The 57,344-nt window shown below is 43.5% G+C and carries 48 protein-coding genes and 1 pseudogene; 31 read left to right on the top strand and 18 right to left on the bottom strand.

Annotation, left to right across the window (positions count from 1 at the left end):
• A pseudogene (locus tag AB4507_RS07560) lies at positions 1-658 on the bottom strand (hypothetical protein); the annotation flags it as partial.
• Between the two features lie 301 nt (positions 659-959).
• On the opposite strand from AB4507_RS07560, the gene AB4507_RS07555 reads away from it, so the two are divergent.
• The 6 genes from AB4507_RS07555 (at position 960) to deoD (ending at position 8,170) form a co-directional block, all read left to right on the top strand.
• Complete coding sequence (locus tag AB4507_RS07555; protein WP_372182476.1) at positions 960-1,772, top strand: TatD family hydrolase; 813 nt, start codon at positions 960-962, stop codon at positions 1,770-1,772.
• Positions 1,773-1,976: 204 nt separating this feature from the next.
• Entirely contained in the window at positions 1,977-3,239 is a 1,263-nt protein-coding gene (locus tag AB4507_RS07550; protein ID WP_017058833.1) for a NupC/NupG family nucleoside CNT transporter, read from the top strand.
• Positions 3,240-3,759: 520 nt separating this feature from the next.
• Positions 3,760-4,536 carry a deoxyribose-phosphate aldolase gene (gene deoC / locus AB4507_RS07545; protein ID WP_010436196.1) on the top strand — a complete coding sequence of 259 codons (777 nt, stop codon included), beginning with the start codon at positions 3,760-3,762 and terminating at the stop codon, positions 4,534-4,536.
• Positions 4,537-4,759: 223 nt separating this feature from the next.
• Positions 4,760-6,088, top strand: a complete 1,329-nt coding sequence (deoA, locus tag AB4507_RS07540; RefSeq protein ID WP_017063283.1) for a thymidine phosphorylase — start codon at positions 4,760-4,762, stop codon at positions 6,086-6,088.
• A 76-nt stretch (positions 6,089-6,164) separates the two neighbouring features.
• Positions 6,165-7,385 (top strand): phosphopentomutase, encoded by a 1,221-nt coding sequence (locus AB4507_RS07535; RefSeq protein WP_017068223.1) that lies wholly within the window; start codon positions 6,165-6,167, stop codon positions 7,383-7,385.
• A 65-nt stretch (positions 7,386-7,450) separates the two neighbouring features.
• Entirely contained in the window at positions 7,451-8,170 is a 720-nt protein-coding gene (gene deoD, locus AB4507_RS07530) for a purine-nucleoside phosphorylase (RefSeq protein ID WP_017063285.1), read from the top strand.
• 127 nt (positions 8,171-8,297) lie between these two features.
• On the opposite strand, the gene AB4507_RS07525 is transcribed toward deoD, so the two are convergent.
• On the bottom strand, positions 8,298-8,909 hold the full coding sequence (locus tag AB4507_RS07525; protein ID WP_076655999.1) for a YtjB family periplasmic protein: 612 nt from the start codon (positions 8,907-8,909) through the stop codon (positions 8,298-8,300).
• A gap of 109 nt (positions 8,910-9,018) precedes the next feature.
• Here AB4507_RS07525 and serB point away from each other — a divergent pair, with 109 nt between their 5' ends.
• Positions 9,019-9,999 (top strand): phosphoserine phosphatase, encoded by a 981-nt coding sequence (gene serB, locus AB4507_RS07520; protein ID WP_017058828.1) that lies wholly within the window; start codon positions 9,019-9,021, stop codon positions 9,997-9,999.
• Between the two features lie 122 nt (positions 10,000-10,121).
• Here the strand turns inward: serB and AB4507_RS07515 are convergent, their stop codons facing one another.
• Positions 10,122-12,467 carry a PilZ domain-containing protein gene (locus AB4507_RS07515; protein WP_017066978.1) on the bottom strand — a complete coding sequence of 782 codons (2,346 nt, stop codon included), beginning with the start codon at positions 12,465-12,467 and terminating at the stop codon, positions 10,122-10,124.
• A 161-nt stretch (positions 12,468-12,628) separates the two neighbouring features.
• Here AB4507_RS07515 and radA point away from each other — a divergent pair, with 161 nt between their 5' ends.
• Positions 12,629-14,008: a DNA repair protein RadA gene (gene radA, locus AB4507_RS07510; RefSeq protein ID WP_372182475.1), complete on the top strand. Its 1,380-nt coding sequence runs from the start codon at positions 12,629-12,631 to the stop codon at positions 14,006-14,008.
• Positions 14,009-14,242: 234 nt separating this feature from the next.
• Complete coding sequence (gene fusA / locus AB4507_RS07505; RefSeq protein WP_017058825.1) at positions 14,243-16,330, top strand: elongation factor G; 2,088 nt, start codon at positions 14,243-14,245, stop codon at positions 16,328-16,330.
• 232 nt (positions 16,331-16,562) lie between these two features.
• Here the strand turns inward: fusA and AB4507_RS07500 are convergent, their stop codons facing one another.
• The 7 genes from AB4507_RS07500 to AB4507_RS07470 all read right to left on the bottom strand — a co-directional run bounded on the left by AB4507_RS07500 (position 16,563) and on the right by AB4507_RS07470 (position 23,434).
• Complete coding sequence (locus tag AB4507_RS07500) at positions 16,563-17,417, bottom strand: hypothetical protein (RefSeq protein WP_102319911.1); 855 nt, start codon at positions 17,415-17,417, stop codon at positions 16,563-16,565.
• A gap of 3 nt (positions 17,418-17,420) precedes the next feature.
• Positions 17,421-19,811: a fimbria/pilus outer membrane usher protein gene (locus AB4507_RS07495; RefSeq protein ID WP_372054892.1), complete on the bottom strand. Its 2,391-nt coding sequence runs from the start codon at positions 19,809-19,811 to the stop codon at positions 17,421-17,423.
• Between the two features lie 10 nt (positions 19,812-19,821).
• Positions 19,822-20,502, bottom strand: coding sequence for a molecular chaperone (locus AB4507_RS07490; RefSeq protein WP_102319913.1), 681 nt, complete (start codon positions 20,500-20,502; stop codon positions 19,822-19,824).
• Positions 20,503-20,590: 88 nt separating this feature from the next.
• The gene (locus tag AB4507_RS07485) at positions 20,591-21,175 is read right to left on the bottom strand and encodes a hypothetical protein (RefSeq protein ID WP_372054894.1); all 585 of its coding nucleotides are present in this window, start codon (positions 21,173-21,175) and stop codon (positions 20,591-20,593) included.
• Between the two features lie 171 nt (positions 21,176-21,346).
• Positions 21,347-21,985, bottom strand: coding sequence for a response regulator transcription factor (locus AB4507_RS07480; protein ID WP_102319915.1), 639 nt, complete (start codon positions 21,983-21,985; stop codon positions 21,347-21,349).
• Between the two features lie 237 nt (positions 21,986-22,222).
• The gene (locus AB4507_RS07475) at positions 22,223-22,438 is read right to left on the bottom strand and encodes a VF530 family DNA-binding protein (RefSeq protein WP_102319916.1); all 216 of its coding nucleotides are present in this window, start codon (positions 22,436-22,438) and stop codon (positions 22,223-22,225) included.
• Between the two features lie 45 nt (positions 22,439-22,483).
• Positions 22,484-23,434, bottom strand: coding sequence for a LysR substrate-binding domain-containing protein (locus tag AB4507_RS07470; protein ID WP_372128579.1), 951 nt, complete (start codon positions 23,432-23,434; stop codon positions 22,484-22,486).
• Between the two features lie 103 nt (positions 23,435-23,537).
• Here AB4507_RS07470 and AB4507_RS07465 point away from each other — a divergent pair, with 103 nt between their 5' ends.
• A complete protein-coding gene (locus AB4507_RS07465) occupies positions 23,538-23,744 on the top strand; it encodes a DUF1127 domain-containing protein (protein ID WP_065584040.1) in 207 nt (68 codons plus the stop codon).
• Positions 23,745-23,874: 130 nt separating this feature from the next.
• Here AB4507_RS07465 and AB4507_RS07460 read toward each other — a convergent pair whose 3' ends face one another.
• From AB4507_RS07460 to AB4507_RS07450, 3 genes are all read right to left on the bottom strand, one after another.
• Positions 23,875-24,780 carry a LysR substrate-binding domain-containing protein gene (locus AB4507_RS07460; RefSeq protein WP_372074603.1) on the bottom strand — a complete coding sequence of 302 codons (906 nt, stop codon included), beginning with the start codon at positions 24,778-24,780 and terminating at the stop codon, positions 23,875-23,877.
• 338 nt (positions 24,781-25,118) lie between these two features.
• Positions 25,119-26,807 carry an AMP-binding protein gene (locus tag AB4507_RS07455; RefSeq protein ID WP_372182474.1) on the bottom strand — a complete coding sequence of 563 codons (1,689 nt, stop codon included), beginning with the start codon at positions 26,805-26,807 and terminating at the stop codon, positions 25,119-25,121.
• A gap of 93 nt (positions 26,808-26,900) precedes the next feature.
• Positions 26,901-27,644, bottom strand: a complete 744-nt coding sequence (locus AB4507_RS07450; RefSeq protein ID WP_372182472.1) for a helix-turn-helix domain-containing protein — start codon at positions 27,642-27,644, stop codon at positions 26,901-26,903.
• Between the two features lie 193 nt (positions 27,645-27,837).
• Here AB4507_RS07450 and AB4507_RS07445 point away from each other — a divergent pair, with 193 nt between their 5' ends.
• The 18 genes from AB4507_RS07445 to AB4507_RS07360 are packed head-to-tail and all read left to right on the top strand — an operon-like array spanning position 27,838 to position 43,913.
• Positions 27,838-28,029 (top strand): Flp family type IVb pilin, encoded by a 192-nt coding sequence (locus tag AB4507_RS07445; RefSeq protein WP_102319919.1) that lies wholly within the window; start codon positions 27,838-27,840, stop codon positions 28,027-28,029.
• 7 nt (positions 28,030-28,036) lie between these two features.
• A complete protein-coding gene (locus AB4507_RS07440) occupies positions 28,037-28,189 on the top strand; it encodes a hypothetical protein (RefSeq protein ID WP_198594302.1) in 153 nt (50 codons plus the stop codon).
• Between the two features lie 9 nt (positions 28,190-28,198).
• Positions 28,199-28,729, top strand: a complete 531-nt coding sequence (locus AB4507_RS07435) for a prepilin peptidase (protein ID WP_061032534.1) — start codon at positions 28,199-28,201, stop codon at positions 28,727-28,729.
• Between the two features lie 38 nt (positions 28,730-28,767).
• Positions 28,768-30,117: an AAA family ATPase gene (locus AB4507_RS07430; RefSeq protein WP_102319920.1), complete on the top strand. Its 1,350-nt coding sequence runs from the start codon at positions 28,768-28,770 to the stop codon at positions 30,115-30,117.
• Positions 30,110-30,859 (top strand): Flp pilus assembly protein CpaB, encoded by a 750-nt coding sequence (gene cpaB, locus AB4507_RS07425; protein ID WP_059020093.1) that lies wholly within the window; start codon positions 30,110-30,112, stop codon positions 30,857-30,859. The genes AB4507_RS07430 and cpaB overlap by 8 nt, the downstream gene beginning before the upstream one ends.
• Before the next feature lie 8 nt (positions 30,860-30,867).
• Positions 30,868-32,322: a type II and III secretion system protein family protein gene (locus AB4507_RS07420; RefSeq protein ID WP_102319921.1), complete on the top strand. Its 1,455-nt coding sequence runs from the start codon at positions 30,868-30,870 to the stop codon at positions 32,320-32,322.
• Entirely contained in the window at positions 32,312-32,584 is a 273-nt protein-coding gene (locus tag AB4507_RS07415) for a hypothetical protein (protein WP_061032538.1), read from the top strand. Before AB4507_RS07420 ends, AB4507_RS07415 begins: the two co-directional genes overlap by 11 nt.
• A 16-nt stretch (positions 32,585-32,600) precedes the next feature.
• Positions 32,601-33,869, top strand: coding sequence for a Tad domain-containing protein (locus AB4507_RS07410; protein ID WP_102319922.1), 1,269 nt, complete (start codon positions 32,601-32,603; stop codon positions 33,867-33,869).
• Between the two features lie 2 nt (positions 33,870-33,871).
• Positions 33,872-34,300 carry a TadE/TadG family type IV pilus assembly protein gene (locus AB4507_RS07405; protein WP_050652461.1) on the top strand — a complete coding sequence of 143 codons (429 nt, stop codon included), beginning with the start codon at positions 33,872-33,874 and terminating at the stop codon, positions 34,298-34,300.
• Positions 34,300-34,791, top strand: a complete 492-nt coding sequence (locus AB4507_RS07400) for a TadE/TadG family type IV pilus assembly protein (protein ID WP_102319923.1) — start codon at positions 34,300-34,302, stop codon at positions 34,789-34,791. The genes AB4507_RS07405 and AB4507_RS07400 overlap by 1 nt, the downstream gene beginning before the upstream one ends.
• Positions 34,792-34,815: 24 nt before the next feature.
• A complete protein-coding gene (locus AB4507_RS07395; protein ID WP_102319924.1) occupies positions 34,816-36,030 on the top strand; it encodes an AAA family ATPase in 1,215 nt (404 codons plus the stop codon).
• Positions 36,031-36,063: 33 nt separating this feature from the next.
• A complete protein-coding gene (locus tag AB4507_RS07390) occupies positions 36,064-37,515 on the top strand; it encodes a CpaF family protein (RefSeq protein ID WP_102319925.1) in 1,452 nt (483 codons plus the stop codon).
• A gap of 9 nt (positions 37,516-37,524) precedes the next feature.
• Positions 37,525-38,490 (top strand): type II secretion system F family protein, encoded by a 966-nt coding sequence (locus AB4507_RS07385; protein ID WP_102319926.1) that lies wholly within the window; start codon positions 37,525-37,527, stop codon positions 38,488-38,490.
• Positions 38,491-38,493: 3 nt separating this feature from the next.
• Complete coding sequence (locus tag AB4507_RS07380; RefSeq protein ID WP_102319927.1) at positions 38,494-39,465, top strand: type II secretion system F family protein; 972 nt, start codon at positions 38,494-38,496, stop codon at positions 39,463-39,465.
• Positions 39,462-40,466, top strand: coding sequence for a tetratricopeptide repeat protein (locus AB4507_RS07375; RefSeq protein ID WP_372182471.1), 1,005 nt, complete (start codon positions 39,462-39,464; stop codon positions 40,464-40,466). The genes AB4507_RS07380 and AB4507_RS07375 overlap by 4 nt, the downstream gene beginning before the upstream one ends.
• A gap of 34 nt (positions 40,467-40,500) precedes the next feature.
• Positions 40,501-42,264, top strand: a complete 1,764-nt coding sequence (locus AB4507_RS07370) for a hypothetical protein (protein WP_102319929.1) — start codon at positions 40,501-40,503, stop codon at positions 42,262-42,264.
• Positions 42,261-43,190: a glycosyltransferase family 2 protein gene (locus AB4507_RS07365; RefSeq protein WP_372112682.1), complete on the top strand. Its 930-nt coding sequence runs from the start codon at positions 42,261-42,263 to the stop codon at positions 43,188-43,190. The genes AB4507_RS07370 and AB4507_RS07365 overlap by 4 nt, the downstream gene beginning before the upstream one ends.
• A gap of 9 nt (positions 43,191-43,199) precedes the next feature.
• Positions 43,200-43,913: a class I SAM-dependent methyltransferase gene (locus AB4507_RS07360; protein WP_017065822.1), complete on the top strand. Its 714-nt coding sequence runs from the start codon at positions 43,200-43,202 to the stop codon at positions 43,911-43,913.
• A gap of 75 nt (positions 43,914-43,988) precedes the next feature.
• Here the strand turns inward: AB4507_RS07360 and chrA are convergent, their stop codons facing one another.
• The gene (gene chrA / locus AB4507_RS07355; RefSeq protein WP_372132611.1) at positions 43,989-45,137 is read right to left on the bottom strand and encodes a chromate efflux transporter; all 1,149 of its coding nucleotides are present in this window, start codon (positions 45,135-45,137) and stop codon (positions 43,989-43,991) included.
• 100 nt (positions 45,138-45,237) lie between these two features.
• Here chrA and AB4507_RS07350 point away from each other — a divergent pair, with 100 nt between their 5' ends.
• On the top strand, positions 45,238-46,164 hold the full coding sequence (locus AB4507_RS07350; RefSeq protein WP_372182470.1) for a LysR family transcriptional regulator: 927 nt from the start codon (positions 45,238-45,240) through the stop codon (positions 46,162-46,164).
• Between the two features lie 233 nt (positions 46,165-46,397).
• On the opposite strand, the gene AB4507_RS07345 is transcribed toward AB4507_RS07350, so the two are convergent.
• A complete protein-coding gene (locus AB4507_RS07345) occupies positions 46,398-47,471 on the bottom strand; it encodes a LacI family DNA-binding transcriptional regulator (protein WP_372054916.1) in 1,074 nt (357 codons plus the stop codon).
• 250 nt (positions 47,472-47,721) lie between these two features.
• On the opposite strand from AB4507_RS07345, the gene AB4507_RS07340 reads away from it, so the two are divergent.
• Both AB4507_RS07340 and AB4507_RS07335 read left to right on the top strand, forming a co-directional pair.
• The gene (locus AB4507_RS07340; protein ID WP_372182469.1) at positions 47,722-49,824 is read left to right on the top strand and encodes an alpha-galactosidase; all 2,103 of its coding nucleotides are present in this window, start codon (positions 47,722-47,724) and stop codon (positions 49,822-49,824) included.
• Between the two features lie 102 nt (positions 49,825-49,926).
• A complete protein-coding gene (locus AB4507_RS07335; RefSeq protein ID WP_372182468.1) occupies positions 49,927-51,621 on the top strand; it encodes a solute:sodium symporter family transporter in 1,695 nt (564 codons plus the stop codon).
• 93 nt (positions 51,622-51,714) lie between these two features.
• Here the strand turns inward: AB4507_RS07335 and AB4507_RS07330 are convergent, their stop codons facing one another.
• From AB4507_RS07330 to ygjJ, 3 genes are all read right to left on the bottom strand, one after another.
• Positions 51,715-53,055, bottom strand: a complete 1,341-nt coding sequence (locus AB4507_RS07330) for an MATE family efflux transporter (protein ID WP_372182466.1) — start codon at positions 53,053-53,055, stop codon at positions 51,715-51,717.
• A gap of 392 nt (positions 53,056-53,447) precedes the next feature.
• A complete protein-coding gene (gene ygjK, locus AB4507_RS07325; protein ID WP_372182465.1) occupies positions 53,448-55,835 on the bottom strand; it encodes an alpha-glucosidase in 2,388 nt (795 codons plus the stop codon).
• Between the two features lie 15 nt (positions 55,836-55,850).
• Positions 55,851-56,915, bottom strand: a complete 1,065-nt coding sequence (ygjJ, locus tag AB4507_RS07320) for a protein YgjJ (protein ID WP_372182463.1) — start codon at positions 56,913-56,915, stop codon at positions 55,851-55,853.
• Positions 56,916-57,344 lie beyond the last annotated feature (429 nt).

Raw genomic sequence — 57,344 nt, 5'->3', positions numbered from 1 at the left:
TAGTTATCTCAAAACCACTATCCACACGCTCAACAGTTGCTAACCATTCGCCATTACCTTTAACGATGGCTGCACTGCCGTTAGCTTCTAGGTCACCTTCAACTTTTACTAGAGTTTTTTCAAAGTCGCCGTTGCCACGGAAAATGATCTCACCACCCTTGCGTTGTACAGTACCTACCCACTCACTGGTGTTTTCGTCGATAACGTGGATTTCGCCGTTAATGATCTTAATTGTAAGGTCACGCTCTTCCATCTCGGGACGGTCTTCACCGAATTCAGGAGACCAACGTGGTGTAGCGTCAACATCAACGTCTGGGTGTTGTGGGAGATAATCCACATCATTGTCGCTATTGGAACTAGACGACGTGCTCAAAAGCCCTGCAACCAATGCAGCAGAAGCGGCACCAACTGCAGCCCAAGTACCGTTAGATTGTTTTTCGTAAGTGACGTCATCGATTGTGGCTGTCGTGCCCGGAGTTGCATTCGCGTATTGTTCGTTTAACTTATACTGAACAGAAGCATCGATAGCGTTCATCTGCCCGTCAATAAGTTGAAGTGTTTGTTGGTTTGCTAGTTCTACGTCAACTTGAGGTGCAGAAGCAAAAGCAGGTGCTGCTAATACGCTAGAAATTGATATGGCTAAGAGTGATGCTTTCATAAAGTAGGATCTCGTTATTGAATGGAGCGTCTTGCTATCAATGCCTCCTTGGCAAGTGCGTTTATTATTCGCTGTGGTGAGATTTTCAACAATATAGCCAGCTAGTGTTGATGTATAAATCTAATTTATGCATTTGCGCTTTTTAGGTTGAGACTTGAGGTAAGTATGTTGGGTTGGATAAAAACTTGGGTTAAAAGATATGATAAGTGGTATGAAGAGCTTGGCTTAACGCCTGAGAACAAGCGCAGTTGTGTTGCTTATCGTCGTGATCCTCAAGGGAAACAAATGGAGAGTAGGGAAAATGACACAGCAAATAAGTGACTTTCCGCTGTTTGATACTCATTGCCACGCGGATTTTGAGGCGTTTGAGCAAGGTTTTACACCTGATCAAACTATTGATGGCTATCTTAAAGAAGCGAAACAAGCGCAAGTCGAGAAGTTAATCATCCCTTCTATCGGCCAACGTAACTGGAGGAAGCTCGATGAAATCGCTCAATCTCACCCCAATATTTACTATGCATTAGGCTTCCATCCTTACTTTTTAGAACCGGCCAATGACGAACAATTTTCGGAACTTCGCCAATTACTCGCTTCAAAAAACAGCCAATGTGTCGCGATAGGTGAGTGCGGGCTCGACTTTTTTGTGGACGTTGAACGAGAGAAACAAGAGCGCTTTTTCATCCAACAAATGGAGCTTGCGAAGGAGTTTGACCTGCCTTTAATCATCCATGAGAGGAAGTCTTACAACCGACTTATCGAGCTAATAAAGCAGCATAAGTTCACCTTAGGTGGTGTGATTCACGGTTTTTCTGGGAGTGAACAGCAAGCTTTGGCGTGGTTCAAGCTCGGTTTCTATATTGGCGTCGGTGGAACGATAACTTACCCAAGAGCGCAAAAAACACGCACAACCATCGCAAAATTGCCCCTTGAATGTCTGGTATTGGAAACGGATGCTCCGGACATGCCCATGTATGGAAACCAAGGAAATGTTAATCATTCCAAATATTTAGTTACGATCTTAAATGAACTTTTTTTGCTTAGAAAAGAGCCAAAGCAATCGATTGCAGCGCAAATTTGGCAAAATAGCCATCGCGCATTCGGTATATGTGAATAAAATCGAAGGTTTTTGTTTATCGTTTGCGTAAATTGCACTGAGCTTGTGATTTGGGTCACATTTGCGTGTGAATGGTACATGAATCTTCTACGAAAGTGTGAGGACGGCATTACTTTATTAGTGGTCGCATGAGTATAATTGCCTCCGCTTTATAGCCCCATTTTGTAACACGCCAATAAATAACTAATAAGGAAGTCATAAACTATGAGCCTGTTTATGAGCCTAGTCGGAATGGTTGCACTGATCGCAATCGCAGTACTACTATCTGACAACCGCAAAGCTATTAATCTAAGAACAGTGGGTGGCGCTTTCGCTATCCAATTCGCACTTGGTGCATTCGTACTTTACATCCCTTGGGGTCGTGATCTACTTGCAGGTTTCTCTGCTGGTGTAGCAAACGTGATCGACTACGGTAAAGACGGTACTGGTTTCCTATTCGGCAGCCTAGTTAACTTTTCAGTTGACGGTATCGGTTTCATCTTTGCTTTCCAAGTACTACCAACTCTGATTTTCTTCTCTGCACTTATCTCTGTACTTTACTACATTGGTGTTATGCAAATTGTAATCAAAGTTCTTGGTGGTGGTCTTCAGAAAGCTCTAGGTACTTCTCGCGCCGAGTCTATGTCTGCAGCAGCAAACATCTTCGTTGGTCAAACTGAAGCACCTCTAGTTGTTCGTCCATTTGTTCCTAAAATGACTAACTCTGAACTATTCGCAGTAATGTGTGGTGGTTTGGCTTCTGTAGCTGGTGGTGTACTAGCAGGTTACGCATCTATGGGTGTACCTCTAGAGTACCTAGTTGCAGCGTCATTCATGGCAGCACCTGGTGGTCTACTATTCGCTAAAATCATCAAGCCTGAAACAGATACGCCAGACGACAACATCGCTGACGAAATGGACGGTGGCGATGACAAACCAGCTAACGTTATCGACGCAGCAGCAGGTGGCGCATCAGTTGGTCTACAACTAGCACTTAACGTTGGTGCAATGCTACTAGCATTCATCGGTCTAATTGCTCTAATCAACGGTATCCTAGGTGGCATCGGTGGTTGGTTCGGTATGGAAAACCTAACTCTAGAACTTCTTCTAGGTTGGATCTTCGCACCGCTAGCATTCATCATTGGTGTTCCATGGGAAGAAGCAACTATCGCTGGTTCTTTCATTGGTCAGAAGACAGTTGTTAACGAATTCGTTGCATACCTAAACTTCGTACCATACGTTGGTGAAAACGCTCAAGTTGTTGCAGCAACTGGTCAAGTGATGTCTGAGAAGACTCAAGCTATCATCGCATTCGCACTATGTGGTTTCGCAAACCTTTCTTCAATTGCGATTCTTCTAGGTGGTCTAGGTGGTATTGCACCAAGCCGTCGCCACGACATCGCACGTATGGGTGTTAAAGCGGTAATTGCTGGTACTCTATCTAACCTGATGGCAGCAACAATTGCTGGCTTCTTCCTGTCTTTCTAATTAGTTAGAAATCGATATATAGACGCCATAATAATATCGCCCCGTAGCAAGAAATTGCTGCGGGGCTTTTTTGTTTTTAGGCCTGCCGTTTTTAGTATATGCACGCGCTTATGCTTAGATTCGATGTAGGGTCTAGAATGTTTTTTTGAGATACAAACCGTTTGCGTTCTAAGGAGCACTACAATTTATTGATGGATACCTATAATGTATAAGCTAAAGGGATAGGATGTCTCTGTTGGCAAGAAAGTAACCTCGAAATCAACTCGAACGTTATTCTTCTGGGATTAAGCCAAAATTAGCGATACGCTATAGATGTTAGACACAACATGACTGATTTGTTGTGCCATAGACCAAACTGGTACTGTGCGGTGACAAGGATTGCAATTGGTAGCGAAAGTTATCAAGTCTTCAGGGAACCAAGTCCGTTCATTTGTGGCTACTGAGCATTACTAAAATATCCATCTATACTGGATGGAGGGCGAAGTAGTTAACTATTTGAATATATTGATCGGAGATAGAAATGAGCGATTTAAAAGCAGCAGCTCTACGTGCACTTAAACTTATGGACCTAACTACGCTAAATGACGACGATACTACTGAAAAAGTAGTGGCGCTTTGTCATGACGCGAAGACTGCAGTAGGCAACACCGCTGCAATCTGTATTTACCCTCGCTTTATCCCAGCAGCTAAGAAAGCGTTGCGTGAACAAGGTACTCCAGAAGTACGCATTGCGACTGTAACTAACTTCCCTCATGGTAATGACGACATCGAAATTGCTGTTGCAGAAACAAAAGCAGCGGTAGCGTACGGCGCAGACGAAGTTGACGTAGTATTCCCATACCGTGCTCTTATTGCTGGCAACGAAGAAGTTGGCTTTGAGCTAGTTAAACAGTGTAAAGCAGCTTGTGGTGACATCACGCTTAAAGTGATCATCGAAACAGGTGAACTGAAAGAAGAAGCACTAATCAAGAAAGCTTCTCAAATCTGTATCGAAGCAGGTGCAGACTTCATCAAAACTTCAACAGGTAAAGTGCCAGTAAACGCGACTCCAGAGTACGCGCGCATGATGCTTGAAGTTATCCGTGACATGGGCGTTGCTAAAACAGTTGGTTTCAAACCAGCTGGTGGCGTACGTACTGCTGAAGATGCAGCACTATACCTAGCAATGGCTGATGAGCTACTAGGCGCTGAGTGGGCAGACAACATGCACTACCGTTTTGGTGCTTCAAGCCTACTAACTAACCTTCTTAATACATTAGAAGTGACAGACCAGACTGCTGATCCAGCAGCATACTAATTTACTCGTCATATTTGACACTGCAGCGTTGTTGACTGCGTAAGTTCCTCCTAATCACATAGAGCCTCTATGCTCATAGGAATGAACTCACTGGTCGCCTAACTGCAACGCCAAATATTTAGAGTATTGAACATAATAAGTCTGTTTGATGGAGTGGCGTCAAGCCACTCCATATTACCTCTTTTCCCTACAAACCATACTCACTAGAGTTTGGGAGGCACTAATGTATCTACCTCAAGAAATTATTCGCAGAAAACGTGACGGTGAAGTCCTAACAGCTGAAGAAATTAACTTCTTCATTCAAGGTGTGGCTAAGAACACGGTTTCTGAAGGCCAAATTGCCGCATTCGCAATGGCTATCTTTTTTAATGAAATGACGATGCCAGAACGTATCGCACTAACGTGTGCAATGCGTGATTCAGGCATGGTGATTGACTGGAGCCACATGAACTTTGATGGCCCAATCGTTGATAAACACTCTACTGGTGGTGTTGGCGACGTTACTTCTCTGATGCTTGGCCCAATGGTGGCAGCATGTGGCGGTTTCGTTCCAATGATCTCTGGTCGTGGTTTAGGCCACACTGGCGGTACGCTAGACAAGCTGGAATCTATTCCGGGTTACAACATTACACCAACCAACGATGTGTTCGGTGAAGTAACGAAAGATGCTGGCGTGGCTATCATCGGTCAAACAGGCGATCTAGCTCCTGCTGACAAGCGTGTTTACGCAACTCGTGATATCACAGCAACAGTCGATAACATCTCGCTGATCACGGCTTCAATCCTATCTAAGAAACTGGCTGCGGGCCTTGATTCTCTAGTGATGGATGTAAAAGTAGGTTCAGGCGCATTCATGCCGACTTACGAAGCATCTGAAGAGCTAGCGAAATCTATCGTTGCAGTAGCAAACGGTGCGGGTACTAAAACAACAGCAATCCTAACGGACATGAACCAAGTGCTGGCTTCTTCAGCGGGTAACGCAGTAGAAGTTCGTGAAGCGGTTCAGTTCCTAACGGGTGAATACCGTAATCCACGCTTGTTAGAGATCACGCTAGCATCGTGTGCTGAAATGTTGGTGCTGGGTAACCTAGCTAAAGATTCAGACGAAGCGCGCGAAAAACTGATGGCAGTACTGGATAACGGTAAAGCAGCAGAGTGCTTCGGTAAAATGGTAGCGGGCCTTGGTGGTCCAGTTGATTTCGTAATGAACTACGATAACTACCTAGAAAAAGCAGACATTATTAAGCCAGTGTACGCGTTAGAAAGCGGTGTGGTATCAGCAATGGATACTCGTGCAATTGGTATGGCTGTGGTTGGTATGGGCGGCGGTCGTCGTGTAGCAACTGACAGCATTGATTACGCAGTCGGTTTTGATCACTTCATTCGCCTAGGTGAAGTAGCAAGTGAAGATAAGCCATTAGCAATGATTCATGCTCGTAACGAACAACAGTGGCAAGAAGCTGCAACAGCATTACAAAATGCAATCACTGTGGGCGGAGAATATACAGCAACGCCAGACGTTTACCGTCAGATTCGTTCTGAAGACGTGTAAATAACAGGTATCGGTATACCTCGCGTATACCGATAAACAGAGTTCTGGTGCAAAGAGCAATAAGTTGGTGAAGAAAATGAAAAGAGCATTTATTTTAGTTTTAGATTCATTCGGTATCGGTGAAACAGCGGATGCGGACAAATTTGGTGATGTAGGTTCTGACACTATGGGCCACATCGCAGATCATTGTGACCAAGGTCTTGCAGACAATGCAGATCGTAAAGGTTCACTGACACTGCCAAACCTGTCTAAGCTAGGTCTAGCGATGGCTCACAAAGAGTCTACAGGTCGTTTTGCTCCTGGTATGGATGCAGACGCTGAGATCATTGGCGCTTACGGTCACGCTGCTGAGCTGTCTTCTGGTAAAGACACTCCATCAGGTCACTGGGAAATCGCGGGTGTTCCTGTACTGTTTGACTGGGGCTACTTCACCGACAAAGAGAACAGCTTTCCAAAAGAGCTGACTGACCGCATCCTTGAGCGTGCAGGCCTGTCTGGTTTCTTAGGTAACTGCCACTCATCTGGCACGGAAATCCTAGATAACCTAGGTGAAGAGCACATGAAGACTGGCCTGCCTATCTTCTATACTTCTGCAGACTCTGTTTTCCAGATCGCTTGTCACGAAGAGACATTCGGCCTGCAAAACCTATTAGACCTTTGTCAGATTGCTCGTGAAGAGCTAGAAGACTACAACATTGGTCGTGTTATCGCTCGTCCGTTCATTGGCCCAGGTAAAGGTCAATTCGAACGTACTGGTAACCGTCGTGACCTTTCTGTTGAGCCACCTGCAGCCACCATTCTTCAGAAGTTGGTTGATGAGAAGGGCGGTAACGTTCACTCAATCGGCAAGATCTCTGATATCTATGCGGGTTGTGGCATCACGCAGAAAACCAAAGCAACAGGTATCCCTGCGCTATTTGAAGCAACCAAAGAAGCGATCAATGAAGCGGGCGACAACACTATCGTGTTCACTAACTTCGTTGATTTCGACTCAGCTTACGGTCACCGCCGTGATGTTGCTGGTTACGCAGCTGCACTTGAGTACTTCGATGGTCGCATCAATGAAATCATCGATATGATGAAAGAAGACGATGTGCTTATCCTAACCGCTGACCACGGCTGTGATCCGACATGGCCAGGTACTGACCATACTCGTGAGCACATCCCTGTGATTGTTTACGGTCAGAAGGTTCCAGCCGGTTCTTTAGGCCGTCGCGATACGTTCGCTGATATCGGTCAAAGCTTAGCGTCTTACTTTGGTACATCACCAATGGGACACGGTACAAGCTTTCTATAATAGTTAACGAAGAGAGAGGGAAACCTCTCTCTTCTTTTTTTGTTTTGAGATTAAGGATATTTTCAATGGCTACTCCACATATTAATGCTGAAATGGGTGATTTCGCTGACGTAGTTTTAATGCCAGGCGACCCGCTACGTGCTAAATACATCGCTGAAACCTTCTTAGAAGAAGTGGTTCAAGTGTGCGACGTTCGCAACATGTTTGGTTACACCGGTACTTACAAAGGTCGTAAGGTTTCGGTAATGGGACACGGTATGGGCATTCCATCTTGTTCTATTTACGCGACTGAGCTTATCAAAGACTTTGGTGTGAAGAAGATCATTCGTGTGGGCAGTTGTGGTGCAGTGAGCGAAGATATCAAAGTGCGTGATGTGGTGATCGGCATGGGCGCATGTACTGACTCTAAAGTGAACCGTATTCGCTTTAAAGATCATGACTTTGCGGCGATTGCGGATTACAAAATGGTGCGCGCGGCAGAAGATGCAGCCAAAGCTCTCGGTGTCGGCGTAAAAGTCGGTAACCTGTTCTCGGCTGAGCTGTTCTACACGCCAGATCCAGAGATGTTCGAAGTAATGGACAAATACGGCATTGTTGGCGTAGAGATGGAAGCGGCTGGCATCTATGGTGTATGTGCTGAATACGGCGCAAAAGCTCTAACGATCTGTACTGTTTCTGACCATATCAAGACTGGTGAGCAAACGACATCAGATGAACGTCAAACGACTTTCAACGACATGATGGTTATCGCACTAGACTCAGTGTTGCTTGGTGACCAAGAATAATCTTGATTTGTCTTAGCTTGATAAGTGAACAGATAACAAAAAGCCCCGTTGCTGCCTGAGCGTCGGGGCTTTTTATTGGATTGCTGTACTTATTCTGAGTCTAGTATTTATTGTCAGCCTAGTGTGTTTATGAGCTTACATTTTTCAATAGTAAGTTCTCACCAGACTTAGTTGGTCTTCTGCGAATCAGCATGATGAACAACACGCCACTCACAAACCCCATCAACACCATACCGATCATGTAGCGATCACTTTTGCGGTAGTGGTGATCAGAAATCGCCGTCATCTTACCGGTTTCAAAAGTCACTCGAATAAAGCCGATGATCGTTTTCTCTGGAGAATAAATAGGTTCAACTAACTGTTGTCTGCCGATACTTGCTGTTGAAAGTGGTGTATCTAAGCCAAGAACCTCACGTACCGAGAGGGCTTTTTCGCTCGAAGCCAGTCGAATACCCTCTGCATCATAGATGGTGGTATCGAACACCAGTCGGTCTTGAGATAGCTGGTTAGTCAGATCAAGCAATCGCTCTTGGTCTTGTTGCGTGATCATCTTGCTGGCTGAAAGTGATGCCTGAGAGATAAGCAGCTTGGTAAGAGTTTCCAACTGTTTTGCTTGGATCTTCTCGTTACCTTTACTGATCACGACCGTATTTTTAATCGTTACAACGAACATGGTAGCCAACAAAATGAGGGCTAGCATTCGTAAAGCGTTACGTATTGAGAACAATGATTCATTCATGTTTCACGAAGCCTGAAATAAACAAATGTTATGATTAAGACATATTGAGACTTGCGTTTTCAAATTGCAATAGGTTAACGTTTAGCATAGTTAATTAGGAATCATACACATGGACGCTCAGAAATATCTGCCGATAAAAAGGCATACCACATTATTAACTCGACTCCCCGAGACTCGTTTCGCTTCTCAACTCGCTAAATCCAAGGCCAATTGGATTGTGTTTGGTGAGTACCTATCTCCACAATCTTTCGATGACATCGACTTTTTCACTGGCACTTACAACACCATCCTCGATACGTGGAAGGTTGGGCATTATGAAGTGGCTTTGATGTCAGGCAATCTAACGCCAGCACACGAAGAAATCCTCCAAGCGCTAAAGCTTGATTATGCTTGCCTTAGCGAGGTCCCAGACTTATCTAAGCCAGGTTTGATCGTGATGGATATGGATTCCACAGCGATTCAAATTGAATGCATCGATGAGATTGCCAAGCTAGCTGGAGTGGGAGAGTTAGTCTCTGAAATCACAGAACGAGCAATGCAAGGCGAGCTCGACTTTGAACAGAGCCTACGCCAGCGAGTAGGAGCACTGAAAGGTGCGGATGAATCGATATTAGAGCAAGTGCGTCAGTCATTGCCATTCATGCCAGACTTGGTCGGGCTGGTGAATACTCTAAATAAGCTTGGCTGGAAAACGGCGATTGCATCAGGCGGTTTTACTTACTTCTCTGACTACCTGAAAGATACCCTTGATCTAGACCATGCTCAATCAAACACGCTTGAGATCGTCAACGGTAAGTTGACGGGTGAAGTCTTAGGCGATGTTGTTTCGGCGCAGACCAAAGCGGATATCTTGGTAGAGTTGGCTGAAGAGTACGAATTGGAACTACATAATACCGTTGCCGTTGGTGATGGTGCCAATGACTTGGTGATGATGGGCTCTGCAGGTTTAGGCATTGCCTACCACGCAAAACCAAAAGTAGAGCAGCAAGCTCAAACTGCTGTTCGTTACGCAGGTTTAGGCGGTGTGCTGTGTATCTTGTCGGGTGTATTGGCTAAGCAACAGAAGATCAGCTGGCAAGCGAAACCTTAGGGGCTCTACCTAAGTGCTATTGGCTATGTATCTTATTTAGCAATAGTGGCTCAGACACAAAAAAAGCAGGCTATCAGCCTGCTTTTTCAATTTTCATGCTTAAGTTAATACGCCACTCGAGGCTAGCGTGTTAGCTCCAATCGAATCAGCACTTCATCGGTAATGTCCTCTATCTCGCCATAACCGATAAACGCCGTCACCTCATTCTCTAGCTTCTTAGCTTGATGCATACTGATGCGTGAAAGCTCTTCTAAATCCGACTGGAATAAACTCGTTAGCGGATTAAAGATAGGTGCCGTGGTGACTCGCAATACATACACATCACCTAAGTGCTGTGCTTTCTTGATGAATAAGATGCGTTCCTTTGCTGAGGCGAAGTCTTTGACCAACTTGGTGTGTACCGACTGGATTTTGTCGCCAAACTTCACTGCAGCAATGTACACGTCATGATGCTTAGGCTCCGCACCTTCAATTCTTTTTAGTGGCTCAGCCAACAGTGAGTTGGTGTGACCCTTGAAGATTGGCTCGAGTGAGAACTTTTGGTTGTGACCAAGTTTAGCAAGTAACGTTAGATGCTTATTCAGTGGGAAATTCACACCAATGATCTTACAGCGCAGCGTTGAACTTGGCTTATCAATGAATATTGGGTTACTGACCATCTTGCTCAACAAAATGTTGTGCAGTGATTCGAGTAGCGAATGTGTTGGCAATATCTCTTGCTTCTTAATCAGCTTACTTTGGTTTTGATCGATAAGCCCATTAAGGAAAGCGATGGTACGCATTGTCTTGGCGTTCTCGGCAATAACCAACTGCACGTTGCGACCATTCGGACTCACTCGAATTACGTGGTAAGGCACTGTGCTCAGTGGCAGGTTCTTGTCATAGAGCTGCAGTTCATTGAAGTTCACTAATACCGGATCATTAATCTTGAGTACCATTGGGTGTTCAAGGCTAATGCTCAGTCCACGCTTCGAAATATCTAAGGTGTGTCCGTTCGCCGCTGCGCCATCTTGTGATGTAAGTTGCAACGGTGACTTAAATTGGTATCTAGGCTCTTTACGACGAGTCTGAGAGTCAAAGTAGATGCTTTGAATATTGCCGACGACAGTACGCGGGTGACGGAAGCGGTTCAATTCACTGCTTGGAATGCGTGGCTTTTCACTCAGAAGATAGTCCGCCGCACTTTCGTGATCGCCAATCTCTTGCAAGATTCCGCAATGCGTCAGTTGAGCTGAGCTTTGAGCCAGCGTATCCGAGTGTTTAGCTAATGCTTGTCGCTCAGTGTCTGAAAGTTCGAAAACCGAGAACTTGAACGCCTTCCAACTTTTACGTTTGCCACCGATGTGCCAGAACAGCTGTCTTTGTTCACGAGAGGCTTCAGGCAGCATCATTGAATAGAACAAGGTCTTGTTTTGGTGTTCATGGGTAAAAGAGTAGATAACGTTACTGGTTCCCTTCACTCCTGGTTTCGCCAACAGGTTCATACGTTGCTCGTTGAACAGGGTACCCAGCGCTTGTTGATTTCGTTCGTCGTGCCAATATTGCCATAATGGATGGTTGTTATCCGTCAGTAGGGCAAGCTTTAGTTCGCTGCCGCTGAAAAACAGGGGTAGGTTACAAGTATGCTTTAGATAGGTATGTTCGATTCCTCTAGTACGAGTTCGAATAATCCTATCTTGATTCTCATGGCTGGTTTTCTTACTGGTGCTATTTAAAGACTCATCGAGTAAGCGAGCCACAATATTGTTGTCGCTTACCTTGATGGTTCTTAGAAATTTGACCGCGTTGTTCTCATAAGATTCGTCGATACCCAAAACACGAAATTCAACCGCTTGGTTAACATCGTTTTCTTGGGACTTTTCGATAAGCTCTGAGAACTTAACGCTGATGATCTCGCCGAGGTTGTATCGAAAGGCGCTCGGTACTTTGAACTTTGCACCCGACGGGGAGATATCAACCGTTACACCATGTAGGCTTTGCCCTTTCGATGTGGTGATCTCGACCTGCGAGCTAATCTTGAGTCTGTTCTCTTGGCGTTTTAAGTCGTAACCTAGGTTAATAGCTTCCGCTTCGTACGGGCTATTGGCGCTAGTAATGTCGTGGTTACCTTGAGAAGATGTTTTAACAACGCTCAGAGGCTGAGTTCGCGGAGTCATTACTAACTCCCATGCGCCTTCTGTGTAACCTTTAAACTTTTTCGTACCACGTTGATATGCGTTTAAAGCGATATCATCGAGCCAGTGCTTACGGCCATCGAGAGTGAACTGACGACACTCATTATCAATACGCCCGCGTAAATCAATGCTCTTTGTACACGGAGCCATGATACGATTCAGTTCCATTTTAACCAACAGTTTTAGAGACGGAGATTCGCCTTCTGTCATTTGAGAAAGAAGGAATTCGAAATCTTCGGCGTGGTAGGCCGGGATAAGACGTTCTGCTACAGATAGAATTTCAGATTGCTGCATACTTTTCTTGTTAGAATGGACGGTGCATTTATGTTATCGACTAGTTTAAATCGATCTTTAAGTATAAGTGGTATGACTGCAACGTTTATTTTCACCCGTACGGTCAAATAAGTCACAAATTGACAACATCATTGTGTAACTGAGTAAATTATTGAGGTTTTATGGCTAAGGCAAAACGAGCTTATGTGTGTAATGACTGTGGTGCTGACTTTCCACGTTGGCAGGGGCAGTGCAACGCATGTGGTGCTTGGAACACGATTACAGAAGTTAGGTTAGCCGCTTCACCTCAAGTAGCGCGCAATGAAAGATTATCTGGTTATGCAGGTGCAGTAACAGAATCGAGCGTTCAGACATTATCTGAAATTAATCTACAAGAAGTACCACGCTTTAGTAGTGGCTTTAAAGAGCTAGACCGCGTACTTGGTGGTGGTGTCGTACCGGGTGCTGCGATCCTGATTGGTGGTAACCCGGGTGCCGGTAAATCAACGCTGCTATTACAAACCATGTGTCAGCTTTCTTCTCAATTACCGACTCTCTATGTAACCGGGGAAGAATCTCTGCAACAAGTCGCGATGCGTGCGTCTCGACTTGGATTGCCAAAAGAGTACCTAAAGATGCTCTCAGAAACGAACGTGGATAAGATTTGTCAGGTTGCAGAAAAAGAACAACCTAAGATCATGGTTATCGACTCGATCCAAGTTATGCACGTTGCGGATGTTCAATCTTCTCCGGGCAGTGTTGCACAGGTTCGTGAATCGGCAACCGCATTAACGCGCTACGCAAAACAGAATAACGTTGCTGTGTTCTTAGTTGGACACGTAACTAAAGACGGCACCTTAGCAGGGCCAAAAGTACTTGAGCACATTATTGACTGTTCTGTTTTATTAGATGGCGGAACCGATAGCCGTTTTAGAACGCTACGCAGCCACAAAAACCGTTTTGGTGCAGTGAATGAACTGGGTGTGTTTGCGATGACAGGCCAAGGGCTAAAAGAAGTCAGCAACCCATCCGCTATCTTCTTGTCTCGTGGTGAAGAAGAAACCTCGGGCAGTTCTGTCATGGTGGTGTGGGAAGGGACGCGTCCACTTCTTGTCGAAATCCAAGCGCTGGTGGATTATTCACAGCTGGCTAACCCACGTCGCGTCGCTGTCGGCCTAGAGCAAAACAGGCTTTCTTTGTTATTAGCGGTGCTGCATAAACACGGCGGCTTACAAATGGCTGACCAAGATGTGTTTGTGAATGTCGTCGGTGGTGTTAAAGTAACCGAAACCAGTGCTGATCTTGCGTTGGTGATGGCTCTACTTTCTAGTTTCAGAGACCGCGCATTACCAAAAGATGTGGTGGTATTTGGAGAAGTAGGCCTAGCGGGTGAGATTCGACCTGTACCGAGCGGACAAGAGCGTTTAAATGAAGCATTTAAACACGGCTTTAAGAAAGCGATTGTACCGGCGGCTAACATGCCTAAAGGTGGCATTCCAGGAATGCAGATCCACGGTGTGAAAAAATTATCGGAAGCAATTAATGCTTTTGATGAGTTGTAATTGAACTCACTTCAGCTACTCTATACAGCAGCAATTCAGCCTAACCTTAACGCCGATTAGGCTTTAGGTTAGCACTATAATTAACAATCATTTAGATTGTTACTACTGAGTGCCTTTTTCTATATGTTAGAAAAAGGCAAAGTTTTTTAGTCCCAAATGCATGCAAAGCTATCAGTCTTCACAGATTGTGATATACTCTGCGCGCATTTTATATCCTATTAACAGAGTAAGACAATGGCAGATTTATCGAAATACAGAAACATTGGTATTTTCGCGCACGTTGATGCGGGTAAAACAACTACCACTGAGCGTATCCTTAAGCTAACTGGTCAAATCCACAAGACTGGTGAAGTACATGATGGCGAATCAACGACTGACTTCATGGAACAGGAAGCTGAGCGCGGTATTACTATCCAATCAGCAGCTGTAAGCTGTTTTTGGAACGATCACCGTCTAAACGTTATCGATACTCCTGGACACGTTGACTTCACAGTTGAAGTATACCGTTCTCTTAAAGTTCTTGATGGCGGTATCGGTGTATTCTGTGGTTCTGGTGGTGTTGAACCTCAATCAGAAACTAACTGGCGCTACGCTAACGAATCAGAAGTATCTCGTCTGATCTTCGTTAACAAACTAGACCGTATGGGTGCAGACTTCTACAACGTTGTTGACCAAGTTAAAAACGTTCTAGGTGCAACTCCTCTAGTAATGGTTCTACCAATCGGCCGTGAAGACGAGTTCGTTGGTGTTGTAGACCTACTAAGCCGTAAAGCATACGTTTGGGATGACACTGGTCTTCCTGAAAACTACGAAATCAAAGATGTTCCAGCGGACATGGTTGATGACGTTGAGCAATACCGTGAAGAGCTAATCGAAACTGCTGTAGAGCAAGACGATGACCTAATGGAAGCTTACATGGAAGGTGAAGAGCCTTCTATTGAAGACGTTAAGCGTTGTATCCGTAAAGGTACTCGTGATATCGCATTCTTCCCAACGTTCTGTGGTTCTGCGTTCAAGAACAAAGGTATGCAACTTATCCTTGATGCTGTAGTAGATTACCTACCAGCACCAACTGAAGTTGACCCTCAGCCTCTAATGGATGAGAACGGTGAAGAAACTGGCGAACACGCTATCGTTTCTACAGATGAGACTTTCAAAGCGCTTGCATTCAAAATCATGGATGACCGCTTCGGTGCTCTAACTTTCGTTCGTATTTACTCTGGTAAACTGAACAAAGGTGACACGATTCTTAACTCATTCACTGGCAAGACTGAACGTGTTGGCCGTATGGTTGAGATGCAAGCTGATGACCGTAACGAACTAACTAGCGCACAAGCTGGTGACATCATTGCGATCGTTGGTATGAAGAACGTGCAAACTGGTCACACTCTATGTGATCCTAAGCACCAAGTAACGCTTGAGCCAATGGTATTCCCAACTCCAGTAATCTCAATCGCTGTATCTCCAAAAGATAAAGGCGGTTCTGAGAAAATGGGTATCGCGATCGGTAAAATGGTTGCAGAAGATCCATCTTTCCAAGTTGAGACTGACGAAGAGACTGGCGAAACTATCCTGAAAGGTATGGGTGAACTTCACCTAGACATCAAGGTAGATATCCTTAAGCGTACATACGGCGTTGACCTAACTGTAGGTGCTCCTCAAGTTGCTTACCGTGAAACTATCACTCAAGCAATTGAAGATAGCTACACGCACAAGAAGCAATCTGGTGGTTCTGGTCAATTCGGTAAGATCGATTACCGTATCAAACCAGGCGAAGCAGGTTCTGGCTTCAAGTTCAACTCTGTAGTTGTGGGCGGTAACGTTCCTAAAGAATTCTGGCCTGCAGTTGAGAAAGGCTTCGCATCTATGATGGAAAACGGCGTACTAGCTGGCTTCCCAACTCTAGACGTTGAAGTTGAACTTTTCGATGGTGGTTTCCACGCAGTCGATTCATCTGCTATCGCATTTGAAATCGCAGCGAAAGGCGCATTCCGTCAATCTATGCCTAAAGCTGGCGCGCAACTTCTTGAGCCAATCATGAACGTTGACGTGTTCACTCCAGACGATCACGTTGGTGATGTTATCGGTGACCTTAACCGTCGTCGTGGCATGATCAAAGATCAACAAGCTGGCGTTACTGGTGTTCGTATTAAAGCTGACGTACCTCTTTCTGAGATGTTCGGCTACATCGGTCACCTACGTACTATCACTTCTGGTCGTGGCCAATTCTCTATGGAATTCGCACAATACGCACCATGTCCAACTAACGTTGCTGACGAAGTGATTGCAAAAGTTAAAGCAGAAAAAGAAGCTGGTAAGTAATTAGCCCTTTTCTCAATTAGCTAAAAAAGCCCCGCAAGTGAAAGCTTGCGGGGCTTTTTATTTTCAACAAAACTAATTCTGCTCTCTTATCTTAAGTGCTTATATCCAAAAACTTAAAGTTACAGTGATGCATTAATTTCTTTTCATAGGATAGTGGTAGAGCCATATACGGTGTTCGTTAATATTTTTAGCTGTCCACTGACTAAACCGTAGGTTTCTTCATCACGTGTATCTATGGCATAGCTTTAACTTCAACCGTTATCGTATCTTGATATTTACCAGCTCTCGCAAAGTCTATGTTACCTAGCATTACTTCAAGGGGGAGCCCCCAACGCTTGGTTTCATCATTGTTTGAGAAGGTATAAACTGACTTCCGGTTTACCAAAGCATTATTAAATCGCAACGTATATGGGATCGAGATATTGGGTTCCGACTTCTGCTTTAACTCTCCATATTTTTGCTTTACAACTAACCTTACATTCGAGTTTGAAAGAAGATCAAAATCAGAACGGTAGGTGCGGTTAGATTCAAGATCACCAAGTTGGAAGCGATAACCTGAGCTCCCTGAACGTTGAACGTGTGGCGCATTTGGCACTGAGTTGAAAGCTACAAACGCTGGGACTTTGAGTTTAACTTTGGCATTTTTGGTCTCTTGCTTTCTATCTAAGGAAATAGAGGCTTCAAGAAGTCCGTTATAGTTACCAGATGCTGCTACTTTAGCTTCTGGTACCTTTATCCAAAACTTCGTCCTTTGGCTATTATCCAGAGGTAGTTGAAAACCTTTGCTAGGAAAGTGACTCAATTGACGGAAGTTCTTGTCCAGAATAGTAAGGGGCAAATTCGTTCCAATTGAACTTAAGTAGCTAGATTGTTTATTGTTGACCGATACTATGGCCATTGGGAATCGACAGTTCTGAATATCACGTGACAACTCTAAATAAACAGGAATATAAGCGCCTAAATCTCGCTTAAATTCAACATTGCTTCTGTCGATGTTTAGCATCCACTTGCCATTGCATTCGGCGGCCCAAATTGGTTGAGATAACATGGCTAAACCGAACACTGAGATCTTTAGAAAGTGTTTCATGGTTTATCCCTCTTTAATAAGTAAAGTTGGTAGATAAATCAGGTTGTCATTGATTTCTGGGACGTTCAATTTTGTTGGGCTAAAGCCATCTATGACGATGGTGTAGTTGCCCGGTGCAACGCCTTCCACAACGAACCTGCCTGATCGATTAGTGAAAAATTCATACGTTTTCTGTTGTCCAACCAACTGACCTTGGAAGAGCTTTAATGGTTTTTCTTGTCCGATCTCAATTTTACCAATGATGGTTTTCGATGCTGCCGATCCGATTTTTATTAGATGGCCTGTTTGTGATCCTGGCGTAATGCTGTACTCGTGGTCGCCAAAGTCATAACCTATCGGTGCGTCTGGCACATCAATGTAGATACTGGACAATTGGTGCCCTCCAGACAACTGAACGGCATTACTAATAGTATAGGTAGATATTGCTTCTGCAGGATCATCTGCAACCGCATTAATTTCTACATCAGCATCTAACGAGTTATGAACGGCAATAATTGCCACTGGACCATTGATGGGACGTGACCAAGCTAAGTTACCGTCAGCCAGGGTAAGCGCTGTACTTGCTCGTAAAGAAGCGGTTTGGTAGTTTGCTGAGTTATCAAATGCTAGGTGAGAAACCTTAGCATCTGTGATAAAACGGTTTGCCACATAATTACCCTCGAAAGAGTAAGTTTGAGAGTCGCTCTCGCCTTCAGCAGTCATCGCATAGCCATAACTGCCCGTATAGTCCTCTGATGGGCGTTGAAATTGAGCTCGATAGGTATCTGGTTCGTTGGAGTAGGATATATTTGCATTGTATTCTCCATTGTCAGAGTTCCAGTCCCAATCTGCTGAAAAAGTAAAACGGGTTTCGTCAATGTTTTCATTTGGGTTATCTTCTTTCTCTATACCAGCAGAGAGTGATATATTATAAAATTGCCAAGCAACTTCAGTAGAAGCCTGCCATTGCACTTCAGCCTCTTCAAAATCACGATAGTCACCGCTCAGGATTAAACTAAGGTTATCCGTAATACTGAAAACGTAGTTTGAAAAGACACGAAGTCCAGTACTCGCATCTGCAATCTGCCAGGGTAGTGCAAAATAATTATCCTGGTATTCACTACCAAGGCGAAAGTTTGGGGAGCCATAACTGTCTGTTCCCCATAGTTGATGGGAATAATCTAAGCTGTAGATGCTACCTGTATCGTTATTGGGCTTGTTGTTTTGTGCTGAAGCTCTAACGCCTAAATTCCCCCAATCAGAACCTATTGTTGCAATCACGCCTAGTTGCTGTCCTTCAGGGTGATACAAAGCGTTTGCACCGGCTGTTAAGGTATCGCTAATACCATAGTCATAATAACCAGAAGTTACCCATTGCTCGTCGTCATACTTAAAGTTGTTATCTTCAATCGTCGACGTTAAACCAGAGTAGAATCCAAAATCTGAAATACCTTCGCGTAACAAACGCGAGTTAAAGAACTGGCTATAAACGATGGTATCGGTTCGACCTGATTGATAACTAATATCCAACCGAACATCATTGGTACCAGAAACGAGAGGCAAGTCGTCTAGTGTATATCGACCTGGAGGTAAGCGAATTTCAGTGAGAAAAACGTCGTTAATATAGACTTCTATATCAGCACTCTCATTCAGTACCAGTGGTTGAGTTCCGCCATTTTGGATATTCCGGGTAGGTTGTAAGTCTTGGTACAAACGTTCAAAAGCAAGTCCACCGAGAGGTGTACTAGGAAGGTGTCCGGCACTTGCTTGGGTTACATCGCCAAAGGTAAGTCGAAAAGGGGTTGTCGGTTCATCGAAGAAAAGACGAGCTTCGCCACGATAGACGTCAGAGTTGATATCGTTACCACCAGTAACAAAACCGGAAATGTCAATATTAGCGCCTCGAACGCCGCCAATATTGGTTTTTAATAACCATTCACCAAGCCACGTTTGGGTGTCCTCTGTATTAGAGTCGTTAAACAAGGAGTAGTCAGTACTGGCATTTAATGTATTTTGCATTGTCCAAAAAGCGCTTTCTGAGTATTGGGCGGGTTCATATTTGCTACCAAACGAAAGCAAAAACTCAGCAGCAGCGGTTTCATCAATAACTAGGTTAATATTTTGATCGGAGGAATTGAAGGTTGCACTGATACCCATATGGTTCAGTTGTTCTATCGTAATGTACTCTTCGGAGAAATTTCGTAGCGCCACCAATGTCTCAGGGTTGATCAGCTTTTCAGTTGCCTGCACAAGCTGTTCTACGTTAATGGATCCAACAGTCATACCATCAGAATACGCATTTACTTCGCCGATAGTGTTTTCCCCCCAAGTTACTGGGAATGGGAACAACCAACTTTGCGCGAGCGCGGTTTGTATAACAGTAATGAGAGTGAGACATAAAATGAGATTTTTCATGAAAACCTCACTAGTCTATTGTTTTAACAGAAACTTTCTCTGGCTGCCCTAATTCACTTGGTAAGGTGTACTTGACGGTTGTTCCTGGCATTAAGTAAGCGCTTGTCTTTTTACTTAATACTTCCCAATCGACCGTTTTGTTTGCTTTGTCACCAGAGAAGCTGAACTCCATACCATTCATGTTCAGTACTCGTTTGCCATCGTTACGGATAGCAACCTGGCGATTTTGGAGTGTAGTAGTTGGAATTGATTTACTGGATGTGGGAGAGACAAAAACCAAAGTCGCAAACTCTAATAACATGGAAATAGAACTGTCGTCATCTTCCTCAATTTGATTTTCTAGTTCAATTTGCGAAAAGACGATACGGTAGGTGACGGTTTGTTTTATAGGTCCTGTTGGCATGTAACGTACGCGGAAAGTCTGAGATTTTTGCCCGTCAATTTTAGCTTGAGGTGGAAGGACGAGAAACTCATCTTCCGATGGTGTTAAAATTTCTTCGCCAGTAGAAAAATCAGTTTGATAGACATTTACTTCTAAGAGGATTGGTTCTTCTTCCACATTAGTCACTTTATACAAGCCTTGTGCATTTCGACCAACATCATCAAGTTCTAGATAGATTGGGCTGACTTCGTACGCGAAAAGGGCTGAGCTGAACAATAAAGAAAATAGAAGAGTTATAATCCTAGTCATTGATATTTCTCCATAAAATAAACTTGGCTCGAGAACCGAGCCAAGTTTCTTGCCTAAAAGACATTATCCATAAAGCGTCATTCGGTTATTAGCTTGCTGGACCTGCTGCAGCAAGACTCACTTTGATTTTACCTTTATATTTACCTGCTCGTGCAAAGCCTGAATCTTCAGGTTGTACATAAATTGGATGCTTGTTGATTTTGTTCACCAAGTGTTCGCCCAATGATGGAATTGGCGACGCCGTTACCTCCATGCCATGGTCGTTTTCGGTGTTCGCCACCGTATCTGAACCAATTTTCACTGCGTAGTTAATTTTTTCACTCATATTGTGCTTGGTTACGCCGTTTAGCTGGTAAGCTGTTACTGAAAACTCCAAATCAGTTCCGTAGTTACACCATGCACGCAAGTTACCTACCAAAACTTCCTTATTGTTGAAGCCATTGGACCATGAATCCTCGTGCACTTTGTTCGCTTTGCGTAGAACGTTATTCTTCACATCTTTCTTACCTATTCGCAGTAGACAGCGTTTTGGAACTCGGCCTTCAATTCGAATCGTTTTTTGGTCCGTGTTACTCAGTGTCGTAAAGTCCACAGCATTATTAAATTGAACCGCAGAAGCGCCAAAAGAAAGTGAAGCGGCTGCTACAGCAGTAGCAAGAAGTAACTTTTTCATAACTCAATCCCTCGTTAGTTAAGATGCATATCTGTGCATCGCCTCTAAAGACTACGAGGGAACGGTTAGTCAAACCTCATCACATGGAGTGAAAAATATCGTTTGCATAGGGTGAGTTTAGAATGAGTTTTGTCATAATTCATTTTTCTTTTGATTTAACCTTGTTGCTACCTAGTTAGCGCTTTTTACTTGAGCAAGAAGTTCATATCTCGATCGTAAGTTTAATTTACGAAGTAAGTTTGATGAGTGAGTTTTCACTGTATTGATACTGACGTGCTGCTGAGATGCAATCTGAGAGTTTGAAAGCCCCTTTAGCATCAATGTGCAGGTATCCCTTTCCTTTTTAGTTAACTCTTTGTAATTGATTATATTTTCGCAAGCTGATTCATAATTAGGCTCATTGCTTTGATAGGAAGAAACCAGCTTATTTAACACTGACCTTGGGAACCATATATCTTCTTGATAAACAGATAAAATTGCTTTCGATATAAACTCAAAGTGCTGACCGACTTGCCCTGAAAAGCCTTTCTCTAGCCATACTGTAGAGGTATTGTCATTCACATTGACTGCTAACCAAAATTCGTTTCGTTCATGTAGGATAAATCCGTATCTTTTGGGGCATGGCATTGTTTGAATATCAAATAAAACAACCGTTTCAGGTTCGAGTTTCGGTACTTGCACAAAGCATTGGGAATGAGTGATTTGCGCGCTAGGAATAGATACCGAAAGTAGGTCTTTTATCACCCTATAGTATGAATTATTGCGGGTAAGGACATGAATGTCTAACGCGAGTTCAGAATCAACTTCCATGATTGACCTCTCTATTTACTCATACACAAAATCTTTATTAATCGCTAGGTTAATGGGGAGTTATCCCACTGTCTCTGGTTCAATAATATTAGTATTGATTGAGCATTATTCAATGGAATGGATGTGCTATTTGTTTTAATTATTGATTTTCAAAGGAAAATAATAAAATTGAATGGAATGCGCACCAATGGGTTCATACTTTAGTACCGTAAATGGTGCGTTTGTTAAAGGTAGGGACTAGCTAGTTTTTAGTTGGATGTAGATTTGCTCTACCTTGGTACGTGCCCAATCTGTTTTACGCAAAAACTTTAAGCTCGATTTAATGCTTGGGTCTTTTTTAAAGCAGTTGATGTTCACCATGTAACTCAACTCTTCCCAACCGTAATGTTCAACCAATTCAGTCAGTAGCTTCTGTAGCGTGATACCGTGAAGTGGATTATTGTCTTGTGTCATGAGATGTTCTCGCCATTTATTTGAGCTAAGTATACCAGTTTCGCCTTATGAATTATCCGACCATTTGAGTTCGTAGTCGGTGTGGATAATCGAAAGCTCTTCTCTACCTGTATTACCAAATAATTTAACCTGATTCTGCATCCATTCTTCGAAACGTTTTATCTTTTCTCGATGAAAGTAACCTGGAGGCGCACACAAAAAATAATTGTACTTAGGCTTCAGCGCGATGTTTCCGATTCGCACCAATTTCTTTTCTTGTAAATAGCGGTATACCAAGCTGTGCTTAACAAGCGCGACACCTTGAACGGATAGCGCACATTCTAACACAAAATGAGAGCCATCAAATTGCAGTGATGTTCGGCCAGCTTTTACCCCTGCGACTTGTAACCAGAGATTCCAATCCATATCAGGCCAACGGTCTTCAATAAGTTCCGCTTTATGCAGATCGTCGATGTCATAGATACCATGTTTCTCTTGATAAATAGGGTGGCAAACCGGGTAAATGACCTCGTCCATCAACCAACGTGATTCGATGTTTGGGTAGTCTCCATGACCGTATCGAACGCAGATATCGACATTAGAATCTTCAAATGTGACTAGCTTATTGGTCGGCTCAATTAGCATGGATAGATCAGGGTGGCGATCGCGAAAGTCGCCAATTCTTGGTACGAGCCAATGCTGAGCAAAGGAAGGCACGGTAGAGATCGACAGTTGAGTGGGGTTAGGATCTTGGTTGATTCGTCTCACCCCATCTTGAATATGAGCAAAGCCTTTCTTCGCTTGCAGGTAAAGCACTTCACCTTCATGGGTTAATACTATTTTTCGGTGCTGGCGAATAAACAGATCTGCGCCTAACCACTCTTCAAGTTGGCGAATTTGTTGGCTGACTGCTGCAGCCGTGACAAATAGCTTTTGTGCGGCGAGTTTAAAACTGCCTGTTTCTGCCGCCGTGTAAAAATAGTAGATCCCTTGGAATGGTGGAGTGCGTTCTCTCACATTAGTTTTCCTTAACTGAATGCCAGTATCTATCGTTTGTCGATGTTGCTCTACTGGTCGATTATTGACCATAACAAAGCAAAAGATCAACAGGAGAAAGGCTATGAATACGATCACAGCAACAGCAAATACCAACCATTCATTTTTATCATCATTATCAATTAAGAAATTCTATTCTAAATTAGACCTGTACTTTCAAAATCGTAGAACCAGAAAGCAACTGTCTGAGCTACCCGATTATTTACTGAGAGATATTGGGATTACGTCGGAACAAGTCGAGAAAGAACTGAAGAAGTCATTTTGGGAGTGATTCAAGGCAGCGTAGCTTTTAACTCGACGTTGCTTTAACTCAACATAGTTTTGTCGGTGTCGGGACGTTTACGTTACCGTTCTATGTTGAGTTAGGTTGATGGTTTATATAAAGAAGTGAGAGATGAGATTTAACTCTCCAATAGCTCGTTTACTTCTTCGTGCAACCAATTGGTGAACGCGGTAATGCGCTCTTCTCTCGGGGAGTTAGGATCAAAGCATAGGTTTACTTGAACACCAGGTGTCATGCCAATATTAAAGGGCTTCACTAACAAGCCGCGTTCGATGAAGTCACCAGCCAAGCTGTCTGTTGCCAAGCAAACCCCATGCCCTGCCATGACCGTGGTTAGCCCCATATCAAAGGTTCCTACTTCCATCCACTGAATGGTGCTGCTTTGAGTCGATATGTTTGCTTGCCTAAACCATTCCTCCCACGGGAAACAACCGCTATCAAACTGAATCAGCCAACATTTGAGGAGTTGTTCAGGTGATGTGAAGTTCAAAGAGTTTGCGAGTTCAGGGGAGCAAAAAGGGTAAACCGGTTCGTTGATTAGCATCTCGAGAGTTAAGCCTTCTTCAACACACAGATCTTCGCCCTGCAGAATAGCCACGTCAATCTCACCATGTTTTAAATTTGGGGTGTCAGACCCTGTGAGCACCTTAATTGGGATCTCTGGGTGTTTTACCGAGAACTTCCACAGCCTAGGCAGCAACCAACGAGAAGCAAAAGAAGGGGGACTTCTAACAACAAGCAACCCTTGAATAGGTTCTGATTGGATCTTGTTTAACCCCAGCAGAACCTCTTGAAATCCATCAGAGACATGTCTAAAAAGTGTGTGCCCTTCATGTGTCAAAGTCATTGCACGCCCCTTACGAATAAAGAGCTTACATCCAACCTGTTCTTCTAACTGTCGAATCTTCTGGCTGACTGCTGCCTGAGTGACGAACAGCTCTTCAGCCGCTTTACTGTAATTGCTCAAGCGTGCTGCAACTTCAAAGTAACGGAGGCCTGAAAGGTGACGCAGTCTATTGTCCATAATCTCAGTTTATAGTTCTTGTTAATAATGATTGTTCGCTTATCGAACAGGTTGTTTTCATAATAGCGATAAATAAACAGGGAATACAAGAGAGAGAACATGAAAGCAATAACCTGCTGGGTCGGTATATTTGTTACTCAGGTACTTAAAATCAATGATAATACTAAGGTGAGGAAGCCGACTAAATCTAGACAAGTTGTTTGCTTGGAATCGTTAAGTCATCGAATGAGAAAGGATGTCGGCTTAGATTACGAGAGTAGTGATGCTGCGGATTATACTAAGTACTTATAATGTGAGCTTACAAAAAAGGAGCCATAATGGCTCCCTCTCGATTTTAATTATTCTTCCCAAACCACCAATTTATCTTTCGGCCAGTTATGACCGACTTCATGGTATTTCTGCTCTAGTACATGGCGTTTGATCTTGAGTGTTGGTGTTAACACGCCATTCTCAATGCTCCATGGTTCCTTAATCATCAATACACCTTTGATCTTCTCGTGTGAACCAAGCTGCTCGTTCATTTTCTCGATAACGCGCTTTGTCGTTTTCTCATAGCGAGCTCGATCGAAATTAGGGAAGTCATGCGGTACCACAAGTAGGATTGGACCAGGTAGGCCAAGACCTATCAAACACATCATTTCTACGCGGCTGTACTCAAACAGTTTGTTTTCGATTGGTACAGGGGCAACAAACTTACCTTTAGCGGTTTTAAAGGTATCTTTCTTACGCCCACGAATCGTTAGGTAACCTTCACTATCGATATCACCGATATCACCGGTATGAAGCCAACCATCCGAGTTAAAAGACTCTTGGGTTGCAATATCATTCTTGTAGTAACCAGAGAATAAGCCTTTGCCTCGAACTAGAATCTCTTCATCTTCAGCTATTTTGAGTTCGATCCCTGGACCTGCATTACCAACCGTACCAATTTTATCGGCTCTGAATGGGTAATTGAGCGTGCTGTAGGCGAAAGACTCTGTCATGCCCCATGCCTCGGTAATGTGCAGGCCAACGCTCTCATACCATGCGAGTAGAGCAGGTGATACAGGGGCAGAACCACATCCAAGAACGCGAGCTTGGTCTAACCCTAAGCCATCAGCAAGTTTCTTCTTAATGATGTTGTTGATAAACGGAATCTTCAGTAAGAAGTTCAGTTTCTTCTGTGGCAATTTGTCTTGGATTCGCTGCTGGAACAGAGTCCATAAGCGAGGAACTGAAATAAACAGCGTAGGGCGATGCATTTTCACATCATCAATAAAGGTGTCTAAAGATTCAGGGAAAGCCGTAACCACGCCCCCCATTACTGAAGAACCAAAGATGTAAACGCGTTCTGTAATATGAGCAAGCGGTAGGTAAGAAAACAGGCGATCGCCAGGTTGGATCCCAATATGGTCAATCAACCTTTGAACAGACCAAGTAAACGCGCCGTAGGTGAGCATTGCGCCTTTTGGTAACCCTGATGTACCCGATGTATAAACAAGTGACATCAGCTTATCGTCGTGATGCTGAGGGCGTTTGGTTGATGGTTCATGTGTCTCAATGAGCTTCTCGAAAGTGTGTTGGCACTTCGCTGCGCTGTCGTATGGCAGTGAAATACTCACCAAGCTCGGATTGTCATCAAGTACTTTTTGAGTGGCTTTAGGATCGTCAAGCTTACCTGCAATCACAATTTTACATTCACTGTGTTCAATACAGTATTGAATGGTATCTGCACCCGCTGTAGGAAAGATTGGGACGCTGACAAAATCTCCTAACATCATGGCAAGATCGCAGATGAACCATTCTGCACAGTTTTTCGATACGAGAGCGACTCGATCGCCAGGTTGGGCTCCGAGTCCTTCTAATGCTGACGCTAATTTCAGTGCTTTGTCGGCTACTTCTTTATAAGTAAATTCGACAAATTGGCGGTTAATAATCTGTTTCAAATAGACTTCATCTGGGCGTTCTTCTGCCCATTTTAAAATCATGTCATTGGGTGTAGGGAGAGCTGTTGCTTGTTCTTGGCTAAACTCGTTAGGCTGAATCATTGTCTAACTCCATGTTTTTCGCTAAGTTATTTTTGGTTATTTTTGTTAAAATCATGTTAAATGTACCATGATTTTTTCTTTTAGGGAGTAAAATTAGCGTTTTCTGTTATCTGTGCAGGCACGTCTGTAGCTTGCAGGGGTTACGCCCGTCCTTTTCTTAAAAATTCTTGAAAAATACGACACATCCTTGTAGCCACATTGATAAGAAATTACAGCTATTTTTGATTCGGTATCCGCCTCAATCAACTTTTTGGCTAACAGTATTCGTTTATCGCACACAAAGTCTCTAAAGCTTACTCCAAAGTGTAGATGAAACTTTTTAGAAAAATAGGTTGCTGAACAGTGACATTTTTCAGCTATGTCCGTTTCTCTTATTTCCTTGTTAATGTTATCCATAACAAAATTAACAACTTCAGAAGTAAACTGCTTGGTCGGCTCCTGGTTGTTGCTATTCATGTCTCTATCGAGGTCGAAGTGTGCTTCAAAGATATGCTGTGTTTTACTCTTTAATTCTTCGAAGGCACTGGTCAGATGATTGTTACTCGTTTCTATAATGAAAAATATATTCTTATGATTTCGAATGATATTAGGTATCTCAAATGGAGAAATTAAAACTATCCGCTTGTTTAGGTTTTTACAAATAGATAATGCCATGGTAAGTAATTGAATTTCACTTTCTCTATTTAAAATGAAAAATACAATTCTTACATCTAAGTTACTGATAACTGATATATCTTGTTGAAAATTTTCCACAGGTAAGTAGCGACTAATTTTATTTATAATAATTGAATTAAACTCGCTATCTATATCTGATAGCAGTGGTGTTATTAATTTCATTTCTACTAAACCTGTATCATATATAAAGGGCCAGATGTGAAAATTTAGAAATAAGGGAGTTATTACAGAGATTAGAAGTACAACAAAAAAGTGCAAGTAAATGGCAAAAAAATCCTAACCGAATGTGTGACTCACCTCTAGATTTACTTTACAGGTAAACGAAGCCTGTTATGAAAATCAAGGAGAGGTTGTCATGGGTAAGTTTTTGAATAATTGCAAAGAATTCATGAAAGATGAAGAAGGGTTGACTGTAATCGAGTATGTAATCGGTGCAGCATTATTGGTTTTAGGCTTAACAACTGTATTTTCTGGCCTAGGTAATACTCTGGCAAATAAATTAAACGCTATTGTTGCTAACGTTGGTAACACTACGAGTAGTGGTTGATACGATCATGGATAAGAAAAGAGCAAGACAGCAAAAAGGGCTTACTACGGTCGAATACGTGATTGGTGCTGCTTCACTTGTTCTTGCTGTTGGATTTATTTTTTCTGGAATGGCAACAGCCTTACTTAGTAAGTTCCAGAGTATTATATCGAGTGTATAAATAGAAAATATGATTAATGAGCCTTCTGCTTTTTGGGCGCTGCTAATTGCAGTTTCGGTATACGATGTTGAGAAGCATCGTATACCTAATAAAATATTGATACTTCTTTTGTTTGTTTATTTTTTGTCAATGTTTGATAGCAATTATACGTTGGGCTTTTTCTTGTCTTCATTAGCAGGGTTTGCAGTACTTTTTGGGTTTGGTTTGCTTTTGTATTTTATGAGAGCAATGTCTGCAGGTGATGTGAAGTTATTGGGCGTTGTTGGAATGTATCTTGGGTGGGGACAAATACTTGATGCATCGTACTTTATCTTACTTGCTTCTGGGATGATCGGATCCTTTTATTTACTGTATAACTACGCTAACTCAAGTAGTGTCAGCATTAAAGGTTATTTCCAAAATAAACTTATTTTATTGAGTGGTGTTTCACCAGTCAAAGATGAGCGTACTAATTTTCATAATCGATACTTAAATAAAGTGACAATGCCTTTTGCCCCCTCTGTTGTCATAGGATTAGCGATGTATAGCTATTTTAATTAAAGCTGTTGTTGGTAAGCTTTGTGGAGAGGAATAATATAATGGATATTATAGGGCATACGGCTTCAACAACATTAAAACCGCAAATATCAGCTCCTGTTGTCCCAACATCACTTGATACGTTGGGAATTCCTGAAGTCGTGATTGAAAATCTCGTACTTAAGCATTTGTCTGCATACCCTAAATCGGACGTTTTAGAACTTTCCAACCATATATGTGTTGTGACTCATATTGTGGAAAGTGCTTTGGCGGTATTGAGGAAAAAATCTCTAATTGAGGTTTTTCAACCTACCTCAGATCTTTCTCTCTCATCTGCATCACATAGTCATGTTCGTTATTCTCTCTCAGAGAAAGGGCTAGAAGAAGCCGATTTAGCTTTCAAGCGTGATGCTTATTTAGGTCCAGCCCCAGTTTCTCTTGAGCAATATAGTGAGGTGGTCAAGCAGCAAGACCTTAGGGCTGAGCTCGTGACTCGTCCACATGTCGAGGCGGCGTTAAGTGATGTCTATGGCATCGATAAAATGATTTCCGTCCTAGGGCCGGCAATAAACTCAGGGCGAGCCCTTTTGTTATATGGGCATGCTGGTACTGGTAAAACCTTTGTTGCTAGCCGTATTGTCAACGCTTTGCACACTTCGGTGTTTATTCCTTATGCCGTCTATGCGCTTGGCAATATCATCAAGGTTTTCTCTGCACAACACCATAAACCTTTAGATAGAAACGGCAGTACCAAAGCTATCTCGCTAAAAGATCAATACGATAAGCGCTGGCTTAACTGTGAGAGACCGAATATCCAGGTCGGTGGTGAGCTCACCATGGATATGCTTGAGGTGAATCACTCAGAAAACAGTCGAGTCTGGTTAGCCCCGGTACAGATGATGGCAAACAATGGAATTTTCGTGATAGACGATCTTGGCCGTCAACCTATGCCTGTAGACACATTGCTGAATCGATGGATAGTGCCGATGGAGTACGCTTTTGATTATCTATCGCTGCCCAACGGTCAGCAAATTACGATGCCATTTGTATTAACTCTTGCCTTTTCTACCAATCTAAACCCCAAGAAAATAAGCGATCCTGCCTTTTTACGTCGTTTAGGTTACAAGATTGAATTCAAGCCACTTAATCAGCGAGATTATGAAGCTTTATGGATGAGCGTCGTTGCTGATAAAGAGGTCGAGCTTCAAGACGGTTTTTTTGAGCGTTTGTCTCAAATGCACACGCTGCTTAAGGTGCCACTTTTCCCATGTTTACCGAAAGATCTCGTTGGTATAAGCAAAGATATTCTTTCGTTTGAGCAGCTACCACCTGTTATTACATTCGATATTCTTTCCATGGCATGGGAAGTTTATTTTACCTCTGATGGACACGAGGAAGAGAATAATGAATAAGAGTCAAGTTTTCCTACTGTTTTTACTGTCCGTAGTATTCGGCTTAGCGGCTGTATTTTTTGCTAAGCAGTGGATGGATGATCAAGTTCAGCCAACCGTTGAAGTTGAAACGGTCGAGCGTCACCCCGTTGTTGTCGCCTCACAAGAAATCGAAGCTGGAACCATAATTGAAGAGCAGTATTTAACGACGAAGTTGATGGAAGTTGATTGGATCAATGAAAACAACTATTCGGATCAATCTGAGCTAATCGGTAAGGTTGTCGCTAATACCATTTATGCCGGAGAGGTGCTTCACAAGTTACGATTTACTGTACCAGGAGAAGGGTCAACGCTTGCAGCTCTTATCCCTGAAAATAAACGTGCGGTAACGATACGTGTTGATGATGTTATTGGTGTGGCAGGTTTCTTATTACCGGGTAACAAGGTTGATATTCTCAATACGGTTTCTTACGGAAAAAATTCTGCAGCTACTCAAACGGTTCTTAAAGATATTAAGGTTTTGGCTGTAGATCAAACGGCTAAAACGAATGAAAACAGTCCAATTATTGTACGAGCGGTAACTCTTGAGATGACGCCGAAAGAGGCCGAGAAACTTCTCACGGCTAAAAGCAAAGGCAGTATTCAGCTGACTTTGAGAAACCCACATGAAGTTGAGAAAAAAGTGGTTCGTCGATATGTGCCTAGACCAAGTGTCACCATTATCAAAGGTACAGAAACATCTAATGTGCGCGTCAAGGATTGAGGTGAAATATGAGAATATTAATTGCGTGTGTTTTGAGCCTAATTTGTATTTCGACGGCCAGTGTTGCGGCGTTACAAACGGGAAAAACAGTCACGGTTCCACATCATAAATCTACGCATGTCGTGCTGTCGGGAAAAGCGGCGAAGGTTTCTCTTGGTGATCCTGAAGTTTTAGATATTGTAATTTTAAAATCAAATGAAGTGTTTTTAATTGGTAAAAAATTAGGTGCGACAAACCTAATGGCTTGGGACTCTCGAGGTCGGTTGATTGAGTCTATTAACATTGAGGTTACTCATGATCTTAATAGTTTAAAGGCGAAGTTATATGAGTTCCTTCCTGATGAAACTATCGAAGTACATAGTGCGCAAAACCGTTTGTTGCTGAGCGGTCAGGTGAGCAACCAACAGCAGATGAATGTCGCGATGAGAATTGCAGAAACTTACTCCTCCGGGCAAACCGCAGATGAGTCAAAAGAGAGTGGTAGTGAGCAAGCTGCGGCGACTGGGGTCATCAACTTAATGTCGATTGGTGGTGCTCAGCAAGTCATGCTAGAGGTCACTGTCGCTGAAGTGCAAAGAAGCTTAGTTCGAAAATTCGATGCTAACTTCCATTTCTTCCAAACCAGTGGTTCTGATTTTTCATGGGGAGCGTCTTCTGTGCCTGCTGGTGTATTGGGTGCAACGCCGATTTTTGATATTCCCACCTCAACAGATTATGGGATTTTAGGTTCTTTTATCGATAGCAATACATTGTTTACCTTTGCTTTGGATGTTGCAAAGCAGAATGGTGTAGCCAAAGTTTTGGCTGAGCCGAATCTAACCGCGTTAAGTGGTTCAAAAGCTGAATTTTTAGCGGGCGGTGAGTTCCCAATCCCTGTGCCTGATGAAGACGGCATCACCATTGAATACAAAGAATATGGTGTAGGGCTGAAATTCATCCCAACGGTTCTTAGTGATAAAAAAATCAACCTGAACTTGGCTGTTGATGTGAGTGAAATTGCGAATAGTAGCTCGCTAACGATTGATCCTGGTACTACCAACGCGACTTACTTCATTCCACCTATTACGCGTCGTAGTGCATCTTCAACTCTTGAGTTAGCAGATGGCCAGACTATCGGTATTGCAGGTTTACTGAGTGAGAATGTGAGAGATATCAGCAACAAGATGCCAGGCTTTGGTGATGTGCCGATTTTAGGGCAGCTTTTCAACAGCCAAGAGTATGTATCTGGCGAAACCGAACTGGTTATTCTTGTGACTCCAAGGCTTGCCAAGCCAATCGACCGCACGAAAGTGACATTACCAACAGATGCTTTCGTCGACCCTAATGACTTGGAATATTATTTGTTAGGCCGAAGCGCTTACATTGCTGAACCGTCTGAATCCACTTCAGAGCAATCTCAATCAGCACAGGCCGTATCGCCAACCGACGGCGGTAGTGAAGGCTCATTTGGTCATGATTTATAAGGAGATAGATATGATTAGAATAATGATGGTCTTTCTCGTGATGGTGCTAGTTGGCTGTGCTAATGATGCCCGTTTGGGACATTCAGTAGCACTAGTGAAAACAGAACAAACATATAACCCTAATGCGACCCAAGAGAATCTACTCGAAGTACCGGACGGTACAGGGGAGCGGATGCAGGCTGGTTACGACCGATATGTTGGCAGAGGTGAAAATGATCTGTCCGGAAGCAGTAGTAGCCAGATCCTAGAAGAGTTTAACTAAATCTGGAGGTACTCACATGTTGTATCGAGTATCACAAAGCCCCAAAAAGCAACAAGGCTTAGTCGTAGTCATGATTACAGCCGCTTTGTTGGTTTTTTTAGCTGTCTCAGCGTTAGCTGTAGATATCAACCATATGGTTGTGAACAAAACACGGTTACAAAATGCGGTAGATTCAGCTGCTTTAGCTGCCGCAACTATTTTGGATAATAGTAAGGATAAAGATGCAGTAGATGCCGAGGTTGGCACTGCATTAAATGCCATGGCTGGCTCGACGGGAAACCACGAGTTTGATTTTTCAACCGCTTCAATCAGTATCGATTACTCTAATGATCCTCAAGACTTTACGGGCACGGCTACTTTTGGCATCGACGATGATGTTTATGTGCGTGTTCGAGTAGATTCATTGGGTATGAGTGAATTCTTTATTCAATTATTTGGCCTTGATAAAGAGGTATCTGCTAGTGCTGTTGCGGGCCCCAGTTCAGGGCAAGAAGTTGTAAATAACGTTGTACCAATAGGTGTATGTATTGGTGATGGGACATCTGACAATGATATAGATCCTGAAGATGGCTTTCATGATGTAACTGGTGAAGAAATAACGAATGTTTTTGGCTATGAAGTCGGTACCGTTCATGCTTTGAAAGTTGGAGATAACAAACTATCTGAAATGGGTAATGGAAATTACCACCTATTGGACTTTGGCTCTGGTGGTAAAACGGTAAAAGAAGGTCTAGGGGGGGACTATAGTTATCCTGTTGCAATAGGTGACGATATAACCACCAAACCAGGAGGAACGGTTGGTCCTACCGGTGATGGCTTAAATACTCGATTTGGTGATTATGGTGGAGGATTATCGGCATCAGATTACCCCACTGATTATGTAACGACTGAGCCTACTAATGAGATTACGATCGATGCTAGTACGGGAGATATCGATTTTGACGGCAGTTATACCTATGCTCAATATGAATCAGCGACTAACACATGCATAGCTAATAATGGTTCTGGGTGTGCGGCTAATGGTGTTGCTTGGCGTCGTATATTACCTATACCTATGGTGGATTGTTCAGGTAAAAGTGGCGGTGCGACTGAATTTACGGTGAACAAAATTGGTTGTTTCTTCTTGCTACAAAAAGCGCCGACCAATAACTCAGGAACGCCTGCAGTTTTTGGTGAATTTATACACTCTTGTAGCGTAGCTAGCGGATCTGGCAGTACTAACTCGACTACGGAAGGGACATACAAAATCGTATTGTATAAGGACCCAGATAGTGGGGAGTCGTAACCATGAAACTATTCAATAAATTACAGGGTGGTTTTGCAGCCATTGAGGTGGTTATAGCGACCCCGGTATTACTGTTCTTTCTGATATTGGTGCTGGAATTTGGCAATATTTTAGTCCATTACAATGTGATATCTAAATCTGTGCAAAACGGTGCTCGTTACGCAGTTAGTGAAGTCTATGGAACGATCGGTGGAACTATTGCGCCGACTTCCGAAATTCAAAATGTGGTGGTTTACGGACAGAATAGTGTAGGGACTGCGGTGTTATCTTCATTGACGACTGCAGATGTTACCGTTACGCCACCGTCAGGAGATAGTTATGTACGGGTAAGTGTTACCTATGATTATGTTCCACATTTCTTGTCTATTCCCTTTTCCTCGGAGAGTTTTTCGATTCCGTTAAGCGTCACTTCGGTTATGAGGGTGCTGTGATGAGAAAGTCAAAAAGGTGTATTGAAGGGCTTGCTATCATAGAGTTCACATTAGTGTCATGGCTGATTTTTCTCTTGATTTTTATAATCTTGGCATTGGGTGCCTATATGTTTTCGTTGCAGATGGTAAGTGAAGCCACGAGGAAAGCAGCAAGGTTAGCAACGGTTTGCTATGTAGCAGATAGAGATAATATTGCCGCAATGGTTGTGGGAGATATTCCTCTTGTAGGATTTACCGCTGCCAATTTAGAAGTTGCTTATTTAGATATTGATGGGAATGAAATTACGTCAGGTTACGACACTGATCCAGTATTTAGTACCATTAAATTTGTAAGGGCGAGTGCAACTGGATATGGCGTTCAGTTAATCGGAGATTTGAGTTTTTTTGGTACTAGTGGGTATCTTACAGCTCCTTCGTTCGAAACTATTTTGCCAGCTGAGAGTTTAGGAGTTGTTAGAGCTGATTCCGAAACAAGGAATAGATGTCCATGAGTTATTTTATACAGGAGTTGTAGCATGGGGGAAGCAATTAAAATAACGCCAAATGAGAGTGATATTGTGCGTTTGAAAACAAACCTTAAGGTCTGGTTAATATACAGCTCAGAAGGTTTTCTTTCACATATGAGTCTTGAATTAAAGAAATGTCGAAATGTACATGTTACATCATTTTCTCTCGCAGCAATGAGCGAGGAATACCTAAAAAATGCTGATGTTCCAGAGCTTATCTTTGTAGAAGCAAGTGGAAGTTGGGCACAAAAAATGGTGGAGTTACAGGGGTATGATTTATCGCTCGAGGATAAGGATTTATCTTTAGTTGTACTCGGGGACGAAAGTGATAACGGGTCATTAAAAATTGCGCTTCGCTTAGGAGCCTCAGATTTCTTATCTCATAATGTCACTATTTCAGACTTACTCCCTTTGCTTAAGAAAACGGCTTCCGAAAAGCTTGAAAACTCCAGTTATGGAGAATTTATCTTGTTTTTGAACACCAAGGGAGGGATGGGAGCAACCACTTTAGCGTTAAATACCGCTATTGAGATGGCTAATCAACACCCAAATGAAGTTCTCTTACTCGATATTGATCTCCAATTTGGAGTAATTCCTGATTACTTAAATATTATTCCCACCTACAGCGTTTCTGATGCAATAAATAGCGCGAATGACCTAGATGAAATCTCCTTAGGTACTTTGGTCAATAAACATGAATCTGGTCTTCATGTTCTAAGCTTTAAACATGAAAACAATGCTGATGATTTCGAGCAGGCACAAAAAATAGGCAGACTGCTGCCTATATTGCGCCGTTTTTACCCTTATGTGGTGATCGACCTATCTAGAGGGTTAGATCATGTATTTGCATCTGCTATATCACCTGCAACGAAAGTGCTTCTGGTTTTACAGCAGAGTTTAGTGTCAGTAAAAAACACAAGTAGATTAATTAAGTCTCTGAAGTTTGAGTACGGCTTACAAAGCGACGCAATAGAGGTAATCCTTAACCGTTACGAAAAACGACATTCTATAAAGTTAAAAGACATTGAGCAGGCGGTGGGCAATCACGACATCCACCTGATGCCTAATGATTTTAAAGTGGCACTAGAGAGTGCCAATTTGGGGCAACCGTTAGTTCAGTCGAGAAAGAAAAGCTCAATTACTCGTTCTATCATCGATTTGTCTCACGTTCTTTCACCACCAGAGCAAGAAGAAAAAGGCTGGTTGAAAAAGTGGTTTTCATAACGGGTAGATGAATAGTGAACACGAGGGATTGTGATGTTCTTTAAACGAAAAAATGTAAATCCAGAGTTTGAAAAAAGAGTAGAACAGATTTCGCATGACTCAGAAGATACCAACCCTGTTGAGCGTTTATCCAGTGTTGATACGTCTAGTCAATCTCGCAGTTCTGAAGCGAATGTAGAAAAGGAAAAGGCGATTGATGAAGCTCGAAAAGTGTTAGAGCAAGAGTTATCAATCAAACACTTTTTTCATAAGCAACTGCTTGAGACCCTAGATTTAGGATTACTCTCAAGTTTGGAAAAAGAGCGGGCTAAGGTTGACTTGCATGAAGCCATTTTACAGTTGATGGCTGACGATGGTAGTCATGCGCTGAGTGCTGAAGGGCGAAAGCGGGTTATAAAGCAGATAGAAGATGAGGTGTTTGGTCTTGGGCCGTTGGAGCCTTTACTCGCTGACCAAACCGTTTCAGATATCTTGGTCAACGGTCCTAAAAGCGTTTATGTCGAGCGAAGAGGTAAACTTGAAAAGACGCCGTATACTTTTCTTGATGATCGCCACTTAAGAAATATCATTGACCGTATCGTAAGCCAGGTTGGTCGCCGAATCGATGAAGCATCACCTATGGTAGATGCGCGCTTGGTTGATGGCTCACGTGTGAACGCTATTATCCCTCCTCTCGCACTTGATGGCCCTTCTGTTTCTATCCGCCGTTTTGCTGTGGATCGCTTAACGATGGATAACCTTATTGACTACAATTCAGTTTCACCCCAAATGGCTAAGTTTGTTGAAGCTGCAGTAAAAGGCGAGCTCAATATATTGATTTCAGGTGGTACAGGTTCAGGAAAAACCACCACGTTAAACATATTCTCTGGCTTTATTCCACGTGATCAACGAATAATTACCATTGAGGATTCTGCGGAGCTTCAACTTCAACAACCTCATGTTATTCGATTGGAAACTCGCCCAGCAAACCTTGAAGGTAAAGGCGAAATCAACCAGCGAGAACTCGTAAAAAATACCCTGCGTATGCGCCCCGACCGAATCGTGGTTGGTGAGGTTCGTGGTAGCGAAGCGGTTGATATGCTGGCTGCGATGAACACGGGCCATGATGGATCTCTTGCTACTATTCACGCGAATACCCCCCGTGATGCTTTGAGCCGTGTCGAAAACATGTTCTCGATGGCTGGGTGGAACATATCAACCAAAAACTTACGAGCTCAAATAGCTTCGGCTATCCACCTCGTCGTACAGATGGAACGACAAGAAGATGGTAAGCGTCGTATGGTGAGCATCCAAGAGATCAATGGTATGGAAGGTGAGGTGATTACGATGTCGGAAATTTTCCGTTTCCAACGTCAAGGTATTGATGAAGATGGCAATATTATCGGCTATTACACAGCAACGGGGGTAGTTCCTCAATATCATGACCAGTTAGTCAAACGTGGACTCGACCTGCCTTTCGAGCTCTTTACTGAGACTCACGGTTAAGGAGAGGTTATGGATAATGTAAGCGTTTCATTAGGTCTGTTATTCATTGCGGTGCTTTTTATCTCTCAAGCTTTGTTATTACCTGCTGCAGGGAAAAAAGCGAAGCATAAAGAGTTGTCTCGGCGTTTGAAGGAGGCGCAACGTAATATCGATGAAGAGAGTCTATCTTTATTAAAAGAACATTATAACAAAGAATTATCTCCTATAGACCGTAAGTTAATAGTTATTCCATACTTTGCTGGATTAAAAAAAATGTTGGAATTAGCTGGTTTTAAATTAGCATTGAGCCGGTTTTTACTTATTGTTTCTCTTTGTGGTGTCTTGCTCACATTGATATCAATAATGACCAATCAAGAATGGTTTATTAGTTTAGCAGCATTCATTTCTGTTTGGGTTATATCTTATCTGTATGTACAAAATCGAGTGGCTTATAGAATGGCTCGATTCGAAGAGCAACTTCCAGAGGCTTTAGATATTATCCGACGAGCACTGCAAGCAGGGCAACCGCTTGTTCAATCATTTAATGAAGTTGGTGAAGAACTTCCTGAACCTATCGGTGCTGAGTTTAAAAATACCTACAACTTACTTAATTACGGTTATGACTTACGTTTAGCTATTTTACAGATGGCAGAGCGAGTTCCCACCGTATCAATGTTGGCTTTTTCTAGTGCAGTAATGCTACAAAAAGAAACTGGGGGGAATCTATCAGAGAACCTGCAAAAGGTATCTGAAGTACTAAGAGCCCGCTTTAAGTTAGAAAGGAAAGTAAAAACGCTCTCTGCTGAAAGCCGTCTGTCAGCATGGATCTTAACCTTATCCCCTTTTGGTTTATTTTTTGCCTTAAAGGTAGCCAGTCCTGAATATATCGAGCCACTTTACAAAGATCCTCGCGGTCTATCGATGGTCAGTGTCGGTATTGTTCTCTTGGCGATCGGAGCCTTGTGGATTAAAAAGATCATCAGTATAGAGATTTAACTTATGGAATTATTAAATATTGAAGTCTGGAAGCAGATGTTAGCAGAGTTTGGGATCAGCTCTCAGGCTGTTATCTATGCGATGATTTTGCTCACTACTGTCTTATTAACATTGACTATTGGGTTCTTGTTTTTAGGTGCTAGATCTCCTTTAGATAAGAAGCTAAGACAAATATCTGAAGAGGGGAGTACTGGTGGTCGAAAACCTTATGATTTTTCTAATACGTTAGAATCATTAAGCCCCTTTATAAGTAAAGGTAATAAAAAGGACAATGAAACTTACTCAGAAAAGCTGATGCATGCTGGGTTCCATGAGAAGAGCTCGTTATCAGTTTTCTACGCGTTGAAGGTTTTATCTAGTTTAATAGGCATCGTCGCTGCTTTTATGGTCTATTACATATCGTTGGGTGGAGATTACAATAATTTACTCATCATGACTTGTGTTTTTCTCGGAACATTTACGCCAAATATTATTCTGAACAAGTTACAAAAAGAGCGTCAGAAAAAAATAAGAAATGGTGTCCCTGATGCGCTTGATCTTCTTGTTGTGTGTACCGAGTCTGGGCTTGGTTTTAATGCAGCCCTTGGACGTGTCGCATCTGAGATCTATGTCTCTCAGCCGGAACTTGCGGATGAACTAGAGACTGTGTTTGCTAAAATCCAAGCGGGTGTCACTATGCCTGATGCGCTTAGACAGCTTATCGAGCGAACCGGTTTAGTCGAATTGGAAGGGTTGGTTTCTTTGCTTTCTCATGCATCGAGAATGGGCGGTAGCTTAGCGCAAACGCTTCGTGATTATACTGAAGACTTTAGAGATAAACGTCAGCAAGCCGCTGAAGAAATTGCGGCGAAAATACCGACCAAAATGTTATTTCCTATGCTGATTTTTATTTGGCCTTGTTTTTTCATTGTTGCACTTGGCCCAGGACTACTTATCGTAATGGACGCATTGAGTGCGCCGGGAGCAAGTTTATGATGTTATACAATAAGTTCCTTCTACTTTTCCTACCAATGCTACTACTCGGTTGTGCATCATCTGATGAGCCAACGAATCAATTTGATGCAGAACTGTATTCCGGTAAACCGATAGATACGTTAACGAATGATGACCCTCCTTTGAGTGAGAAAGAAGCGATCATGCGTGGTGATGTAGCATTAAGGGACAACAACATCGATCTAGCCTTGTATGAATACATCCGCTCTCTGTCTTTTCCTGAGCAAGAGTTTCACGACAAAACGCTGTTTACTATAGGTAAAATCCATTCATCTCGTGGCAACTCGGCGCTTGCCGAGAAAGCGTATTTGGCGGCCTTAGATTTCAATCCAGCACATACCGAGGTACTGGAGGAATTAGGCGTTTTGTATACGAAGCAGCGACGAACGGATGAAGGTCGAAGTTATTTCTTTAAAGCGATTAATGCCGACCAAGTTCGTTTGAAAAGCAGTGAAACGATTAAAAACCACCAAGCGTTAAGCCAAAGTGAAGTCGCTAGCTTGAAGGTTGACAGTATGTCTCCTGCATCAGCATATATGGGAATTGGTGTGTTGGAAGATGTCGACGGAAAGCATCAGATAGCTCAAGAGTACTTCAAAAAGTCACTGCAGATAGACAAAAACTCATTCAAAGCTCTGTTGAATATGGGCTACTCCCATTACATGTACGGCAATTACAAGGAAGCGTATCAGTACACGCGTTCAGCTCTAGAGTTAGAGCCAAATAGTGAGAAGGCCCAAAACAATCTAGCCCTCATTTATCTGGCTTCCGGTGATGTTAAGAAAGCCACTAATATGTTTATGCGACATATGGATACGCCTGAAGCGTTGAATAATGTAGGGTATTTCCTAATATTACAAGGTAAGCCGGATGAAGCCGTTCCTTACCTTCAGCAAGCAATAGACAAGAAACCATCGTATTACAGAGTTGCGAACGAAAACTTAAACAGAGCACTAGCGGAAGTGAGAGAGATGGAGCAATAGTCGTTTAAATTTTGGCTCAGTGAAAAGGATATTCATGTCGCCTAAAAGTGAGAGTTTTAATAAAGATATCATTGTTATCTCTGTCATTTGGCTAGTTTGTGCCACAGTGATCTTTATTTACAAGTGGGAGAGTGTTTCAGCTCTTAACCTGAATGATAATGACGACTATATGCGTTTCGTTCAATTTCAGGATTGGATGGCAACTGGACATTGGTACCTAGAGCCAATGAATAATTTTAATGCCGCTGATGGCATTGTTATTCATTGGTCTCGCTTTCCTGATTTAATCTTATCGCTCGTAGCTTTTCCATTGTTGTTTATCGTCGATGATAATCTTGCTTATACAATATCCATTTCTCTTGTCCCTCTGCTTTACTTGCTACTTTTTTCGCTGTCATGCTTTTACCTAGCTGACCACCTCTTCGGTGCCAAGTATCGCTTTATTAGTATGATGTTTGCGATTTCTTCGCCTTCAATTATCCATTTTTTACCCGGTTCTATTGATCATCATAATATTCAGCTGGTCTTCGCGGTCCTATTTCTAGCTTTAACGCCATTGAATCATGAGCAGTTGCGCCATGCGTGGCGTGTGTATGCGCAATCTATCTTGCTGTCTCTATCTTTATGGACGGGGCTTGATAATGTTTTGCTATTCATGTTTTTTTTCGCGATTTACACCGTGTATTACGGTCTTGTTCGCCATGAGTGGTTTGGCTATATCTCTAAGTTGTATGCGAGTTCCGCTCTGTTTGGGATTTGTGCGGTTTTATTAAATCGGCCTTACGATGAGTTTTTCGTTTTTAAGTACGACGAAATATCATTTGTTCTCATCATCCTTTTCTTCTGTGGCTGGCTTTTCGTTAATGTTTATCATCGGTTTATGAATGAAGATAACAGTCTACTGCAAAAGGTTTTTCTGTTCGTATTTCTAGCTGTTCTATTTTTAATCCCAGTGGCAGTGCTTTATCCATCACTCAGCAGTGCGTTGTTAATTGATTACCCTCCAATACTTAAAGTCTATTGGTTAGACCAAGTGACGGAAGCGAAATCGGTCGTTAGATATGTCGCAAGTCATGGTTTTTTCTCGATAGAGAATTACGCTTTGCTCGTGATTCCTGCCACTTTGTATCCACTTTTTAAGCGTAAAAATCACCACTGCGCAATTTTGTATCTCATCTTTATGTTCAATTTAGCCCTTGCGATCTTTTGGCAGATTAGAGTCATGAGGTTGTGTTTTGTGCTAGCGGCTCCCCTCCAAGCATACGTGATTCTTCAGTTAGCAGATTACATCCGTTCCTCCATCATAAAAGCAGCGGTTATTACTTCTGGAGCACCACTAGCGGTCGCCTTTGTCATTCTCGCGTTGTCGCCAACCGAAGAAATTACAACTACTCTTGATCAAAAGGAGCAATCTCTGAAGATTCATAAGGTGTTAAAAGATAACGATATAAATTCGCACACCATACTTTCAGGGATTGAAACGGGGGCTCCAGTGTTGGCAAAAACGGATAATCGAATTATTGCTGCTCCTTACCATCGAAATATTGTTGGGAACCAATTTCTTATTGAAGTAATGCTAGAGGAAGATCTGAGCTTAGCCGAACGGAAAATCATAGAGAAAAGCATCGATATCATTGTTATTGGCAATGATCCGCATTTGTTGATTTTAAAGGACTCGGCTAGCGAGGAGGCATTGATCAATAAGCTGTACAGCTCAGATACGCCAACTTGGTTAGATGTTGTGTACGACAATATTGAAAATGGGTACCGAGTGTTTCGAGTCAGGGAGAGCTCATGAAGAATCAAACCATAGCGGTGTTACTCCCGTGCTATAACGAAGCCGGAGCGGTTGGAAAAACGGTGGCTGACTTTCAACGTGCACTACCAAGTGCGACGGTTTATGTGTACGACAATAACTCTACTGATGGCACGGTCGAAGAGGCGCTGCAAGCTGGTGCTGTTGTTCGCCATGAGTATCGTCAGGGCAAAGGTGAAGTTGTGCGACGGATGTTCTCAGATATTGATGCTGATATTTATATTATGGCTGATGGTGATGATACCTACGACGCCTCCATTTGCCCTACACTGATTGAACAACTGGTTACTGAACAGCTCGATATGATCATTGGCAGTCGAGAGCGCTCTTCCGAGGCTTATCCTGCAGGACATATTTTGGGTAATAAGATGTTTTCGACTCTGATAAATAAAGGGTTCAATGCTCAATTGAATGATGTTTTCTCTGGCTATCGAGTGATGAGTCGCCGGTTTGTAAAAACGGTTCCTATTTTCAGTGATGGCTTTCAAATTGAGACGGAACTAACCGTGCATGCATTGCACCATAATATGTCGATCAAAGAAGTACCCACTCATTACCACTCAAGGCCTGAAGGCACGGCGAGTAAGCTGAATACATTGAGTGATGGGATCAAAATCCTCAACTTTATTTTGTTCCTGCTACGAGACGTAAAGCCGATGTTTTTTTTCGGTGCTTTGTCGGTGTTGCTTTGCTTTATCTCATTGGGATTAGGGGTTCCCGTTATTATCGATTTTATTGATACCGGGCTCGTTGAAAGAGTCCCAACAGCTATTCTGTCTAGTTCAATTGCACTTATCGCGGTGATGTCTTTCTTTTGCGGCTTGATACTCGACAACGTGTCGCGCGGCAGACGAGAGATGAGGATCCTTTCAATATTAAGAAGTCACGATCACAAGCCATCTCAATAGGATTCAGGAATGAGAATAAACAAGGATGAAGACAAGGAGTGGCTCGATTATTTGTCCCGTTTCAGTGATGAATATGACGAGCGAGTCTACGAAAGCAGTACAACAGGCTATGTGATGAGGGCGGGTCATATAGCGTGTGAGAAGCCTTTCAGTAACAGAGAGCATTTCTCGAAGGTGCTAGAAGTGGGTTCAGGAACGGGTGAACACTTGAGACATGTTCAGCATAGTTTTGACGAGTATACGGTCAGTGATGGCGATTCTGCCGCACTTGAAGTGGCAAAAAGGCAACTCAGTAACACCAGTACTTATGACAAGCTCGTTTTTAATGTAACGAATGCACGAGCGTTAGACTTTGAAAGCAACTGCTTTGATCGTGTTATTGCGACACATATATTGGAACACCTTTATGAGCCTCATCTTGTGATTAAAGAATGGCTTAGGGTATTAAAGCCGGGCGGCACTTTGTCCATTTTGATTCCTACAGACCCAGGTATTGCATGGAAGGTTGGTCGTTATATGACGACAAGAAAACTTGGAGTGAAAAAGGGGTGGAACTACGATTACATTATGGCGAGAGAACATGTTAATCCCTGCAATAATTTGATCGCCTTTTTAAAGTACTATCTCCCTGATAATAAACACTCTTTTTGGCCGTTAAGCCCAATCCCGCTAATTGATTGCAATTTGTTTTTTAACTTCCATGGAATCAAGCCTGCTAGTTAAAGGTTCGACGGCTCCTATCGTTCAGTCGTAAGCAAGAAGTTAGGTATTCACTAACTTCTTGCTTCGGTTAGATCTTTAGTTAACAAAGCCAGTAAGAGCGCCGAATAGCATAAACATGCCGACAAGCCCTACGATTGGCATCTTGACCGTTTTCAGTAGCCACACACCTATGATGATCAGAGCGAAGTCTAAACCGCCACTCACCGCACTTGTGAAGATCGGCTGATACAGAGCCGCAAGTAGTAACCCGACTACCGCCGCATTCACACCAGTAAGAGCGCCTGCCACTAAAGGTTTGCTTGCAATCGCCTGCCAGTTCTTCAGTACACCCAGTAGTAATAAGAAGCCCGGTAAGAACACAGCAATCGTTGCGAGTAGTGCGCCAGTGATCGGTGCCGATGGCATCAATACATAACCTAAGTAAGTAGCAAGTGTAAACATAGGCCCTGGTACTGCCTGTGCTGCTGCATAACCTGTTAGGAAGGCATCTTGAGACAGTTGGTCACCAATACCATTTTGTAGCAACGGAAGTACCACGTGGCCGCCACCGAATACTAAGCTACCTGCTTGGTAGAACAAGCCAAATACTTCAATGCCTTGAGAGTAAGCACTGAATAGAGGCAGACCAACCAGTAAAGCAACGAAAATCACGAGTGGTGTTAACGATATCTTGTGCGTCGAAGGTACTGTTTTTAATTCGTGTGAGGTTAAGAACTTACTGCCAACCATAGCAGCAAACAATAGAACTAATACCTGAGGCCAGATCCCAGGAATTAAAAGCAGAACAATCGCGGTGATCACACACAGTGCTGTTGCTATCTTTGATTGGCAAAAGTTTTTGTACATGCCGAAAGTGGCGTCAGCCACAACCACGACCGCGAGTAGCTTAAGTCCGTGGATGATAGAAATGAAAAGCGGTGCTTCCAACAACTGATTGCTCACTAAGGCCAATATCAACATTAGGATGACAGAAGGGGAGGTGAAGCCTACAAATGCGGCAATCGCACCGGTTAAGCCACCTTTTTTGTAACCAACCGCGAAGCCAACCTGACTTGAGCCTGGACCCGGCAGAAATTGACTGAGGGCGACAATTTGCCCGTACTCTTCGTCGGATAACCAATTCAGTTTCTCAACAAAGGTTTTACGGAAGTAGCCAATGTGTGCCGCTGGTCCACCGAAGCTAATCCAGCCAAGCCAGAAAAAGGTTTTAAAAATTGAAAGCATGATCGATTCCAGATAAATGTTTAGCGTAATTTAGGTGGAGTTGAACTATGATTCAAATTAATTGTTTTAATTATAATTATGAATGATATGGGATTGATTTGTGGCTGATTTTAACTGGAAAGGGGTCGACCTTAACTTGTTGATTGCACTGCAGGCTTTGTATAAAACGAATAGCGTGAGTAAGGCTGCTGAGCGTTGTTATGTCAGCCAATCTGCGATGAGCCATAGCTTACAAAGGCTACGAAAGTTGTTTGATGACCCTTTGTTTGAGCGTGTAGGTAGCAAGATGGAGGCGACCGACCGAGCCATTGAACTATCAAGTACCGTGGACGCGCTACTGAATACCATCCAGTCTGAAGTTCTGTTATCTAAATCGTTTGATGCAGAGACTTATAAAGGGACTTGGAAGATTGGTCTCACTGATTATGCCGAGCAGATGTTCGCTCCAATATTGTTTGACCTGATTAAGCAATCCTCTCCTTATTCTCAAGTAGCGTTGTTCAATGTAAACCTGAGTAACTACCAGCAAGTCTTTGACGATGCCAAGCTTGATATGACGATAGGCAGCTTTGGTGAGGTACCAAAGCAATATCGAACAAAGCATTTGTATACGGAGCAACATGTTTGTTTACTTGATCAATCGGTTCTATCTATTGAGGAGCCGATGTCGCTAGAACAATTTGTTGCTGTCGAGCACGCGCTTGTTTCCCCTGCAGGGGCTTTAAAGACGGGAGTGGACACTCGTTTAGGTGAACTCGGTTTAAGCCGGAAAGTCGCGATATCTTCCAGTAACTTTTTAACTGTTAAACGACTCATTCGTGGCAGAGAACTATTGTGTATTGTCCCCAAGCTAGTCGCGCGCAAGGATATGGATAGTGAAGAAACCTTACTAGCTGTGAAGCCACCAATTGATGTTCCAGATTTTGATATCCAGCTTGTTTATAGAAAGGCAAAGCATTTAGATGATAAAAATAAACGACTTAGAAAGTTGATTACTAATGCGATCTCATCTGTGATTTCCGAATAGTTTATTGTGTCGGTTAATCGTCAAATTCATATGAATTAATTTTAGAAAAATCCGGTTTATTATAAGAACCCGACTATACTTAATTTACGACTCAAGGCAGTCGTAAAGAATAGGCTTTTTGATTTACCTAAGTAAAAAAATTGGTTATATCCTCATGATATAGCTTAAAAAACTACCAGGCTAAACGGACTTAGTTGGTCTTAAAGCGCTAGCTCCCCCTAGCGCTTTTTCTTTTATGTCGATTCTGGCAAAAGGGTCTGAATTCTTTTCAGCAGTTGCTCGATCTCTTGTTTTTCATAGTGAGCCGTCACCTTAGGTTGGCTACTTTCTCTTGGGAGTAATGCAGTTTCGATATGGTGCTGCAGTAAAGCATCTTGTGAGTTAGCGTTGAGCTTCTCTGCAAGTACCACAGCTTGTCGACCAATCGTGGTGAAGTCTTGTTTGATGGTGGTCAGTGGTGGATTAAAAAACGCACTGTCCTCGATGCCATCAAAGCCGACGACCGCAACCTTGTCAGGGACTGGAATCTGCAGTTCTTGCAGTGCGCGTAAAACCCCTAATGCCATTTGATCACTGGCGACCAACACAGCATCAAATGGGATTTGTTTCGCAACGGCGTCTCGAATGCCAAGGTAGCCACTTTCCGCTTGCCAGTTTCCTTGATGTTGAAACTGTACCTGACAGTTTGCATCTGATAGCACACCCAACCAACTCTGAAGACGGATTTGTGAGGCACTGGATTCGTTAGGCCCGCTGATCAACAAGTATTCAGAGCGACCATTTTCAATAAGATGCTGAGCCGCCAGCTTTGCGCCCTCGGCGTGATCGCCGCATATATAGTTAACTTGGCTGTTAGAAGGGACATCAATGAAGATGAGGTTCAAGTGTTGATATTGTTCTACCAGCAATTCGGCGTCTGCACTCTTTAAAGGCACATTGAGAATGATGCTGTCGACCTGTTGAGCCATCAGTTCACGAATAGCCTCGCGGGTGTTGGTGAGGTTCGGTTCGGATACTACAGAAAAAGCGGTGCCATACCCCATATCGTGAGCCTGCATTCGTACACCGTTAGCGATCATTGCGGCGCCATGCAGTGCCATATCGAGCGTCACTAACCCTATGCTGGTGGACTTGGAACGGCTGAGCATTTGAGCCCCTTTATTGGGCACATATCCAAGCTTCTTTATCGCAGCATTCACTTTGTTTCGAGTGGATTCTGCGACATCTTGCGAACCGTTCGTCACCCTTGATACTGTTTGAGTCGATACGCCAGCCAGCTTCGCCACATCTTTAAAAGTTACACTCATCACACCGTCCATCGAATATTCCCGTCGTTCGATGAGCTTATCCAATTTAGCGAAATGAAACTCTGCTCCCTTTCAAAAAAATGTCATTTGAAACATTAAATATGTTTCCGGAAACAGTCGATCTTGTGCAAATTTTAGCAACGAATAAGTGTTTTTAGATCACGTTATTTAGCCTTTTTAGTACTAATTTCAGTCTTCAAGTTCACTATTAATTTTAGTTTATGTTTACGAAAACAATATGAGATTGGCTATGAGCGAATTTATTCATCTAACAAGTAAAAACCACAGTTTGATCATCAAATCGGGCCGTACTCCAGAGGTTCTTCACTGGGGCGCAAAGATCGCCAGTATTGATGAAGATCTTTTGTTATCAACCGAGAGACCGATCTCTCAAGCACGCCTTGATGTCGATGTACCGCTTTCTCTTTGTCCTGAATTGGGTAGCGGTCATTTTAATGCGCCGGGAATAGAAGGGCATCGTGATGGTTTTGATTGGGCACCCGTTTTTAATACCGTCCGCGTGGAAGCTCAGGTTCAGCAAGCCACTTTTGTTCTAGAAGACACCGTGTCTAAGCTTGAATTGACGGTTGAAATTAAACTGGATTACGAATCGGATGTGGTTCAAAAGCGCATCACAGTAACCAACAAAGGGGGCAGTAAATACTATTTAAATAAGCTGTCATCAACGTTGCCGCTGCCAAACCACGCCAATGAATTGATGACGTTCCATGGTCGTTGGTGTCATGAGTTCCAAACGCAACGTCAGCGTTTTGAGCATGGTGGCTTCATGCAAGAGAACCGTCGCGGCCGTACTTCACATGAAAACTTCCCTGGCATGTTTGCAGGAACGCAAGGTTTCTCAGAACAGAATGGTTTGGTGTGGGGCTTCCATTTAGGTTGGAGTGGTAACCACCAAATGCGTGCTGATGTTCGCAGTGATGGCCGCCGCTTTGTACAAGCGGGAGAGTTATTGTTAGCGGGTGAATCGATTCTAGAACCAGAGGCTACTTACCAGACACCTTGGCTCTATGGCTGTTACAGCAACTCTGGTTTGAACGGTATTGCTCAACGTTTTCAGCAGTTTGTTCGTGACAACATTATTCAATTCCCTACCGATAAACCTCGCCCTGTGCACTTAAATACTTGGGAGGGCATCTACTTCGACCATAAACCGGAATACATCATGCAGATGGCAACCGAAGCCGGCGCAATGGGTGTTGAACGATTCATTATTGATGATGGTTGGTTTATTGGTCGTGATGGCGAACGAACGGCCTTAGGCGATTGGTATCTCGATGAAGTGAAATACCCAAATGGCTTAGAACCTGTGATTGAACACGTTAACCAACAGGGGATGGAGTTCGGGTTGTGGGTTGAACCTGAGATGGTCAGCCAAGACTCAAACCTATACCGTAACCATCCTGATTGGGTCCTAGGTTTGCAAGGTTATCATCAACCGTCTGGTCGTTGGCAGTATGTTTTAGACTTGCAGAATGAAGCGTGCTTTGACTACTTGTTCTCTCGCCTTGATATGCTTCTGACTACGTACAATATCGGCTACTTAAAGTGGGACATGAATCGTGAATTAGTTCAGCCGGGCCACCAAGGTAAGGCGGCGGTGCATGGTCAAACTGAAGCCTTGTATCGTCTCGTTGATCAACTGAATCAAGCACACCCTAAGGTCGAGATTGAATCTTGCTCATCAGGCGGTGGTCGCATTGATTTTGAAATCCTTAAAAGAACACATCGATTCTGGGCATCCGATTGTAACGATGCATTGGAACGACAAGCCATTCAAAAAGGCATGAGCTACTTCTTCCCACCAGAAGTTATGGGTGCGCACATTGGCCCTGCTGAGTGCCATTCAACCAATCGTCGTCACAGTATCAATATGCGTGGTGTCACCGCTTTGATGGGGCACATGGGCGTTGAACTTGACCCGGTTAAAGAGTCGCAACAAGAGAAGCAAGCTTTCTCTCACTACATCTCTCTGCATAAGCAGTTCCGCCATATTTTGCACTCAGGTCGTAGTTTCCGCATGGATCCCGCGGACAAAAACCAGAACATCTATGGGGTGCAGAATGATGATGAAATGCTGATCACCGTGTGTCAGTTGGCCATGCCTGAATACGCTCTGCCATCACCACTTCGTATTAGCTGCGTGGAAGACAGTGCGCTGTATCAAGTGAAGTTAGTGGAGATGCCACAAACCAGTTTCCAACTCATGAAGCAACGCCCTCAATGGTTAGATAAAACTCTGACTTTAAGCGGCGATAACCTCAAAGAGATTGGATTGACCTTACCTATTCTCGACCCAGAGTCTGCCTTGATTGTGCATCTAAAAAAGATGTGAATCTCTGACTCTGAGTACCCCTACAAACAAAAATCTAAATATAAAAATTATAATCGGCAGCGAGGTATTGCTGCCGCAATAACTCAACTTAAGGAAAACAAAATGTCTATTACCGTTCTGTTGTCATTTTTGTTATTTACTGGGTTTGTAGTCGCGTTTACCTACAACAAAGTGAAAAATGACAAAAACACCTCACAAGATGGTTTCTTTCTTGGCGGAAGAAGCTTAACCGGTGGCTTAATTGCCAGCTCACTTATCTTAACGAACTTGAGTGCCACCAGTTTCGTGGGCATGAGCGCACAATCTTACACCCACAACATGAGTGTCATGGGTTGGGAAGTGGCTTCTGGTGTCACCTTGGTGATTATTGCTTTAATGTTAGTTCCTCGTTATTTGAAACAAGGTATCACCACCATTCCTGATTTCTTAGAGAGCCGCTACGACATGTCGGTGAAGAAGTTTGTGACGTTACTTTTCTTGTGCCAATACGTGATCAACATTTTGCCTACCACACTTTACGCGGGCGCTGTTGTTTTGGGTGAAATCTTCGATGTTCAGGCCCTGCTAAATATTTCAGAGTTTAGTTCAATTGCACTGATTTCGGCGACGATTGGTCTACTTGGCTTCTTTTACGCGATTTATGGTGGCCTAAAGGCGGTTGTAATTGCAGATACCATTAATGGCGTAGGCTTGATTGTTGGCGGCATGATGATCCCTGTGTTTGGTTTGATGGTACTGGGCGAAGGTAGCTTTGGTGCTGGCTTAGATATTCTGCTTTATGCCGCGCCAGAGAAGCTTCAATCGGTGGGTACAGAAAGCGATCCACTGCCGTTCTCAACATTGTTTACTGGTCTGCTTTTGGTGAACTTGTACTACTGGGGTACTGATCAATCCATTATTCAACGCGCATTAGGTGCTAAAAACCTGAAAGAAGGTCAGAAAGGTGTAATCCTTGCCGGTGCGATTAAGGTTATCTCTCCGCTGTTCTTGATCATTCCAGGCATCATCGCTTTCCACATGTTTGGTGCTGATGCGGGCAACCCAGACACCATGTACACCCGTTTAGTTAATGAAGTTTTGCCTAAGCCGCTGGTGGGTTTCTTCGTTGCGGTGATGTTTGGTGCGATTTTGAGTACCTTTAATGGTGTGTTGAACAGCTCAACGACTCTGTTTGCATTGAACGTGTATAAGCCGCTATTCGGACAAGGTAAAACCGATGAAGAGCTAGTGGGTAAAGGGCGTATTTTTGGTGTCGTGATTGCGATTATCTCGGTATGTATCGCACCATTCATCATGTACGCACCAGAAGGTTTGTTCCAATATCTACAAATGGTGGCAGGTTTCTTCAGTGTGCCAATCTTCACTATCGTGTTTGTCGGCTATATCTCTAAACGTGTACCAGCTGTAGCGGCGAAAGTGGCGTTGGTGGTGTTTGTAAGTTCTTACGCTGCAATGCAGTTGGTGTTCAAAACTCCGATTCACTTCCTACATCAATTAGCGATTCTGTTCGTGGTATGTACCGCGTTGATGTTCATCATTGGTTACTTTATGCCGCGTGAGTCTGAGTACGTGATGCCAGTCAATGAGAATATTGATGTGACACCTTGGGAGTTCCGTTTCGAGGCTTCGGCTATTATTCTTTACATGGTGCTTGGTGCTTACGTTATGTTCTCGGATGTGGGTTTTGTATCGGACGATCCAACCATCATGCAAGTTTATGGCGTGTGTGGCATTGTTATGTTGCTCGGTATTTTTGGACGACTAGCAAAGCGAAAGAAAGCACTTGCGACCGCGTAGATGAGTTCGGGTAATTAAAAACGAAAACGCCGCTCTTTGGAAATAGGAGCGGCGTTTTTCGATCTTGTGAAGATAAATGGAAGGCTAAAAAGTCTAAAAAGAGAATCGAGTCCATTTCTTAGCTCGCCAGCGATAGGCCATGATGATTCCACGGAACCACTCGTCCATCGCGATTGCCATCCAAGCACCCAATACGCCATAACCCCAATGCACGCCAAGCAAATAGCTCATGGCAACCCCAATGCCCCACATGCTGAGAATGCCCATTTTGATCGGGAATTTAATGTCGCCAGCAGCCTTTAGACAAGAGATAAAGATAAGGTTAAATACTCGTCCAGCTTCAAGAATGATGGAACCTGCAATCAGTGCCGCCGTTAGCGCAATGATCTCTGGATCTTGCGTGAACAGATCGAGAATTTCGAAACGGAACACATACACCATGCAGGTGATCGCGGTTGACGCGATAAAGCCAACCACAAAGTAACGTTGCACGCGCTTGGTAATCTCGTCGATCCAACCCTTACCAATGTAATAGCCTGTTTGGATTTGGCTGCCTTGACCAATTGCCAGTGCAAACGCAAAAGAGAGGCGAGCGATGTTTTGTGCGTAAGTAAACGCAGCCAGTGAAGACGTACCCATCTGCACTACAAAGAAGGTAATGCTGATCTGAGCCATGTTATAAGAGAGCACTTCTCCAGCGTTCATCGAGCCGATCTTCATGATTTTTTGATAGATGGCTTTCGGCACAGATTTAAACTGCTTCACTGGTAGATAAATCCCTTTGCTTCTGACCACACCAATCAAGATCAACATTCCGATTACTTGGCTAATGACGGTCGCGGTCGCAACCCCATGCACGCCGTATACAGGCAAACCAAAAGGTTGATATAAGGCACAGTAGTTACCGAATACGTTGATGACACCTGCAATCATATTGATCACCATCGGTGACTTTGAATAGCCATGACTGCGCAAAATAGTGGTGAGAACCACACCTATGGTTACATTGAAGGTGAGAGCACCACTGATGAACAGGTATTCTTGCGCGTACTGTTCGACTTGAGGTTCGAGTTGATAAAGCGGGATAAAATATTCAGCAACAAGAACGGCAATCACACTCAGTAGCACACCGGCAATAATGGCCAGAATGATACTTGCTACACCCACGTGAGCGCTCTCTTGAGTGCGGGAAGCACCATTGTATTGCGCGATTAGAATACCCGTACCACTGCTGACCATGGTCGAGACAATGATCAGGAAAAAGGATATCTGAGAAATAACACCAACGGCAGACACGGCTTTGTCCGAGTATCCCGATAACATGAATACATCACTGGTGTTGAGTGCGGTTCTTAAAAGAACTTCGATAAAAATTGGCCAGGTGAGCGCAACGATTCCCATACGTTTGTTTAGGGTGGAATCAGCATTAGGCATTTAGGTTTTCTCAAAAAAGGGGTAGACGACACTATAGTTTAGCTATTATTTAGTAAACGACTATCAAATTAGTGTCCGGAAGGCTAATAAGGATAAATAAAATTCGAATAAGTCTTCAGAATTCAATATTTCAGTGAGGGTGATGAAATTTTTGAATGGGATTTCATAGCAAGAGCACTCTTTGCTTTTTGTGAGTAAAAGCTTGCCTGTGTTAGCTGAGTACAACGAACAGAGTAAAAGGATCATGGTAGGCCAAATAGTCTAAGTGCTTGTTTTTCGCTTACGTTACTTCAGATATAAAAAAGGCACTCAGCGAGAAACTGAGTGCCAAAGTCTGAAATTTATGAGGTTAGATTTTCATTGAATTTCAGAAGACAGGTATAGGTTTTTACTTACTCTGCGTCAGTAAAGAAATCGTTGTATAACATGTATAGGTGGGCAGCACTCCAAGAGAAGTTTGGAGCACCTTGTTGTTCACCGTTTAGCGGGTTGTAGTTCTCACGGATAGGACCGTCTTGTACCAAGCCATCGGCGTGGTCGAAGAATGCGCCTGCCATTTCAATCGCATCGTCACGGTAGCCGTAGCTGTCCATACCTTTTAGGCCGAAGTAGAACTGGTCTACCCATACACGTCCACGCCAGTAAATATCTGGGCCAAATGCTGGGCTAGAAAGCGCTGCTGTGCCCAGTGGAACGTAGGTGTTGAACTCTGAGGTATCTTTCATCACAGAGACCACGGCATCAGCGTGAGCTTGTGTTGCTGCACCGTTGAACAGTGGTGACCAACCCTCAGGGCCTTTACCACGCTCGACAATCGGTTTGCCTGCGCAGCCATTGGCTAAAGGCTTGTCTTCAATACGAATGTCATAGAAGAAGTTAGTGCCTTCGTCGAACATACAGGTGTTGATGTAGTTCGATAGGTGCTCTGCTTTTTCACGGAACTCTTTCGCTTCTGCGTCTTTACCTAGAATGTCAGCCATTTCTGCTAGGTACTTGTTATCGCTGTACATGTAGCTTGCTTGGTCAACGGACTCTTGCAGCAATGAATAGCCAAGCAAAGTGCCGTCTTCAGCGCGGTTTTGAGCGAACTCAACATCCCAATCGCTGCGCTTACCACCGTTTGCAACGTATGCGTCTAGCTGGTCTTTATCAATGAAGCCAAATGCGGCTGCATCGTCACGGCCTGATTCCCAAGATGCAGCCGTTTGTGCGGGGCTCTCGATGTAATCGTAGTTGCCTTCTGCTACCACTTTATCCAGTGCTGCTTGTCCTACGACTGTTTCGTGCTTATCGCCACGAACCACGGTGAAGTACATTTCACCTTCAGGTGTGTTGTGTGCTTTGTCACGAGCAGCGCCATACTCTGGAACGCCATTGCCGTTGTTGTCACGGTTGCGTAGCCACCAATCATGGTATGCCACTAGTTTTGGATACATCTCTTGTAGCCAAGTTTCGTCGCTGGTGGTTTTGTAGACTTCCATTACTGCCCATGCTGCTAGGCTTGGTTTGGTATTACGTTCATTCCAGTTACCGCCATCGCCGCCACGTTCTGGACTTAGGTTGTAAGCGAGTAGATCGGGCACGTAACCTTCATCCCAAGGACGAACGGCATCGTCAGCCTGAATTTGGTAAGCGAACATCGCGCGGATGTTATCTTTCGCTACATCTGGGTTGAAGTGAGCCATTGCGTAGGCTTGCTTCCATGTGTCCCAAGGCCAAGTTTGGTTGCCCGAGAACCAACGCGCCGTCACGGATGGTGTCACAGAGTCAAACTCCATCGCACCTGCAGCGCCACGCCAGTTACCGTTTAGGGTTTCCATCGCTTTAACCGCAACACGCTCTTGCTCTGGTGTCGCGTTCGGGTTGGTTAAACCCATCTCAAGATAGCCTTCCCAACGTTCTGCTGATGCGGCTAAGAAGTCGGTAGGGTTTGCCATGATCTTTTTGATTTCAGGCTGTTCCGCTTGCGCTTCTTCTGCCGTTAGAACATGCGAGTATGTGGTGTAGATAGTCGTCGATGCTTCAATGTTTGCCGTTGAAGTAAACGCTAAACCATCAACCGTGGTTTTCGTTGGAATCGACTTGTGAACTTGGTATTCAGACTCACCAGAAGTCAGTAGATCCCATGTCGAACGAACCTTACCGAAGGTCACCTTTAGGCCATCGTCGGTTGCGACGATTTGACGGTCATACTCAGGGTAAGTTTCAGCGATTGTTTTGTCGGTTTGTGCCACGCCTTCTTTGGCGTGCGTCTTTTCTAGCAGTTCACCATCCCACACTAATTCAACCGGTGAGTCGGTAGTGATTTTTGTTTCTAACAGAGAGGTACGGTTTGAAGCAAAACGCATCGTCATTTCTACGGTCACATCGTCAGATTTTAGCGTCTGAACCAATGCGCCCGGTAGGCTATAAGCTTCCATAGTGAAAGCCACTTTTTTGCCGTCTTTGAACACGCTTAGGCGGTCGAAGTTATCAGCCATGAAGTTGATATATTCTTCGGTAAGCAGTGCTGTACCTGGGAATCCGCCCATGCCTTCTGCACTGTCTGGCAGTAGGTGACCGTGCCATGCGCCTAGGTCGAAGAATGGGTTAAAGCGTTGGTGGTCATCGAAGTCGTAGTCACGCATGTATTCAGGTGAGCCAGTACGGTCGATAACGTTCTTAAATTCGTTGGCTTGCAGTTGTTCTGTGTCAGAGCCAGAGATTGAGTTTGAAGCACAACCAGTAACGACAAGGGCTGCACCGATAGCGAGAGCTGCGAATGATTTATTCAGTTTCATGATCAATTCCTGTTATTACCAGTAGAAGTATTGCATTGCGAACACCTGAGCGTCGCCGATTTCAGTGTCGCTGCCTACGCCAAAGCGGCTATCGAAAGCAGTCGCAAACGCGCCGTTGCCGTATTCATACCAAACGCCAGCATTGATGTAAGAGGTGATTTCTTTGTCGCCATTGTCACCGTCAAAGTTTGCGTAGTTGTAGGCTGCAGATAGGTAAACGCCTTGTGCCGCTTCGTACCAAGCACTGGTTTGAATACCAGACTCGCTACCGAAAGACTCTTGGTTGCCTTTATCGGTATCATGCCAAACACGAGTGGCGAAGTTTTTGTACTCAGCACCCAATAGCAATAGTTCACCACCATCGTTGTTACGAACTTCACCACCACCCATTAGGGTTAAGTCGTCGGTCAGATCGTATTGGAGGTAACCATTGACCATGGCGTTCTTATCTTTCCATTGGTCTGCGAAGCTGTCGTATTTACCGAAGTGAACAAGAGCATCGTCTTCAGAGAAGTCAGACTCTGGCGCGAAAGAAACGCTGTAGCGAAGCTTGCCTTCTAGGTTTTGAATCTTCACACCAAGGTGCACGTCTCGCGTGTTTGAGATCGCGTAGCCGTATTCAACCGTAGGGTCACTCCACCATTGAACGTCATCTAATGAAGAGTCCATACGACCAATCATGAATTCTGTTTTGTTATCTGTGCGGTAGCCAGCGTAAAAGCGGTTGAAACCACCTTCAAAGCCGCCCCAGCCGTGGCCCGTTGCCCAAGCATTGCCTTCGTCGTCGGCTTGTACTGTCCAGCCTTCCATATAAGCAAGACCAAACCAATTACCGTGCTCGATAGCCAAGCCAGCTTCAATGTAAGTACCGTCTGCGTAGCGGCCTTTATCATCACCTTCGAGTGCCACGTGACCACCAAGGCCAAGCTCACCATAAAAATTAAATAGGGTTTCAGTTTCTGTCTGAGGAGGCTGAGTATCACTGTGGTTTGCTGCGGACTCTTCCGCGTGGGCAGTGGTACTTAAGGCAGCAAGAATACAGCTTGTAATAAGAGTGTTTTTAGTAAAACTACTTTTCATTTTAATCACTTCTGTGTCGGGGTTATAAATGAAGGTTCGCAAGCAGTTCTGACTTCTAATATGGGGTGATCTTCAAGGCGTATTGGTCAGGTTACTTACGATCGCAAAACCAATATTAATGATAATTTTGATGTTTAAAATTAATTAAGTTTAAAAGTGTGATCTATTTTTAGTAAATATTTACTTTGTTTTTATTTTGACTTTCAGTTGAATTTGCAGAGGTATGGCTAGGGTTATAAGTATTCGGGAGGTGAATTGTTTGATGGGTGGTTAGATTGTTGGTTCGAATGTTTTGATTCTTGAATGGCTTTGATTTAATCGAGATGGTTAGTGGAAATGTACCGACAAATAAAAAGGCACTCACCAAATGTGAGTGCCTGAAGTTTAAATGCGAGTGCCTGAAGTTTAAGTCAGAGTGCCCGAAGTTTA

Source organism: Vibrio sp. 10N.222.54.A3, assembly GCF_041474095.1.
GTDB lineage: Bacteria > Pseudomonadota > Gammaproteobacteria > Enterobacterales > Vibrionaceae > Vibrio > Vibrio crassostreae_C.
The sequence above is the reverse complement of the archived record's forward strand: the minus strand, read 5'-3'. Positions and strand labels throughout refer to the sequence as shown.

Coding starts and splice junctions, on each gene's coding strand:
- ygjJ (WP_372182463.1), bottom strand. CDS start 56,915: ATGAAAAGTAGTTTTACTAAAAACACTCTTATTACAAGCTGTATTCTT.
- AB4507_RS07450 (WP_372182472.1), bottom strand. CDS start 27,644: ATGAAATTAATAACACCACTGCTATCAGATATAGATAGCGAGTTTAAT.
- deoA (WP_017063283.1), top strand. CDS start 4,760: ATGTATCTACCTCAAGAAATTATTCGCAGAAAACGTGACGGTGAAGTC.
- AB4507_RS07440 (WP_198594302.1), top strand. CDS start 28,037: ATGGATAAGAAAAGAGCAAGACAGCAAAAAGGGCTTACTACGGTCGAA.
- AB4507_RS07535 (WP_017068223.1), top strand. CDS start 6,165: ATGAAAAGAGCATTTATTTTAGTTTTAGATTCATTCGGTATCGGTGAA.
- chrA (WP_372132611.1), bottom strand. CDS start 45,137: ATGCTTTCAATTTTTAAAACCTTTTTCTGGCTTGGCTGGATTAGCTTC.
- AB4507_RS07435 (WP_061032534.1), top strand. CDS start 28,199: ATGATTAATGAGCCTTCTGCTTTTTGGGCGCTGCTAATTGCAGTTTCG.
- AB4507_RS07335 (WP_372182468.1), top strand. CDS start 49,927: ATGTCTATTACCGTTCTGTTGTCATTTTTGTTATTTACTGGGTTTGTA.
- AB4507_RS07490 (WP_102319913.1), bottom strand. CDS start 20,502: ATGACTAGGATTATAACTCTTCTATTTTCTTTATTGTTCAGCTCAGCC.
- AB4507_RS07345 (WP_372054916.1), bottom strand. CDS start 47,471: ATGAGTGTAACTTTTAAAGATGTGGCGAAGCTGGCTGGCGTATCGACT.
- deoC (WP_010436196.1), top strand. CDS start 3,760: ATGAGCGATTTAAAAGCAGCAGCTCTACGTGCACTTAAACTTATGGAC.
- AB4507_RS07465 (WP_065584040.1), top strand. CDS start 23,538: ATGAATACGATCACAGCAACAGCAAATACCAACCATTCATTTTTATCA.
- AB4507_RS07455 (WP_372182474.1), bottom strand. CDS start 26,807: ATGATTCAGCCTAACGAGTTTAGCCAAGAACAAGCAACAGCTCTCCCT.
- serB (WP_017058828.1), top strand. CDS start 9,019: ATGGACGCTCAGAAATATCTGCCGATAAAAAGGCATACCACATTATTA.
- AB4507_RS07365 (WP_372112682.1), top strand. CDS start 42,261: ATGAAGAATCAAACCATAGCGGTGTTACTCCCGTGCTATAACGAAGCC.
- AB4507_RS07430 (WP_102319920.1), top strand. CDS start 28,768: ATGGATATTATAGGGCATACGGCTTCAACAACATTAAAACCGCAAATA.
- AB4507_RS07515 (WP_017066978.1), bottom strand. CDS start 12,467: ATGCAGCAATCTGAAATTCTATCTGTAGCAGAACGTCTTATCCCGGCC.
- AB4507_RS07480 (WP_102319915.1), bottom strand. CDS start 21,985: ATGGAAGTTGATTCTGAACTCGCGTTAGACATTCATGTCCTTACCCGC.
- AB4507_RS07360 (WP_017065822.1), top strand. CDS start 43,200: ATGAGAATAAACAAGGATGAAGACAAGGAGTGGCTCGATTATTTGTCC.
- AB4507_RS07395 (WP_102319924.1), top strand. CDS start 34,816: ATGGGGGAAGCAATTAAAATAACGCCAAATGAGAGTGATATTGTGCGT.
- AB4507_RS07390 (WP_102319925.1), top strand. CDS start 36,064: ATGTTCTTTAAACGAAAAAATGTAAATCCAGAGTTTGAAAAAAGAGTA.
- ygjK (WP_372182465.1), bottom strand. CDS start 55,835: ATGAAACTGAATAAATCATTCGCAGCTCTCGCTATCGGTGCAGCCCTT.
- AB4507_RS07500 (WP_102319911.1), bottom strand. CDS start 17,417: ATGAAACACTTTCTAAAGATCTCAGTGTTCGGTTTAGCCATGTTATCT.
- AB4507_RS07330 (WP_372182466.1), bottom strand. CDS start 53,055: ATGCCTAATGCTGATTCCACCCTAAACAAACGTATGGGAATCGTTGCG.
- AB4507_RS07410 (WP_102319922.1), top strand. CDS start 32,601: ATGTTGTATCGAGTATCACAAAGCCCCAAAAAGCAACAAGGCTTAGTC.
- AB4507_RS07400 (WP_102319923.1), top strand. CDS start 34,300: ATGAGAAAGTCAAAAAGGTGTATTGAAGGGCTTGCTATCATAGAGTTC.
- AB4507_RS07380 (WP_102319927.1), top strand. CDS start 38,494: ATGGAATTATTAAATATTGAAGTCTGGAAGCAGATGTTAGCAGAGTTT.
- AB4507_RS07550 (WP_017058833.1), top strand. CDS start 1,977: ATGAGCCTGTTTATGAGCCTAGTCGGAATGGTTGCACTGATCGCAATC.
- AB4507_RS07460 (WP_372074603.1), bottom strand. CDS start 24,780: ATGGACAATAGACTGCGTCACCTTTCAGGCCTCCGTTACTTTGAAGTT.
- AB4507_RS07385 (WP_102319926.1), top strand. CDS start 37,525: ATGGATAATGTAAGCGTTTCATTAGGTCTGTTATTCATTGCGGTGCTT.
- AB4507_RS07375 (WP_372182471.1), top strand. CDS start 39,462: ATGATGTTATACAATAAGTTCCTTCTACTTTTCCTACCAATGCTACTA.
- AB4507_RS07495 (WP_372054892.1), bottom strand. CDS start 19,811: ATGAAAAATCTCATTTTATGTCTCACTCTCATTACTGTTATACAAACC.
- AB4507_RS07485 (WP_372054894.1), bottom strand. CDS start 21,175: ATGAAAAAGTTACTTCTTGCTACTGCTGTAGCAGCCGCTTCACTTTCT.
- AB4507_RS07475 (WP_102319916.1), bottom strand. CDS start 22,438: ATGACACAAGACAATAATCCACTTCACGGTATCACGCTACAGAAGCTA.
- AB4507_RS07405 (WP_050652461.1), top strand. CDS start 33,872: ATGAAACTATTCAATAAATTACAGGGTGGTTTTGCAGCCATTGAGGTG.
- cpaB (WP_059020093.1), top strand. CDS start 30,110: ATGAATAAGAGTCAAGTTTTCCTACTGTTTTTACTGTCCGTAGTATTC.
- AB4507_RS07420 (WP_102319921.1), top strand. CDS start 30,868: ATGAGAATATTAATTGCGTGTGTTTTGAGCCTAATTTGTATTTCGACG.
- AB4507_RS07445 (WP_102319919.1), top strand. CDS start 27,838: ATGGGTAAGTTTTTGAATAATTGCAAAGAATTCATGAAAGATGAAGAA.
- radA (WP_372182475.1), top strand. CDS start 12,629: ATGGCTAAGGCAAAACGAGCTTATGTGTGTAATGACTGTGGTGCTGAC.
- AB4507_RS07340 (WP_372182469.1), top strand. CDS start 47,722: ATGAGCGAATTTATTCATCTAACAAGTAAAAACCACAGTTTGATCATC.
- AB4507_RS07525 (WP_076655999.1), bottom strand. CDS start 8,909: ATGAATGAATCATTGTTCTCAATACGTAACGCTTTACGAATGCTAGCC.
- deoD (WP_017063285.1), top strand. CDS start 7,451: ATGGCTACTCCACATATTAATGCTGAAATGGGTGATTTCGCTGACGTA.
- fusA (WP_017058825.1), top strand. CDS start 14,243: ATGGCAGATTTATCGAAATACAGAAACATTGGTATTTTCGCGCACGTT.
- AB4507_RS07555 (WP_372182476.1), top strand. CDS start 960: ATGACACAGCAAATAAGTGACTTTCCGCTGTTTGATACTCATTGCCAC.
- AB4507_RS07370 (WP_102319929.1), top strand. CDS start 40,501: ATGTCGCCTAAAAGTGAGAGTTTTAATAAAGATATCATTGTTATCTCT.
- AB4507_RS07415 (WP_061032538.1), top strand. CDS start 32,312: ATGATTTATAAGGAGATAGATATGATTAGAATAATGATGGTCTTTCTC.